The organism is Sulfuritalea sp., from assembly GCF_031426875.1.
GTDB lineage: Bacteria > Pseudomonadota > Gammaproteobacteria > Burkholderiales > Rhodocyclaceae > Sulfuritalea.
In genome coordinates this window covers 57672-114533 of record NZ_JASJPC010000009.1, presented here as the reverse complement: position 1 = coordinate 114533, position 56862 = coordinate 57672, and the positions used below count along the sequence as shown (strand labels likewise).

The window sequence follows — 56862 nt, the reverse complement described above, 5'->3', positions numbered from 1 at the left end:
CTGCGGCACCTGCCGGCTCTGTTTGCAGCACGCAGGTGCTCCGGGGACGCAGGCCGAGGGCTGCCCTCAGGCCTGCTGCCGTTTTGCCGCGACGAATCCGGCGGTGACCATGTCCATGCTATTCACATGATTGACGAACCACTCGCCGACCGCCGCGTCGATCCAGTCGCGCAGGGCCTCGAGGTTTCCTTCGCGGCGCCAGAGCTCGATGCGCGCCGCCATGTCCGCCAGTACCGCGTCGTGTTCGCCCTTGTGCACGGCATAGACCGGGAATCCCGCCTCCTGCATCGCCGCTTCTTCGTCGGCGAAGTGGCGGATGGTGTGCCGCTGCAGTTCGTCGAGCAGGCCATCGATGCCGTCCGCCGCACCGGTGGCGATCCGGTCGAGCAGTCTGTCGCGCAGGGCGGCGAATTCCTCGTGGTCGCGGTTCATGAAATCGAGAGCGACTTGCGGGAAGGCTAGGGGCTTGCGGGTCATTGCCTGGGCTTCCTGGCTTCGCTCGCGGATCGGCAGTTGCCTGCGAGCGGGGGTTGAACGGGACGGGTGGATTACTTGCGGCAAGCATACCCGATACGGCAACGGTCAAGCTTCGATGGCGGTCCGTTCCACCCGCCAGGTCAAGGCATTTGCAGTATCGGCTCGATAAGCGTCAAAATACATCACCCCTTCAGGACGCCCGCACGACATGGACCAGGACATACCCAACGGCAGCTTGCGCATCATCGACGGCCGCGAGCGCAGTTACACGGACGGCTACTGGATCAAGACCTATCCGGTGCCGGAGGAGGATAGCCTGCAGGCCAAGCGCGGGCTGATCCAGGCGCTGACGCGGCGTCTGTTCAACCACACCGAGCACGGGCTCAACATTCCCGGCTATCGCCTGGCCGAGGCGCGGCAGGCCTATCAGGACGAGACCGATCCCGGCAAGAAGCGGGTCAAGGGCGCCATGTACGCCGGCGCCCTGTTCAACCGCGCCACCGACATCTTTACCCGGCTGGTGGACCTGCAATCGGCCGGCGTCGAAATTTCCTCCAGCAACGACCTGATGCGCGAATGCGGGCGCTGCCTGCAGGAGGCTCTGTCCCTGTGTTCACTGGTACTGCACCGCAGCGGCGAGGAAGGCATCGACGAACTGTGGGGCGAGCCCTTCCGTGCCTTCTCGATTCCGCTCGCCGACTTCTACGCGACGCGCTACGTGAAAATGGCCCAGGCCATGCGCGGCATCGACACCCTCGCCGAGGCCATGATCCGCACCTTCGCCACGCCGATGTTTCCCGGCATCGAGCCGACCATTCGCGAGTTTGCCCGCGTCGCCCGCATCAAGGTGGAGACCCTGCGCACCGACCGCGAAATCTTCGACATCTGGGCCGAGATGGTCGCGGCCGGCGAGCGCCTGGCCAATTTCCGCCCGTTGCTGGGCAACCCCGACAGCGAGCACGAACAGCGCGTGGCCTCCTTCGGCACCCAGTTGATCTGCAATGGCCGCGACCTGATTTTCCACATCACGCGGGCCCGCGTCCCGATGCCGAAAAGCACCCGGGAATTCGTCGAACGCTGCGACACTTACGCCGCCACCGGCATCGTCACCATGATGCCGATACCGCTGCCCGGCTGAGAACAGGAGCACGCTCATGGCGCACACCAAGGCAAACTGGTCGGAGGCCATCGTCACCGGGCTGCCCGCCATCGACAGCCAGCACAAAGCCTTGTTCGACATGGCCGCAAGCTTTCGCGGCAACGGCGATCAGATTCGCGTCATGCACACGCTGACCATGCTCTGCGACTACGCCAATACGCACCTGAGGGACGAGGAAGCGATGCTGGAGAAAATCGCCTACCGCAAGCTCGACGAGCACCGCCTGCAGCACCAGGAGTTCCGCCGGATGCTGGGCAGGCTGCTCGACGAAGCGCGCAGCCTGACGCTGGACCACATTGCCGACCGCATCGAGGAACTGATCAACGGCTGGTTCTACCATCACATCCTGACGGTGGATGCCGAATATGTCGCCGACGTAAAACGGCATCAGGCGGCATCTGCATCCGGATCGGCCGCCGATCCCCGCTAGGCCCGCGCCGGCCGGCGGCCACGAGTTGGTCAGGAGTTGGCCAAGAGTTGGCGCTGGCGATACGGCGATTCAGGCGCGCAATTCCGCGCTGCTGAACGGCAGGCGGCCCGGATATTTTCCGGTCGCGGCGCCGATGGCGTTGGCCACCGCGGGTGCCAGAGGCGGCACGCCCGGTTCGCCGATGCCGGTCGGCTTGGCGGTGGACGGCAGGATATGCACCTCGACCTGCGGCATTTCATCGATGCGCAGCAGCGGGTAGCCGTCGAAATTGCCCTGCACCACGGCGCCGCCCTTGAGCGTGATTTCGCCGTGCAGGGCTGCCGCCAGGGCAAAGCCCACCGCGCCTTCGACCTGGGAGCGGACGTTGTCGGGATTGATCGCGATGCCGCAATCGACGGCGCAGACGACGCGGTCGACCTTGAGCGTGCCATCGGCGGCGACCGTCACCTCGGCCACCTGGGCCACGTAGGAATGGAAGGATTCATGCACGGCAACGCCGCGTCCGCGTCGCGTGCCCGGCGCGCCGGGCTTGAGCGGCGTGCCCCAGCCGGACTTCTCGGCGGCGAGCCGAAGCACGCCGCTGTGGCGGGGCTTGTCGCCGAGCAATTCGAGGCGCAGGGCCACCGGGTCCTTGCCCGTCGCCTTGGCCACGAGGTCGAGGAAGACCTCGGTCGAGTAGGCGGTATGCGAGGATCCGACCGATCGCCACCAGAGCACCGGGACAGCGATGTCGGTCGGCGTATGCAGGTCCACCCGCATGTTGGGAATCGCATAGGGCAGGTTGGCCGCGCCTTCGACGGACACCGCGTCGATGCCGTTCTTGACCATCATGGCCTCGAAGGGCGAACCCATCAGGATCGACTGGCCGACCAGGCGGTGCCGCCAGCCGGTCAGTTTGCCGTTCGCATCGAGCGCGGCTTCGAGGGCGTGATGGAACAGCGGCCGGTAATAGCCTGCGCGCATGTCGTCTTCGCGCAGCCAGACCAGTTTGACCGGCGCCTTGCCGCCGCTGGCCTTGACGATCTGCGCGGCCTCGACGACATAGTCCGACTTGGTGTTGGCGCGCCGGCCGAAGCTGCCGCCGGCGTAGAGCATGTTGATCTTCACCTGCTCCGGCTTGAGGCCGAAGATGCCGGCGAGCTGATGCTGTTCGCCGGTGTGGAGCTGTTCGCCGTTCCACACTTCGCAGCCTTCGGGGCCGAGGCGGATCACGCAGTTCATCGGCTCCATGGCCGCATGGGCGAGGTAGGGAAAGTCATAGCTGGCCTTGACGACTTTCGCCGCCGCCGCGAATGCCTGGTCGGTATTGCCCGCCTGGTGCGCCACCAGGCCGGGCTGCTGGGCCATCTCGCGATAGCGCGCCAGGATTTCATCGCTGCCGAGCTTGAAGGCCCGGCTTTCGTCCCATTCGACGGTCAACGCGTCGCGCCCCTTCTTCGCGCTCCAGGTGTCGGTCGCCAGTACCGCCACGCCCGAGGGAATCTGCACTACGTCGACCACGCCCTTGACGCGCTTCGCCGCGCCGGCATCGAAACCCTTCACCGTGGCGCCGAAACGCGGCGGGTGTGCGACGACGGCCACCAGCATGCCCGGCAAGCGGATATCCTGGGTGAATACGGCCTTGCCGTTGGTCTTTTCCGCGCTGTCCTTGCGCGGCGCATGCTTGCCGACCAGGCGGAAATCCTTCGGCTCCTTCAACACCACGTTCGCCGGCACGGCTTCCCTCGCGGCGTCCGCGGCCAACTCGCCGAAACGCAGGCTGCGCTTCGACGGCGGGTGGCTGACGATGCCGTCGCGCACGGTGATTTCCGACACCGCCACCTTCCAGCGTTTCGCCGCCGCGCTGACCAGCATTGCCTTGGCGCTGGCGCCGGCCTGCCGCAGCTGGTCCCAGGAGTTGGCCATCGCCGTGCTGCCGCCGGTGCCCTGCGCCGGGCCCCAGAACAGGTTGTTGTAGCGCGCGGCATCGGCCGGAGCGCCGGCTATGCGCACGGTCTTCCAGTCGGCATCGAGTTCTTCGGCGAGGATGGTGCCCAAGCCGGTGTAAGTGCCCTGGCCCATCTCCAGGTGCTTGGCGATCACGGTCACGCTGTTGTCGCTGCCGATGCGCAGGAATGCATTCGGCTCGAAGCTGACGGTCGCGGCTTTGCCCGCGGCGGCCGGTGCGGCAATGGCGGGCAGGCAGAAACTCAGGGTCAAACCGGCGACGCCCTGCAGGAAGTTGCGCCGGCTCACATTCTCAATGGTCATGGTGGACATGGCGGCTCCTAGGCGAGGGATTTGGCCGCGAGGTGCACGGCCGCACGGATGCGCACATAGGTGGCGCAGCGGCACAGGTTCCCTGCCAGCGCGGTGTCGATGTCGGCGTTGGTAGGCTTGCGGTTCTGGCTCAGCAGTGCGATGGCGCTCATGATCTGCCCCGACTGGCAGTAGCCGCACTGCACCACGTCGAGCTTGCGCCACGCCTCCTGCACGGCCTTGCCGACGCGCGAGCGGTCCGCGTTTTCGATCGTCGCGATCTTGCGTCCGGCCACCGCCGACACCGGCGTGGCGCAGGAGCGCAGCGGGGCGCCATCGACATGGACCGTGCAGGCGCCGCACAGCGCCTGGCCGCAGCCGTATTTCGTTCCGGTCAAGCCCAGGGTATCGCGCAGGACCCAGAGCAGCGGCGTGTCGGGGGCGACATCGACCGCGTGAAGCTTGCCATTGACATTGAGTTGGATCATGAAGGTTCTCCCGCTTTGGTTTTGATTCACCGTGTGAGGGATGCACAGATCGGGTCAGGGCCCATCCGTGGCGCCGGCCCGTCTGCGCCGCAGCGAGAAAATATCCTAGCAGAAGCGCAGCGGCCAATACACCAGATGCGGCACCAGATGCGGCATCAACTGCGGCACGAGAATGACCACTGCCTTCAGGTGGTCATTGCACACCAAGCTGCGCCGCATTCCGCGGCGCACGCACGGCGAAGCCGGTGCGGGGTTTCAGCAGATTCACCTCGTCGCCAAGTATTCGGGCCGCTTCGTTGAGCAATACGTCCTTGGCCTTGTCGTCGGCTTTCTCGTCCGCCAGGTCTTTGGCCAGATCGCGCTCACCGGCCTGCAGGCCATCATCCCGAACGACCTTGTTCTTCTTCGGCCCCGGTTCCTGTGCATCGCGCGAGGCCAGCCTGGCTTCCTGGACATCGCGATCCTTGCGGCGTTCGGCTTCGTTCAGCGACACCCGCTTCTTTTTGCGCTGCAAATTCAATTCGGCGATGTCTTCCTGCAGGAAGCGAAACTCCTTGTCCTTGCTGACGCGAACTTCATGGCGTTTCAGCAGGTCCGGCAGCCGGGTTTTCACGTCGCCCGCCGGCGAATAATCCAGCGCCTTGACCTGTATCCAGGGCAGCGCATTGTCGTAGCTCGCTTCGCCAAAGCTCTCCGCATCGGTCATTGTCGGCAGGGCGATGTCGGGTTTGACGCCGCGCAGCTGGGTGGCGTCGCCGTTGATGCGAAAGAACTGGGCCACGGTCAATTTCAGTTCGCCGTACTTTTGCTTGTCGTTCCTGGCGACGTCATCGAGGTTGATCATGGCTTGCACGGTGCCTTTGCCGAAACTCGGCTCGCCGATCACCAGTCCCCGGCCGTAGTCCTGAATCGCAGCGGCAAAAATCTCCGAGGCGGATGCCGAGGCGCGGTTGATCATGACGCCAAGCGGACCGTCCCAGGCCGCGCCGGCCTTTGCGTCGCGTTCGATCGTGATCCGGCCGCGGGCGTCGCGCTGTTGCACCACGGGCCCCTGGTCGATGAACAAGCCGGTGAGTTCGATCGCTTCCTTCAAGGAACCTCCGCCGTTATTGCGCAAGTCGATCAGCACGCTGTCTACCCTGGCTTTTTTCAATTCATCCAGCAGGCGAGCCACATCGCGCGTCGCGCTCTTGAAGTCGCGGTCGCCTTTTTGTCGGGCGTCGAAATCCTCATAGAAGCCGGGAAGGGAAATCACGCCGACCTGGCGCGTGACCTTGCCGTCCGTCACCGGGAGGATGGTCTTCTTGGCCGCCTGGTCTTCCAGGCGGATCCGCTTCCGGACCAGCGAGACCCGCTTGTGTTTGCCGTCCGGGCCGGCATCCGCCGGCAGCACGTCGAGGTGGACAATCGAGTCGGCCGCGCCGCGGATCAGGGCCACGGTGTCGTCCAGGCGCCAGCCGAGGATGTCGGTCATGGCGCCGCCGCTGCCCTGGGCGACGCCGAGGATGCGGTCCCCGCTTTTCAGTTGCCCCGAAAGGGCGGCAGGTCCACCCGGCACCAAATCCCGGATCGTGACGTAGTCGTCCTTCTCCATCAACGCCGCGCCTATCCCGACCAGGGACAGCTTCATGGAAATGTCGAAGTCCTCCGCAGCCCGCGGCCCCATGTAGTTGGTGTGGGGCTCGATGGCCATGGTGTAGGCGTTCATGAACGCCTCGAACGCATCCTTGCCCGTCGTCCGCCCGATGCGCTTGAGGGCATTGTCGTAGCGCTTCTCCAGGGTCGCGACGATGGCCTTGTCGTCCTTCCCGGCGAGTTTCAGGCGCAGCCAGTCGTTCTTGACCCGCTTGCGCCACTGCTCGCGCATTTCCGCCTCGGATTTCAGCCAGGGTTCCTTGTCGCGGGCGTATTGATAGTCTTCCTTCTGCCGGAAATCAAAGCCCTCCTTCAGCAAGCCGCGGGCGTAGGAAAATCTCTCGGATACCCGCTGCGCGTAGAGATTGAAAATGGCGAAGGGCGCGCCAAGGTCTTCGTCGATGATGGCGTCGTCGAGGACCGTGCGAAAGCGGGCCAGTTGGTCGATGTCGGTCTGGACGAAGAACAGCTTCTCGGCATCGAGCGACTTCAGATAGTGGGCAAGGATTCTCTCCGACAAGGCATCGTCGAGAGGCATCGTCTTGTAGTGATAGCGGCTGAGCACTTCAGCCGCCAGGTGCGCCGCCTGGGCCTGCTGCTGCGACGGCCTCAACTCCGGCGGCGGCGACCGTCCCGGATCGAAGGATGCGGCCTGCGCCGTCGTCATCAGCGCAAAGGCTATCCATGGCAGTACTTTTTTCATTGTTGCTCCATTGCAAGGCGTCGAAATGCGCCGTCTACGTCTCGCCGTCCACGTCTATGGGCGTCGAAACCGGTCCGGGCATCGACGCCGGACACATATTGACCCAGCCGCGTTGAATTCGTTGCCCCCGGCGGCAGAAAAATCTGTCGCCAAGCTCATCCGGGTATGCGCGTCCCTTGATGCCGGATGCCGCCGGCGCGGGCGGATCAAGCGCGCCGCGCATGGCCACGGCCCCTGCCCATCACCGCACTGACGGCGAGAAGCATCAATCACCGTAGCCGGAAAGGTTGCCGCCGACAACGCCGCCTATGACTGCGCCGGCGGCCGTCGAAAGAATGCGCCCGTCGCCGTGGCCGAATTGGCTGCCGATGACGGCACCGGCAACCGCGCCGATGGCCTGGCCCACGACCCTGTCGCCGTTGTGGCTGGGCTGCGGGTAATGGCGCGGCGCTTCCCGGTAAACGGGGGCGGCCTCGTAGTAAACCGGGTATCCGCGGTACACCACCCGCTCGTGGTAAATACGTTGCGGCGGGACTTGATAGACCACCCGGGGCTGCACATACGCCTGATGCACGACGACGCGCTCCACCTGGTGACGGTGACGACGCTCGTGGCGATTGTCGAAATCCCGGTCGTGCGCGAATGCATTGGCGCTGAACACGACGGGGGCGAACAGGACGGAAAGCCAGTACTTGTTCATTTTTTCACTCCTCAACGATGATGTTGTGCAGGACGCGTAGCCACTCTAGGGACTTGCGGCGCCGGTTGCTGTAAGGAACGGTGAGAATTTGTATCTGCGGCGCGGTTTCACAGCCATTGTGGCGGCGGCGGCACGGCTGCCGCGAACCGGACGATTTGCTATAGTTCCTCAATAACGAGCAGCAAGGCGCCTGTGCAAAAACTTCCTTCCTTAGTAGCAGACCTCCAGGAACTGGTTTCGCTGAGTCCAGACCCGATCATCGCGGTGAACCGGGCCGGCGTCATCGTTTTGTTCAACAAGGCTGCCGAACGCCTGCTTGGTTACAGCGGTGACGAGGTCATCGAGCGGCTGGCGATCACCGAGGTTTATCCGACCGCCGGCCATGCGCGCAAGGTCAACAAGCAGATGTACGCGAGCGCGGACAGATATATCCAGGGCTACGAGACCCAACTGGTTTCCAAGGCCGGCCGCGTAATCGACATCCGCCTGTCGGCCAAGCTCATCGTGCGCAGCGGCGAAGATGTCGGCAGCATCGGATTCTTTCATGACCTGACCGAAACCAAGCGGCTCGAAGCGCAGCTCAAGCAAATGTCGGTCACCGACAACCTGACGGGCCTGCACAATCAGCGGCATTTCATGTCGGTTCTGGAAACGGAAATCGAACGTGCCCGGCGTCATCGCCGGCCCTTGAACCTGATTTGTATCGATCTGGACAACTTCAAGCAGGTGAACGACATACTCGGCCACCTGGAGGGCGACAACGCGCTGCGTTTCACGTCGCAAACCATACAGGGCGAGCTGCGCAAGGTCGACATGGCGTTTCGCTACGGCGGCGACGAGTTCATGGTGCTGCTGCTCGACACGCCCGGCGAGGAGGCCCGGGTCATCGGTCGCCGGCTCAAGGCGGCGTTCGACAGATGCTGGGCCGAACAATGGCTGCCCAAGCCGGGATGCCCCGTGGTGAGCATCAGCATGGGAATCGCCGAGTTCGACCAGTGCGAATCCACGGAAGAACTGATGCACCGGGCCGATGTCCTGATGTACGACTCGAAGAAGCGTAGCCGACCCTCGGCCGGGCTGTGAAGAAGGCCTGACGGGCCGTTCCGGCATTTTCTGCTTTTCCGCGCCGCGCCGGCCGCCGCGCCGGTCGCCGTGTCGCCAGCGCCAACTCTTGCCCAGGCCTGCCCGGGTCCCCGGCCCGCTCTGCGCGCCAGCGCACAGACCGAGCCGCCGCTTGTCCCTAAGCTTGCTCATCGTGATGTCGGAGAACTGCTGCGGCGCCCGTTCGTCGCCATGAACCTCATGTGGAGCAAATCGGTGAAAACCATACTGATAGTCGACGATGACCCGGCGACGATCGAGCTGACCAGGCGCAGGCTCGAATCAACGGGTGCCTACGCGGTATTTACAGAATGCAGGGGAAGCTGTGCCGTCGAGGCGGCCAGGAAATGCAAGCCCGATCTGATCCTGCTCGACATCCTGATGCCGGACATGCTCGGCAGCGAAGTCGCCGCCGCCGTGCACGAGGATCCGGCGCTGACGCACATCAAGGTGATTTATCTGACCTCGATGCTGAAGGCCGGCGAAGAACAGAAATCCGGCGAGAACGTCATCATCGGCAAGCCGGTGCGTACCGAAGAGCTGCTTGCGATTGTTGCGCAGGAACTTCACTGAGCCCGTCGGCAACAACCTGCAGGCGCAGGCGGCGATGACGAGTGGCTAGATCAGCCGCATGCCGCGCAGCACCACGACGCCGGCGCTGGTGGTGACGAGCGACCCGGCCGTGGTCAGGGCGATGATGTTGGCCGCCAGCGGCGCGTTGCCGCCCATCGCCCGCACCATGACGTAGCTGGCGGCGGCGGTCGGCGCCGAGGACATCAGCAGCAGGATGCCCAGCTCGATGCCGCGAAAGCCCCACAGGATGCCGCCGCCGACGAACAGCAGCGGCACCAGCAGCAGCTTGCCGGCGGCCGCCAGCACGGCGTCCTTCGGATCGTGGCGCAGGCTGCGGAAATCCAGCGCGGCGCCGGTGCACAACAGGGCCAGCGGCAGCGTCATGTTGGCGAAGTACTCGCCCGATTGCAGCACGATGGCCGGCAGGCGCAGGCCGGAAATCGACACCGGCAGAGCCAGCACGATGCCGATGATCAGCGGATTGGCCGCCACCGAGCGCAGCACCGGCGCGATGCCCTGGCGCGCATGCAGGGAACGGTTCAGCGTCACCACAGCGATGACGTTGAACTGGATGGTGACCAGGCCGACATAGAGCGAGGCCGCGGCGAGGCCGGCTTCGCCGTAGGCATTGACGCAGTAGGCCAGGCCGATGATGGCCATGTTGGAACGGAACACGCCCTGCACCACGACGCCGCGATCGCGTTCGGCGCTCACCGCAAACTTCGCCATAGTTTCGGCGAGACCCCAGGCCAGCAAGGTCGCGGCGAGGCCGAAACCGATCAGCGCAAAATTGGCCGAGGTGTCGAGGCGGGTCTTGGCGACGCTGATGAACAGCAGCGCCGGCAGCGTGACGTTGAACACCAGCCGGCTGCCGCCCTCGATGAAGGCTTCGTTGATCAGGCCGATGCGGCGCAGCCAGGCGCCGAGGCCGAGGATCACGAAAATCGGCCCGGTGACGGCCAGCGAGAATTCGACAGTGGCGAGGAAATCCGAGAACATGGTGCGGCACGATCTGCCCGGCGCAGGGCGGGCAAGTATGGCACAGGCGTGCGCCGCGCCCGCCACCGCGGCGCGCCTCAGGCGGCCTCAGGCGCCGCAGTGGATCGAACCATGGCATGGCTTGCTGCCGTACCCACCCGGATGCAATCAATCCTCGGCGACCATGGATTCCTGGCGCCGGCCGACCGACAATGCCGGCTTCGCGACGAACGACATGGAACTTTTTCCTTTGCCGTTCGTTTCAACAAGGAACAGGGGTCCGGCCCGGCGCCAATCGAGCGCGCCATGGCGGGTGGGGCTCCGGCATGGAGTGCATGATCTCAAGGACCGACGATGCGGAAGCCGAACTTGTCGTACGCGCCCAGGCCGGCGATCACCGGGCGTTTGCGCTGCTGGTCGGACGCTACCAGGATCCAGTGTTCCGCTTCGTGCTGCGCATGAGCGGGATCCGCGACGAAGCCATGGACCTGACGCAGGACACTTTCCTCAAGGCCTATCGGTCGCTGCCCGCGTGGCGGCCGGAGGCGCGCTTCCGCACCTGGCTGTTCCAGATCGCCCACAACGCCACGCTCGATGTCTTGCGCCGGCGGCAGCGGGTCGAGTTCGTGCCGTTCGCCGAGGATGCGCAGGATGGGGCGGTGCTCGAAGCGCCGGATTCGGCGCCGACGCCGGAACAGGCGCTGGCGGATCGCCAGCGCATCGGCATGCTGGAACGTGCGCTGCGCGAGCTGCCCGCCGAACAGCGCGAGGTTCTGCTGCTGCGCGAGGTGGAAGACATGAGTTACGCCGAGATTGCGGCAACGCTGGGCATAGGCGAGGGCACCGTGAAATCCCGCCTGGCTCGTGCGCGCGTCGCCGCCCTTGCCCACTACCGGGGTCACGCCGGGGAGAACAGCGATGAATGAACACCGACCGGACATGATCGAACTGTCCGCCTACTTCGACGGCGAACTGGACCCCGCCCGGCAGCAGGGGGTCGCTGCCCATCTCGCCGCCTGTCCGGCCTGCGCCGCCCAGCTCGACTTGCTGCGCATGCTCGCCGCGGACTTCGAGCGGCTGCCCGCGGAGACCCTCGGCTTCGACCTGGCCGGCGTCATCGAAGGGCGACTGGCCGCCGCACCCCGGCCGCAGCCGCGCCACGACCGGGGCTGGCGCGGCCTGCTGCCGGTATCGGTGGGTGCCGCGGCCTCGGTGGCCTGCGGCATCGCCATGGGCTTCGCCCTGTTCGGCGGCGCCGCGGCGCCGCGCGTCGCGGCGATGAGCGTGTTCGACACCATGCCGCCGGGCAGCCTCTGCATCGGCCTGGAATCCTGTTATACGAATGGAGCCAAGAGATGAAAGCATCCAGCCTGCGCCTCGCGCTCGCCTTTTCGCTGCTGGTCAATCTCGGCGTGCTCGGCGTTGCCGCCTACCGCGCGCTTGCCCTGCAAGGCCCGGACGGGTTTGGCGGCCTGCCGCGCCATCTGCAACTGAGTGCGGAACAACAGCGCGGCTGGCATGAAGCGGAAGCGGCCTTCCTTGCCCAGCTCGGCACCGCTGCCGCCGACATCCGCGCCCATCGCGACCGGATGGTCAACGCGATCTTCGTCGCCACGCCCGACCTGGCGGCGATCGACGCCGAACGCGCCGCGATCGCCCGCCTGCAGGACGAGCAGCAGAAGCTGGTGATCCGGCAACTGCTGCGCGAGCGCGAACTGCTGAACCCCGAACAGCGGGCACGCCTGGCGCGACTGCTGCTCGAACAGCCGGTCGGGCCGACCACCATAGAACGCCTGCACCGCGATTAGCCGCGCCACGGAACATTTCCGTGTGCCGTTCGTTGAAACAGGGAAGGCCGGCAATCGCCGGCCCATATCGAACAACGAACGGAGACCAAGCAACATGAAACGCAAACTACTGACCGCCCTCGGCGTCATCAGCCTGACCCTCGCCGGCTCTGCCCTGGCCGGCGGCAACGCGGCACACGACCACGGCCACGCCGCCGCCGAAACGACCAGGCTGGAGCTCAACGCCGGCAAGAAATGGGAGACCGATGCCGCCTTGCGCAAGGCCATGGAGAGTATCCGCCAGACCATGGCCGCGTCGCTGCACGACATCCACGAGAACCGCCTCTCGGCCGCCGCCTACGGCAAGCTGGCGCACAAGGTGGAGGGTGAGGTGGGCCAGATCGTCGCCAACTGCAAGCTCGAACCCAGGGCCGACGCGCAACTGCACCTGATCGCGGCCGAGCTGCTCGACGGTGCCGAGCAGATGGCGGGCAAGCCGAAGCAGGCCAAGCGCATGAACGGTGCGGTCAAGGTGGTCGGCGCGCTGGAAAAATATTCCACGTATTTCGACGATCCGGGGTTCAAGCCGATCCCGCATTGAAGCCGCATTGAATCCGGCGGAGGCAGCAGCGCTTGGTCCGGCAGAGGCATGGTCCAGGCAAGAAATTAGCGTCGCCCGTACGGGCTCTACATAGCGGAGGATTGTTTGAGCCGCTAATCTCCTACCTTGCTGATCGCAGCTAGGCGTTTCAATGACCCGCGTGCCTCCTTGAACAAGCTGTCCCAATCGTCGGGCGGGTTCCCGCCGTCGAGCATTTTGCGGAATACGCGATAGGCATCGTCGTCGCTCTGGTAGGCGCGCTTGCTGTCTTCGTCATTGACCCAGGCATAGACGATGACGCGCTGCGCGGCGTGGAAGCGGAAGAACAGGCGGTACTGCTGATAGAACTTGGCGCGGAACCAGTGCTTGCGATCATCGCCCAGGGTGCCGCCTTGCCGGTATTCCGGGCGCGCCGGGTTCTCGGGGATGACGTCGAGCGCCAGTTTGGTGGTCGCCGCCAGGCGCTTGCTGCTGTTCTTCTGCCGCCAGGTCTTTGGGTCTTTGGCTTTGAGGCCTTCCACCCTGGCGATCAGTGCTTGCACTTGATCGAGGAACAGGGGATGGGCAAACAGACTCCAGCCATTGACCACCAGCGGGGCGGGAGCCTGCGTCATTCGTCGGCGGGATCGAGTGCGGCATCGAGATCGACCGCGACGCCCTTGCTCAAGGCGCGCATGCGCTTGGCCAGCCCGGAATCGAGGGCGCTGACACGCTGCGGGTGGGTCTTGATGTCCTGCGCCAGAAAATCGAGAAAAGAGCCAAGCACGGGGTCGTCGCTCGCATCGGCACGCTGCAAAAGTACCGAGCCGTCGCTTTGCACCAGATAGCGGATACGGTCCCGTTTGCCCAGCTTGAGCACACGGCGCACGCCGTCGGGGACGGTTGTTTGATAGCGATCGGTGAGTGTGGATTCGAGTTCGATGGTGGCAGGCATGGCGTTATCCTTTGCACGGCTACGGCGGAACTGGGAAATGGTAATGCAAACGCATTACCATGTCAATCTGCGTGCTAAAAACCCGGACAACTAACGAACTTGAAACTGCCGTGGGGGCTGCGCTTGCTCCGCCCGGCTGCCGGGAGTATGGTGGTCCTTCCGCTCGATGCGGCCTGCATGGCCGCATGCGGGTGGGATTCGGGCGGGATTCGGCAACCACTGCGGGGGACGGCATGAGCATCGAGCGCATCACCCTGACCCAGTTCATCATCGAGGAGCAGCGCCGCATCAAGGGCGCCAGCGGCGACTTCTCGCTGCTGCTGAGCGACATCGTCACCGCCTGCAAGGTCATCAGCCACCTGGTTTCCCGCGGCGGACTCGATGCCGCCGACGAGGATCCGCGGCACTACCTGGAGCGCGCCGCCAGCGATGCCATCGTCAAATCGACGGTGTGGACCGGGCGCCTGGCCGGCCTCGCCTCGAAATCCAACGACGCCATGACGCCGATTCCGGCTCGCTATCCGCGCGGCAATTACCTGCTGGTCTTCGATCCGCTCAACGGTTCGGGCAACCTCGACATCAATTTCATGTCCGGCACGATTTTCTCGGTGCTGCGCGCGCCCGCCGGCACGCAGAAAGTGACCGATGCCGATTTCTTCCAGCCGGGCAGCCGCATGGTCGCCGCCGGCTTCATGCTCTATGGCGCCTCGACGCGGCTGGTGCTGACCACCGGCAACGGCGTCAATGTCTTCATGCTCGATCGCGAGATCGGCGAGTTCGTCCTCACGCATCCGCGCGTGGAGATTCCGGACAATGCCGCGACCTTCGCCATCAACGCCTCCAACGAGCGCTTCTGGGAGCCGCCGGTGCGGCGCTACGTCAAGGAATGCCTGGCCGGCAAGACCGGGCCGCGCGCCCGCGATTTCGGCATGCGCTGGGTCGCCTCGCTGATCGCCGAAGCCTATCGCGTGCTGGTCAGGGGCGGCGTCTTCCTCTATCCGGTGGACGACAAGACGCGCGACCAGGGCGGCCGCCTGTGGCTGCTGCACCAGGCCAGCCCGATCGCCTTCATCATGGAACAGGCCGGCGGCGGCGCGATCACCGGGCGCGGTCGCCTGCTCGACGTCGAGCCCACCGATCTGCACCAGCGCACGCCCTTGATCTTTGGCTCCAAGAGCGAGGTCGAACTGATCCACGGCTACCACCAGGACTACATTGAGGGCCGCGACAACGACAACTACGACTTGCCGCTGTTCGGCAACCGTTCGCTGTTCCGCAACGAATAGGCCTTCCTGCCCGGGGCCGGACGGTCCGCGGCCTGCGGAGCGTGCCGAGGCACTATCATTGCGCCATGTCCGTATCGCCCGCCCCGTCCCTGCGTGTCCTCTGCGTCATCCCGCCGATGACGCAACTCAACACGCCCTATCCCTCGACCGCCTACCTGACCGGTTTCCTGCGCTCGCGCGGCGTCAACGCGGTGCAGGAGGATCTTGCCCTGGCGCTGGTGCTGCACCTGTTTTCGCGCGAGGGGCTGCTGGCCGTCCGCACCTGCATCGCGGACCTGCCCAGGCAGCAACGCACGCCGCGGGTGCAGGCCTTCGAGCGCGAATTCGAGCGCTATCTCGCCACCGTCGAGCCCGCGGTGGCCTTCCTGCAGGGGCGCGATCCCTCGATCGGGCATCGCATCGCCGGCCGCCATTTCCTGCCCGAGGGGCCGCGCTTCGCGCCGCTCGACGCCTATGTCGACGACGAAGGCGGCGATCCGCTGGCCTGGGCCTTCGGCGCGCTGGGCGTGACCGACCGCGCGCGGCACTTCGCCACTCTCTACCTCGACGACCTTGCCGACGTGCTGCGCGAGGCGGTCGATGCGCGCTTCGAGTTCGTGCGCTACGCCGAATCCCTGGCGCAGAGCCAGGCCTCGTTCAATCCGCTGGCGCAGGCGCTGGCTGCGCCGGAAAACCTGGTCGACCGCAGCCTGCGCGAACTGACGCTGGGCGCCCTGGCGCGCCACGCGCCGCAAGTGGTGCTGGTGTCGACGCCGTTTCCCGGCAACGTCTATGGCGCCTTCCGCATCGCCCAGGCGATCAAGGCGCACGACGCCACCATCGTCACCGTGCTCGGCGGCGGCTTCGTCAATACCGAATTGCGCGAACTGGCCGAACCGCGCGTGTTCGATTATTTCGATTACGTCACGCTCGACGACGGCGAGCGCCCGCTGCTGGCCCTGCTCGAACACCTGCAGGGCGCACGCCCGCGGGAGAAACTGGTGCGCAGCTTCCTGCGTGTCGACGGCGCCGTGCGCTACGTCGATGCCGGCGAGCCCGACATTCCCTTCGCCGAGGTCGGCACGCCGACCTGGGACGGCCTGCCGCTGGACCGCTACCTGTCGCTGCTGGACATGCTGAATCCAATGCACCGATTGTGGTCCGATGCGCGCTGGAACAAGCTGACCGTCGCCCACGGCTGCTACTGGAAGAAGTGCAGCTTTTGCGATGTCTCGCTCGACTACATCTCGCGCTATGACGCCGTCGCCGCCGCGACCCTGGTCGACCGCATCGAAACCATCATCGCCGAGACCGGGCAGACCGGTTTTCATTTCGTCGACGAGGCGGCGCCGCCCAAGGTTCTCGGCGCACTGGCCGCCGAATTGCAGAAACGCAACCGGGCGATCTCCTGGTGGGGCAACATCCGCTTCGAGAAATCCTTCACGCCGGAACTCTGCAACCGTCTTGCCGACAGCGGCTGCATAGCGGTTTCCGGCGGACTCGAAGTGGCCTCCGACCGCCTGTTGAAACTCATGCAGAAGGGCGTCTCGGTCGAGCAGGTGGCGCGCGTCACGCAGGCCTTTACCGATGCCGGCATCCTGGTCCATGCCTACCTGATGTACGGCTTCCCGACGCAGACCGTGCAGGACACCGTCGATGCCCTCGAATACGTGCGCCAGCTGTTCGCTGCGGGCTGCATCCAGTCCGGTTTCTTCCACCGCTTCGCCTGCACCGTGCATTCCCCGGTCGGCCAGCATCCCGAACAGTTCGGCGTCAGGCTCAAACCGCTGCCGAAGGTCAGTTTCGCCAAGAACGACGTCGGCTTCGTCGATCCCACCGGCGTCGACCACGACGCGCTGGGCGTCGCGCTGAACAAGGCGCTGTACAACTACATGCACGGACTGGGCCTCGACCAGGACGTGCGCAGCTGGTTCTCCGGCCGCGTGCCGAAGACCACGGTGCCGCGCCACTTCATTGCACGCGCTCTCGGCTGACATGGACCAGGACGAGCCGCCCTACGTGATCGCCTGCCCCCGAAGGGGAATCCCAGGCGTTGACGGCCCGCGAAGCGGAAATCCCGTCACGCAACGCGAGAGCCAAGAGTCGGAACTGCATCCCTCGCTGGTGGTGCGCGTGGTGTTGCTGACCCTCGGCAGCATCGCCCTGCTGCTCGGCATCATCGGCATCTTCCTGCCCGGCCTGCCGACTACGCCCTTTGTCCTGGTCGCCGCCGCCTGCTACGCGCGGGCCTCGGAAAGCTTCTATCGGCGCCTGATCGAAAATCCCACCGTCGGCCCGCTGATCGTCGAATGGCGACGGCATCACAGCATTCCGTTCCGCATCAAGGTGGTCGCCATCACGCTGATGAGCCTGACCATCTGCGTTTCGATCTGGAGCTTTTCCGGCAAGCCCTGGCTGCAGGGGCTGCTGGCCTTCATCGGGGTTGCCACGGCCATCGTGCTCTGGCGCATTCCCTCGCGCGACCGGCCGGCGCGATAGCGGTCCGCGCGGCGTGGCGCCGGCGCTGACTTTTATCCTCGATAATGGAAGAAAGTCTTGACTATTTTCCAGTCGTGTAGAAAATGGTCGGCATGGAACGTGCCCTTGCTCCCTACATCCGCGCCGACCTGGCCCGCAAGATGGTGTTTCTGTCCGGTCCGCGCCAGGCCGGGAAAACCACGCTGGCGCACGCGCTCGCGGCGGAACTGCCCTTCGCCCAGGTACTGAACTGGGATGTCGCCGGCGACCGCCGGGTCATCCTCGATCGTAGCTGGTCGCCGGACGCCGCGCTGGTGGTGCTCGACGAGCTGCACAAGATGGTCGACTGGAAGCCCTGGCTCAAGGGCGTCTTCGATGGTCGGCCCGCAGGCCAGGCCCTGCTGGTCACCGGCAGCGCGCGCCTCGATGCTTTCCGCCAGTCCGGCGAGTCGCTGGCCGGCCGCTATTTTTCATGGCGCCTGCATCCGATCAGCGTTGCCGAGTGGGTCGCGGTATCGGCCGCGACGCCCGAGCAGGCCTTGGCACGGCTGCTCGAACGCGGCGGCTTTCCCGAACCCTTCCTGGCCGAAAGCCCGGCCGACGCGGAACGCTGGCGGCGTCTCTACATCGAGGGCGCCGTCCGCGACGACATCCTCGAGTTTTCGCGTATCGGCGAGATTCGCGCCATGCGCGTGTTCATCGACATGCTGCGCGCCCGCGTCGGCTCGCCGCTGTCGCTGGCTTCGCTGGCGCGCGATCTGCAAGTCTCGCCGACGACGCTCGGCAAATATCTGGAAATTCTCGAAGCCTTGCACATCGTGTTTACGGTCCGCCCCTTCCACCGCAACATAGCCCGCGCGCTGCTCAAGGAACCCAAGGTGTATTTTTTCGATACCGGTCTGGTCGAGTCGGGCGCCGGGGGCGAGGGCGCGCGCTTCGAAAACGCCTGCGCCGCCATGCTGTTGCGGCATGCCCATTTCCTCCAGGATTCCGCAGGGCGCGACGTCACGCTGCATTACGTGCGCGACAAGGAAGGGCGGGAAATCGATTTTGCGTTGTGCGAAAAAGGCGAGCCCGTCGGCTTCGCCGAGTGCAAATGGGCCGAGCCGAATGTCCCCCCCTACCTGGCGGCGATCGCCGAGCGTTTTCCCGGCGCCGGCGCCGCCTTGCTGGTACGTCATCTGCGACAGCCCGAGCAGCGCGGCCGGGTGGCGGTGGAACGTGCCGCAGACTGGCTGGCGCGCCTGGCGGCCTGAGAGCTTGTGAATAAATCTACTGCGCGCGCCGGATCGAGGTTTGCGCGGCGCATTGGGCAACCCCGGCTATCCTCCATATAGCAACATAAGCAAGGGTTTGCGACGGCGGCAGCCCTTACGCCCGGCGGACCAGTTCCCCGAACGCCTCCGTCGGCAGGGGGTGGGCGAAAAGATAGCCTTGATAGGCGTGGCAGCCGGAATTGGCCAGAAGTTCGCGCTGTGCCTCGGTTTCCACTCCCTCGGCAATCACCGAAAGCCCGAGGCTCTGCGCGAGGGCGACGATGGTGCGCGCGATGGCGACATCATTCGGATCGGTCAGGATGTCGCGAACGAAGGACTGGTCGATCTTCAGTTGGTCCAGCGGCAGGCGCTTCAGATAGGACAGCGACGAATAGCCGGTGCCGAAATCATCCAGCGAGAAACTGACGCCGAGTGCTTTGAGATCGTTCATTTTGGCGATGATGTCTTCGATATCTTCCAGCAGCGTACTTTCGGTGAGCTCCAGCTTCAGTTTCCGCGGATCGGCCCCCGAATCTGCCAGTATGTCTCGGGCCTGCGTCACGAAATCCGGCTGGCGGAACTGGCGGGCGCTGACATTGACGGCCAGGGTGAGATGCGCCGTTGCCGGCTGCCGGGCCCATGCCACCAGTTGATTGCAAGCGGTCGTCAGTACCCAATCGCCAAGCGGAAGGATCAGTCCGGTCTCCTCCGCCAGCGGGATGAACTCGGCGGGAGAGACCATCCCGCGCTGGGGATGCTGCCAGCGCACCAGGGCTTCCGCCCCCGTCACGCGTCCGCTGCCGTCAACCTGTGCCTGGAAGTGGAGCAGCAGTTGACCCTGCGCAAGTCCCTGGCGCAGATCGGCTTCCAAAGCGAGGCGGGCGCCCACCACTGCCTGCATCTCCGGGTCGAAGAAGCGCAGCGTGTTGCGGCCGGCATCCTTGGCCTGGTACATGGCGACGTCGGCCCGTTTCATCAGATCGTCGATGGTGGTTTGATCGTCGGCAAACAGCGCGATGCCGATACTGGGTGTGCTGCCACAGTGATGACCGGCCAGATCGTAGGGTTGACCGAGCGTGGCGAGTATCTTTTCGGCAACGCTTTTGGTATGGGCCGCCGCTTCATACAAATCTTCGTTCAAGTCCTCCAGGACGACGACAAACTCGTCGCCGCCGAGGCGGGCGACCGTGTCGCCTTCGCGGACGCAAGCGGTCAGTCGTTTGGCGACTTTTTTCAGCAACTTGTCGCCGACATCATGGCCGAGGGTGTCGTTCAATGTCTTGAAATTGTCGAGGTCGATGAACAGCAGCGCGACCTTCCTGCCGCTGCGGGTGCTTGACACCAACGCTTGTTGCAATCGGTCATGCAGCAGTCGCCGATTGGGTAGATGGGTGAGGGAATCATAGAACGCCAATCGCCGAATTTCTTCCTCTGCCGCCTTGCGCTCAGTGATGTCCTGCGAAACGCCGACGGCGCGCAGCGGTGTGCCATCCGGCGCGAACTCGACTTCGGCCCGCAGCCGGACCCAGCGGATTGTCTTGCCGACCAGGATTCGGTGCTCATAGTCCAAGGCGGCCCCGTCGAGTGCTGCCCGCCAGGCCGCCGCCGCCGCGTCTCGATCTTCCGTGTGAGTTCGCACCAGGTAAGTGTCATAACTGCCGGTGGTACCCTCAGGTACGTCGAAGACGCGGCAGGCCTCGGTGGACAAGTGCATGGTGTCGGTGACGAGGTCATAGACCCAGCTGCCGACCTTGGCGACGGCTTGCGCCCGGTGCAGGTCTGCCCGGCTCGCGTCCATTTCCATCGTGCGTTGGGCGAGCTCGCTGCTGACCACGCGCAGCTCGTCGAGCTGGTCTGTATAAGCGCGTACGAAAGTGGCTGCCAGGGTTGCCGACAGGACGAGAACGATGGCATGTACAACTCCGCGCAGCGCGGGGAAAATGGGCGGAGGGCTTGGCAGGAAGCCGGAGGATTCGGCGAGGACGAAGCTGACGATCGCTATCACGCAAACTGCAGCCACGGCAAACGCCGCGCGAGAACTGATCACCAAACCGACCAGGATAACGATCATGGGGTAGGCGACGATTACGGGTGCACCTACGCCACCGTTGAAGGCAGCTATTCCAGTTACGGCCATCCACGAGCCAATCAGCAAAACAATGACGGCGGTCCGAATCCTTCCGCGCAAAAGGAAGGACCATCCCGCCATTGCGACCAGAACCAACACGATTGGGCCGATGGCGCGCGTCGGGTGGCCGGGTGCGACGATGTACAGTGCCAGCAACGCTGCGAACGAACCGGCCAGCATTGCGTAGATGGCGAACTTGAGACAAGCCAGCGAAGGCTCCCAAGAGATCTGGCTATTGATTGCGTCACCGGAGTTCGATGGCGACATTGACGAGTTCGTCGAACAAGTTTCGCTGTCAGGATGCGTCGGGTGAGGGAACGCCCCGACGTTTTCCCGGCACCCAACGGTTTCACTCATCTGACAATACCCCCTGATATCGACCAAGCGGTCTATCGATCGATTATCGGGGCAAAGCCGTCGAGCGGCAATCGGCCAGCCCGGTCTTTACACCACCGATTGCCAAATGGTGGCGACATTGCGTTTTCCAGTTCTGTGCCGGGCTCGTTGCAACGTACTCCAGCGACGCCGCGGAGTAGAATTTCCCGCAAAACATACGACAGGGAGTCCGCATCATGGCCAATTACAGCACCGAATCCATCCGCGCCCTTGCCCTCGTCGGTCACGGCGGCGCCGGCAAGACCACGCTGGCCGAAGCCCTGCTGTTCAAGGCCGGCGCGATCACCGCGAAGGGCAGCGTGGAGAAGGGCAGCAGCGTCTGCGACTTCGATGCGCAGGAAAAGACCGCCGGCCATTCGCTCAATTCGGCCATGGTGAATTTCGCCGCCGAGGGCGTGCACATCCACCTGATCGACACTCCGGGCTATCCGGACTTTGCCGGGCAGGCAGTCGCCGCGCTGGCCGGCGTCGAAACCGCGGTCGTGGTGATCAACGCCCAGACCGGCATCGAACTCGCCACCGAGCGCATGATGCGGGCGGCCCAGGCGCGGGGCCTGGCGCGCATGATCGTGATCAACAAGATCGACGCCGACAATGTCGACCTGCCCGCGCTGGTGAACCAGATTCGCGAGCGCTTCGGCAAGGAGTGCCTGCTGCTCGACCTGCCCGCGCAGGGCCGCCAGGACGTGGTCGAGGTGTTGGAGCACGACGGCGGACGGGGTGACGTAACAAGCGACTTCGATTCCATCGCCCACGCCCATCGCGAACTGATCGACCAACTGGTCGAAGAGGACGAGTCGCTGCTGGCGCGCTATCTGGAGGAAGGCAAGGACCCCGCTGCGCGGGAACTCCATGCGCCCTTCGAGAAGGCTTTGCGCGAAGGCCACCTGGTTCCCATTTTGTTCACCTCGGCGCGCACCGGCGCCGGCATCGGCGAACTGCTGCACGTGCTGGCCTCGCTGGCGCCGAATCCGGCCGAAGGCAATCCGCCGCCGTTCTACAAGGGCGAGCCGGGGCATGGGGCGGAAGCTTTCCATGCCGTTCCGGATGCATCGCAGCACGTGCTGGCCCACGTCTTCAAGATCATCGCCGATCCCTACATGGGCAAGGTCGGGATATTCCGAGTGCATCAAGGTACGGTGAGGAAGGACAGCCAGCTCTTCGTCGGCGACGGCAAGAAGCCGTTCAAGGTCGGCCACCTCTACCAGTTGCAGGGCAAGGACTACGTCGAGGTCGACAGCCTGCTGCCGGGCGACATCGGCGCCATCGCCAAGGTCGAGGAAATCGACTTCGACGCGGTGCTGCACGATTCGCACGACGAGGACCACATCCACCTCAAGCCGCTGGAGTTCCCCAAGCCGATGCAGGGCCTCGCCGTCGAGACCAGGCGCAAGAACGACGAGCAGCGCCTGTTCGATATCCTGCACAAGCTGGAACTCGAAGACCCCTGTTTCGAAGTCGAGCGCCACCCGACCACGCACGAGACCGTGATCCGCGGCCTCGGCGAAATGCATTTGCGCTACAAGCTGGAAAAGATGGCGACCCAGTTCAAGCTCGAACTCGACACCAAGTTGCCGCTGATTCCCTATCGCGAAACGGTCACGGCGAATGCCGATGGCCATTGCCGGCACAAGAAACAGTCGGGCGGCGCCGGGCAGTTCGGCGAGGTCTATCTGAAGATCGAGCCGCTGGAGCGCGGTGCCGGCTTCGAGTTCGTCGATCGCGTCAAGGGCGGCGTGATTCCCGGCGTGTTCATGACCTCGGTCGAGAAAGGCGTGCGCCAGGCGCTGACCGATGGCGTGATCGCCGGATTCCCGGCGCAGGATATCCGTGTCATCGTCTATGACGGCAAGACCCATGCGGTGGACGGCAAGGATGTTGCCTTCGTCACCGCCGGACGCAAGGCTACGGTGGAGGCGATTCGTGCCGCCAGTCCGATCGTGCTGGAGCCCATCGTCACCATCGAAATCGTCGCGCCCGAGGCCGCGATCGGCGACCTCACCGGCGACCTGTCGAGCCGGCGCGGCCACATCACCGGCACCAGCCCGCGTCCCGGCAATACCGCCTCGATCACCGGCGAAGTGCCGCTGGCCGAGATTACCGACTATGCCTCACGCCTGAAGTCGATGACCGGCGGCCAGGGCGCCTACAGCATCGAGTTCGCCCGCCACGCGCAAGTGCCGCCGCAAGTGCAACAGAAACTCGCGGCCAGCTTCAAGCTGAAGGACGAGGACGAGTGAACGCTGGCGCGGCGCTTGCGAATTGATCCCAGCCTGGTGGGGCAGCCGGGCGAACTGTAGGGCGGGCTTCAGCCCGCCATCCACCCCTGGCCGACTGAAGTCGGCCCTACAGCGCCATCCACCCCTGGCCGACTGAAGTCGGCCCTACGAAACCATCCACACTGGCCGACTTGAGCCGGCCCTATGAACCCGCCTCAAGAGTTGGCGCTGGCGGTACGGCGCCGCGCGTTACGGCCGGCTTCAGCGGGCCAGGCGGATTTCGAAACTGACGCCGTCGGCGGTGGAGCGCACCGATATCTCTCCGCCGTGGGCCTGGACGATCGAGCGCGTGATGGCGAGGCCGAGGCCGGCGCCTTCGTTACTGCGATGGCGTGAGGGGTCGGCACGGTAGAAGCGGTCGAAAATACGTGACATGTGTTCCGGCGCGATCGGCTCGCCGCTGTTTTCGATGGCGAGCGTGGTGCCGCTGCCGCTCGCCTCGATGCGGACGCGGATGCGGCCGCCGGCCGGCGTATGGCGTATGGCATTGGAGATCAGGTTGGCCAGCGCGCGACGCAGCATGAGCTTGTCGCCGGAGACCTGGCCGCTGCCGGTCAATGAAAGTTGCAGCGATTTTTCCTCCGCCAGCGCATCGAAGAAATCGAACAACTCGCGCACTTCGTGCGCCAGGTCCACCGGCTCGCGGCTGGGCACCACCAGGCCGTTGTCGGCCTGCGCCAGGAACAGCATGTCGCCCACCATGCGCGCCAGGCGTTCGTATTCCTCGGCATTGGAGGCCAGCACCTCGCGATACTCCTCGGGGCTGCGGGCGCGGGTCAGCGCAACCTGGGTTTCGGTCATCAGGTTGCTGATCGGCGTGCGCAGTTCATGCGCCAGGTCGGAGGAAAAATCCTTGAGCCGCGCGAACGAATCCTCCAGCCGGGCCAGCATGTCGTTCAGGGTTTGCGCCAGCTCGGCCAGTTCGTCCGGCACCGCATCGACTGCCAGGCGGTAGTCGAGCCGGCTGGCGGTGACGCCGGCCGCGCCCTGGCGGATCGCCTGCAGCGGCGCCAGGCCGCGCCTGACCGCGGCCCAGCCGAGCAGGCCGGCCAATGCCGCGGCAACCGCGACGAACAGCCACAGGGTGCGGCGGAAGGAGGCCATGAAGTGCTCGTGGTGCGTAATGTCGACCGCCACCGCGACCAGCACCGGCGGTTCGCCCGGAATGCCGGTCGGCAGCAGCGCGGAAACGCCGCGCCGGGGCTGCTCACCGGACTGGTGCGCCTCGTGCCAGACCTGCGGCTGCGGCGGGTCGCGAACCGCATTGCGCGCCAGCAGCGCGGGCGGAAAGCCGGCGCCCGGGGTGGCGAACAGGGTTTGGTCTGTGGCACTGCGTACCACGATGGCCAGATCGTGATGGCCGACCAGCGCATCGTCGAGTTGCGCCGGCAAGGCATCGAGATCGGCGCGGGTTTGCACTTTTTCCAGCAGGTGACCGGCCAGATGCAGCTTGCCGGTCATCAGGTCCATGTCCTGTTCGACGAAGTGCTGCTCGACCGTCTTGCCGATCACCAGTCCCAGCGCCAGCAGCACCGCGGTCGAGGCGCTGGCGAACAGCAGGGTCAGGCGCCAGGTGATCGATTTGCCGCGGTGCTTCATCCGGCGTCGTCTTCCAGCACGTAACCCATGCCGCGCACGGTGCGTATGAGTTTCGGCTCGAAGCCGTCGTCCATCTTGGCGCGCAAGCGGCGCACCGCCACTTCGATGACGTTGGTATCGGAATCGAAATTCATGTCCCAGATCTGCGAGGCAATCAGCGAGCGCGGCAGCACTTCACCGCGACGCCGCAGCAGCAGTTCGAGCAGGGCGAATTCCTTGGCCGTCAGGTCGATGCGCTGGCCGGCTCGCGTGACGCGGCGGCGCAGCAGGTCGAGTTCCAGGTCGGCGACGCGCAGCTGCTCCGCCTCCTTGCTGCGGCTGCCGCGGCGCAGCAGGGTGCGCACCCGGGCCAGCAGTTCGGCGAAGGCGAAGGGCTTCACCAGGTAGTCGTCGGCGCCCAGTTCGAGGCCCTTGACGCGGTCTTCGACCTGGTCGCGCGCGGTGAGGAACAGCACCGGCAGCTCGCGCCCGGCGCGGCGCATGCCGGCCAGCAGCTGCCAGCCATCGAGCCGGGGCAGCATCACGTCGAGTATCGCCAGGTCGTAGTCGCCGGTCTCGCCCAGATGCAGGCCGTCGATGCCGTCGCGCGCCAGATCGACGACGAAGCCGGCTTCGACCAGCCCCTGTTTGAGGTAGTCGCCGGTTTTCGGCTCGTCTTCGACCACCAGGATTTTCATTTCATGCTCCGCTCATGTCCATGCCAGGATTGTGCGCTTGGCGAAACGGCGCCCGCCGAAGATTACAGAAATGTAATCGCGGCGTCAGCTTGCGGTGGGGAAGGGGTTAGCAGAATGCGTCCAACCCTCTGCAAAAGGAATCCCTGCCATGAAACCGCTACGTATCGCCCTCACCCTCGCAATGCTCTCGGCCTCAGCCGCATTTGCCCAGGGCGCGCCCAAGGTCGAAGTCTTCAAGAGCCCAAGCTGCGGCTGCTGCGGTGGATGGGTCGAACACATGCGCCAGAACGGGTTCCAGGTGACGACCCATGACGTCGCCGACGTTCCCGCGGAACGCAAGAAGCTCGGCATGCCCGAGCGCCTGGGTTCCTGCCACAGCGCGAAAGTCGCCGGCTATGTGATCGAAGGCCATGTGCCGGCCGCCGACATCCGCCGCCTGCTCAAGGAAAAGCCCAAGGCGATCGGTCTGGCTGTACCCGGCATGGTGCCCGGTTCGCCCGGCATGGAAGCCCCCAAGCCCATGCCCTACGCTACGCTGCTGGTGGCCGGCGACGGCACGACCCGCGTCTTTGCCAGCCACTGAACCATGAAGCTGACCGCATTTCGCCGGCAGTTGCTGATCTGCGCCGCCGGCCTGGGCATCGCGCTGCCGGCTTACGCTGCGGATGCCGCGGACGCTGCGCCCGCGCGCTCCGGCCTGGCCCAGGCGCTGGAGCAGGCCTGGCGCCTGCATCCCCAGGCCGCCGCGCTGCAAGGCCGCGAGGCCGAAGCCCGCGCGGCGCAGGACGTCGCCGCCGGCCTGACGCCGGAGCCGGGTTCGCTCAGCATCGGCAGTCGCAGCGACCGGCTCTATCGCAACCGGGGCATGCAGGAATATGAAGTCGAACTGGCGGCGCCCTTGTGGCTGCCGGGGCAGAAGGCGGCGCGCGAAGCCGAGGCGGCCAGCCGCGTCGATGCTATCACCGCCAGGCGCGCGGCATTGCGCGCCGAGCTGGCCGGCGAGCTGCGCGACGCCTGGTGGACTCTGGCGGCAGCGCGCAATGCCAAGCTTCTGGCCGCCCGCCGGCTCGATACCGCGCGCGCACTGGAAGCCGACGTGAGCCGCCGCTACAAGGTCGGTGAGTTGTCGCGGATCGACGCCAACCTGGCGCAGAGCGAAGTCCACGCGGCCGGCGCCGAACTGATCGAAACCGAGGCGACGCTGCTGCAGGCGGATCAGGCCTTGCGCACGCTGACCGGCACGGCCGCACCGCAGGACATGGCCGAGGAAGCGCCGAAGCGATTGGCTCAAGCCGGCGCCCTGGCGACTCCCGAAGCCCATCCCCTGCTCGCGGCGGCCGCCGCGGCGGCGCGCAGCGCCCGCGCCCGGGTCACGGTGGCCGACGAATCGCGCCGCGCCGCGCCGGAGCTGGCATTGCGCATGGTGCGCGAGCGCGGTGATTTCGCCGAGCCCTACGCCAATACGGTGGGCATACAGCTGAAGATTCCGTTCTCCTCCTCGGCGCAGGTACGCCGCGAAGGCTCGGCGGCGCAGGCCGAAGCCGACCAGGCCGACGCCGAAATGCTGCGCGCCCAGACCCGCGTGCGGCTCGAAACGGAGCGCGCCCAGCGCGCCCTGGATGCCGCAGAGCGCCAGCTGGCCATGGCGCAGGAGCGTTTGGCGCTCTCTGCTGAGAATCTGCGCCTGAGCGAAAAGGCTTTTTCGCTCGGCGAGTCCGACCTGGCGACGCTGCTGCGCATCCGCGCCGCCGCCTTCGACGCCGAAGCCTTTCTCGACCGCCAGCGCGTTGCCCGCGCGGCGGCCATATCGCGATTGAATCAAGCCCTGGGAGTATTGCCGTGAGACGTGTTTTTGCCGTTGCGCTATCCACCGCCGCGCTTGCCGCCACGTTCGCCGCCGGGTCTGCAGCCTATGCCCACGGCGATGAGGATCATGGCGCGGCACCGCCGCCCGTCACCCAGAGCATGGCGCCGCGCGCGGTAGCCGCCACCGAAGAATTCGAGGTGGTCGCCGTGCTCGAGGACAAGCACCTGGTGGTGTATGTCGACCGCCGTGCCAGCAACGAGCCGGTCGCCGGCGCCAAGGTGGAAATCGAGGGCGGCGGGCTGCAGGGCGTCGCCGCCGAGTCCGCGCCCGGCACCTACCTGTTGAATCTCGCGGCGGCCTTGCCGCCGGCCAAGCATGGCCTGACCATCAGCATCGAGGCCGGCGACGCCGCCGACCTGCTGACCGCCACGCTGGACACGTCATCGGCTGCGCCCGCTGCGGCGCACGCGCATTACTGGAGCGAGTGGATCGTCTGGGGCCTTGCCGCACTGCTGCTGCTTGTCAGCGGCGCATTGCTGGCCGCGCGGCGCCGCAAGCATAAAACCAAAGGACTATAGAAAATGCGGAAAATGCGAAATACATTTGTGCGGCCCCTGGTCGCCACGACCAGACTGGCCCTGGTCGCCGCGACCAGCCTGACCCTCCTCGCCGGCGGCGCGTTGGCCCACGGCGACGAGGATCACAGCCAGGACGCCAAGAAGGCCGCGCCGGCCGCGCCGGCCGCCGCGACGCCGGGAGCGGCGAGCGCGCCGGCCGCGCTGCAGCGGCTGGCCGACGGCAGCCTGTTCGTGCCCAAATCGGTGCAGCGCCAGCTCGGGCTGCGCACCCAGCCGGCGCACATCGGCGATCTGGCGGCGACGGTCGAGCTCAACGGCAGGGTCATTCCCGATCCGAACACCAGCGGTCGCGTCCAGGCTACGTTTTCCGGCAGCGTCATGCCGGGCCCCAAGGGCATGCCGACGCAGGGACGCAAAGTTCAGAAGGGCGAAGTGCTGGCCTGGCTGCGTCCGGTCGCCGGCGCCATCGAGCGCGGCAACCAGAAGGCGCAACTGGCCGAACTGGAGGCCCAGCTGGCGATCGCCGACGGGCGCGTCAAGCGCTTCGAGCAACTCGAAGGCGCGGTGCCGCAAAAGGAAATCGAAATGGCTCGCATCGAGCACGGGGCGCTGCAAAAGCGCCGCGCCTTCGTCGCCGCCAGCATCGACTCCGCCGAGCCGCTGCTGGCCCCGGCGACCGGCGTGATCAGCGCCTCCCACCACCTGGTGGCCGGCCAGATCGTCGATGCCAGGGAGGTGCTGTTCGAGATCGTCGACCCCGAGCGCCTGGCGGTCGAGGCGCTGGCCTACGATGCCGGCATCGGCGCGACCCTGATCTCGGCCAGCGCCCTGGCCGAGCAGACCGCGCTGGAGCTCAAGTTCGTCGGCGCCGGCCGGCAACTGCGCGAGCAGGCGCTGCCCTTGCTGTTCCGCATCGTCTCGGCCAACTCCATGGTGGCCGTTGGCCAACCGGTCAAGGTGATCGTGCGCACGGCGCATGAACTCAAGGGCGCCGCGGTGCCGCGCGCGGCGCTGACGAAAGTTGGCGCTGGCGAGACGGCGCTGTGGGTGCACACGGAGGCCGAGCGCTTTGTCGTGCGTCGGGTGCGCCATCAGGCGCTGGATGCCGCCAACGTTGCGATTGCCGAAGGCCTGCACGAGGGCGACCGCGTGGTCGTCGAAGGCGCCGGCCTGCTGTCGCAGGTGAGATGACACTCATGGCTTCGATCAAGCGCCGCGCACCATGAAATATTGCACCTTCGATGGGGCCCAAGCTGGCAAATGGGCCCGCCCCTCCCATCCTCCCCTCACGGGGAGGCTACTGATCGGCTCGCTGCGCTCGAACCTTACACAGCGCGCTTGGCAACTTATTCCACGTTAAAACCATGTTCGATTTCATCATCCACACCGCGCTCAAACAGCGCCTGATCGTCCTTGGCCTCTCGCTGCTGTTGATCATCTACGGCGCGATCACGCTGCGGCAGATGCCGGTCGATGTCTTCCCCGACCTCAACAAGCCGACCGTGACGCTGATGACCGAGGCCGGCGGCATGGCGCCGGAGGAGGTCGAGCAACTGGTGAGCTTCCCGGTCGAATCCAGCATGAACGGCATGCCGGGCGTGACGCGCGTGCGTTCCGTTTCGGGCATCGGCCTGTCCATCGTCTATGTCGAGTTCGAGTGGGGCACCGACATCTACCGCAACCGGCAGCAGATCGCCGAGCGCCTGAATCTGGTGCGCGAGCAATTGCCGCCGGGCATCGTGCCGCAACTGGGGCCGATCTCCTCGATCATGGGCGAGATCCTGCTGATCGCGATTCCAGCGGATCCGGCCAAGGTCAGCCCGATGGCGGTACGCGAGTATGCCGATTGGGTCATGCGGCCGCGCCTGTTGACCATCCCCGGCGTCGCCCAGGTGATTCCGATCGGCGGCGAAGTGCGCCAGTACCGCGTCGAGATCAAGCCCGCGCAGCTGCAGGCGCTCGGCATCGAGCGCGAAAAGCTGGAAGCCGCGCTGAAGGATTTCGGCGCCAACACCAGCGGCGGCTTTCTCGAAGCCCAGGGCCGCGAATGGCTGATTCGCCAGATCGGCCGCAGCTCGCGCATCGAGGATTTGCAGAACCTGGTGGTGGAGGTCAAGAACGGCCAACCGATCCTGCTCAAGCAATTGGCCGACGTGAAACTGGCGCCGGCCATCAAGCGCGGCGACGGCAGCTACAAGGGCAAGCCGGCGGTGATCCTGTCGGTGCAGAAGCAGCCGTCGGCCGACAGCGTGACCCTGACCCGCGAGGTGGAAAAGGCCATCGCCGAACTCGGCAAGAGCCTGCCCCAGGGCATCGAGGCGCCGTCCTTCCTGTTCAAGCAGGCCGACTTCATCGAGCACTCGGTGAACAACGTCGAGGAAGCCCTGCGCGACGGCGCGATCCTGGTCGCGGTGATCCTCTTCCTGTTCCTGCTCAATGTGCGCACCACGATCATTTCGCTGATGGCGATTCCGGTATCGCTGCTGGCGACGGCGCTGGTGTTCCATTACTTCGGCCTGTCGATCAACACCATGACCCTGGGCGGCCTGGCGATCGCCATCGGCGAACTGGTGGATGACGCCGTGGTCGGCGTCGAGAACGTCTTGCGCCGGCTCAAGCTGAATCGTGCGATGGCCACGCCGCGCCCGGTGGCCGAGGTGATCGCCGCCGCGACCCTGGAAGTGCGCTCGGCCATCGTCTATGCCACGGTGATCATCGTGCTGGTGTTCGTGCCGCTGTTCGTCCTGCCCGGCATCGAGGGGCGCTTGTTCACTCCGCTGGGCATCGCCTACATCGTGTCGATTCTGGCCAGCATGATCGTCTCGGTGACGCTGACGCCGGTGATGGCCTATTACCTGCTGCCGCACATGAAACAGCTGCATGCCGGCGACAGCCCGCTGGTGATCCGCCTCAAGCGCTGGGATGCGCATCTGCTGCACTGGTCCTTCAATCGCGCGCGCGCGCTGCTGGCCGGCGCGCTGGTGCTGGTGCTGATCGTCGCGGCCAGCGTGCCCTTCTTCCCGCGCTCCTTCCTGCCGCCCTTCAACGAAGGCACGCTGACGGTCAATGTGCTGCTCAATCCCGGCACCTCGCTGGCGGAATCCAACCGCATCGGCACCCTGGCCGAGCAGCAAGTCGCCCAGGTGCCCGAGGTGACCAAGGTCGGCCGCCGCACCGGTCGCGCCGAGCTCGACGAACATGCCGAAGGCGTGCATTACACCGAGATGGACGTCGACCTGAAGGCATCCGCGCGCAGCCGCGAGCAGATCATCGCCGACATCCGGCAACGCCTGGCCAGCCTGCCGGCAGCCTCCAACGTCGGCCAGCCGATTTCGCATCGCCTCGACCACCTGCTGTCCGGCGTGCGCGCCCAGATCGCGCTGAAAATCTACGGCGACGATCTCGACACGCTGCGCGGCCTGGCCGCCGAGATGCGCGAGCGCCTGGCGAAAATTCCCGGCGTCACCGATCTGCAGATCGAGAAACAGGTGCTGATCCCGCAGGTCAAGATCCGCCTCGACTACGAGCAGGCCGCGCGCTACGGCGTCGCCCCCGGCAACCTGCTGCGCAGCCTGGAGCAGATGATCGAGGGCGAGCAGATCACCCAGGTCATCGAAGGCAACCGGCGCTTCGACCTGCTGGTGCGCCTGCCGGAAAGCGCGCGCAGCCCGCAGGCGCTGGCCGATCTGCTGATCGAAACGCCGGGCGGCCATGTGCCCTTGTCGCGCATCGCCAGCGTCGAGGAAAGCGACGGCCCGAATCAGGTCAGCCGCGAAAACTCGCGCCGCCGTATCGTGCTTTCGGCCAACACCGACGGCCGCGACATGTCGCAGGTGATCGCCGACGTGCGTGCCGAACTCGCCGCCAAGCCCTTGCCGGAAGGCTACTTCACCGCGCTGGAAGGCCAGTTCCAGGCGCAGGAGCAGGCGGCGCGGCTGATCACGCTGCTCGCCGCCGTATCGCTGACCATGATCTTCATGGTGCTCTACAGTCGCTACCGTTCGATGGCGCTGACCCTGATCATCATGGGGAATATTCCGCTGGCGCTGGTCGGCAGCGTGATCGCGCTGTGGATTTCCGGACAGCCGCTGTCGGTCGCCGCGCTGGTCGGCTTCATCACCCTGACCGGCATCGCGACGCGCAACGGCATCCTCAAGATCAGCCACTACATCAACCTCTGCGCCTTCGAGAATGAAAGCTTCGGCCAGCACATGATCGTGCGCGGCTCGCTGGAACGCCTGACGCCGGTGCTGATGACCGCGCTGGTGGCTGCCTTCGCCTTGATGCCGCTGCTGCTCTCGGCCGACGCACCGGGCAAGGAAGTGCTGCATCCGGTGGCGGTGGTGATCTTCGGCGGCTTGATCAGCTCGACCCTGCTCGATACCCTGCTGACGCCGCTGATGTTCTGGCTCTGGGGCAGGCCCGCCCTGGAGCGGCTGCTCGCCGCCAAAGAGAATGAAAGTTTCTAAACCTGTTCCCATGACCAAGGAGTTTCCCATGAAGCAATCCCTGATTTCCTTCGCCGCCGGCGCCCTGATGCTGGCGGCCTCGACCGCGTTCGCCCACAGCGACGAGGTTCTTGATACCCAGAAGGCGCCCAACGGCGGCCAGCAGCGTATGGCCGGCGCCTATCACTTCGAACTGTTGGTGGCGAAGGACAGCAAGGAAGCCCGAGACAACCCGGTGGTGGTGTATGTCACCGACCATGCCAACGCCAAGATTCCAACAGTTGGCGCTGGCGGCACGGCGACCATCCTCGCCGGCAAGCAGAAAGCCAGCGTCAAGCTGGTTCCCGACGGCGACAATCGCCTCAAGGGCGTCGGCAAGTATGCGTCGGCGCCGGACATGAAGGTGGTGGTCGCCGTCACCCTGGCCGGCAAGCCCGCCGAGCAGGCGCGCTTCACGCCATTGGCGGCACCGCTGGCCGTGGCGACCGACGGGCATACCGGCCACAAGCACTGAGCGGCCGAGGCGGGGCTGTGGTTCGGATTCATGCCTTTCCGAAGCTCACCGGCCGGCAGCCGAATTACCGAAATGTAATCGACTCGTCATGGTCCTGACGGCAGTCGCGGCGCAGACTGGGAACCGTGGACGCCGGTTGGATAGGCAGCATTTCCCCTCTGATCACTTAAGGAGAATCATCATGAAAAAACTCGTCACCACAGCCATTGCGGCCGCACTCGCATTTTCCGCGCCGGTCTTCGCCGACGACGCGCACCATCCGGAAAAGGCCGCGGACGCCAAGAGCGCGCCGGCCCCGCTGGCGCCGCAGATCAAGAAAATGCAGGACAACGTGAAGAAGCTGCAGCCGCAGCTCGACCGTATCGCCAAGGCCAAGACCGACGCCGAGCGGCAGAAGGCCATGGCCGAGCACATGCAGACCATGCAGGAAAACATGGCCATGGCGCGCGGCATGCAGGCCGGGATGATGATGGACTGTCCCATGATGCAAGGCGGCATGATGGGCAAGGGCGGCATGGGCATGATGGGCAAGGGCGGCATGATGGGCGGCGGCCAGGGCATGGCGGGCGCCGATGACATGATGGCCAAGCGCATGGAAATGATGGAAAAGCGCATGGACATGATGCAAATGATGATGCAAGGCCGCATGGGCATGCCCGAGGGCGTCCCCGCCAAACCGGCCAATTGAATCCGTTGCGGAGGAGTGCAAATGAAGCGCCCCATCGACGAACGAAGCCACAAGGCCCCTGTCGGCCTGCCTGGTAGGGGAGCGTGATGCGGGCCTGGCTGGAAAAGCAGTGCTTGGCATTTCGCGCCTGGATGCGGACGAACCGGAAGGCGCATGCCAGGGCGCATGACCAGGCATGCTGCTCGTCCCCGCCGCCGGGTGCAGGCCACCATGACGGGAGAGGAAGTTGAACGTGCCGGTCAGGCTCGGAATCAGTAGCGCAAGGGAGCTCCGACAAAAATATGAACAACAATCATCATGAACATTCGCCGATGGCGGGAAGATCGAAGATCGCCTGGATCGTCTTCGCGGCGATTGCCGCCTTCTATCTCCTGAGCGAACATCGCGCCCATCTGCTGGGGGCGCTGCCCTTCCTGCTGCTGCTGGCCTGCCCGCTGATGCATTTGTTCATGCACGGCGGTCACGGTGGTCACGGCCACGGAGGCGGCGACGGGCCGGCGGACAAGGGGGCGGACAAGGGGGCGGACAAATGAACGGCAACGCTTCGGCCTACGGCCTGTGGACCCTGGTGCTGCTCAATTCGGCGGTGTTCATCATTTTCGCTTTCAGCTTCTACAAGCCGAAGAGTTCGCGCGACTGGCGCAGTTTCGGCATGTATTCCGCCTTCATCGTCGCGCTGTTCACCGAGATGTACGGTTTCCCGCTGACGCTTTACCTGTTGTCGGGCTGGCTGTCGCAGCGTTTTCCGGAGGTCGATTTCCTCTCCCACGATGCCGGCCACCTGCTCGAAGTCATGTTCGGCTGGCGCGCCAATCCGCACTTCGGCCCCTTCCACCTGCTAAGCACGGCCTTCATCTTCGGCGGCTTCTGGCTGCTGGCATCCGCCTGGAACGTGCTCTACCAGGCGCAGCGCGCGCATCGCCTGGCAGCTAGCGGCCCCTATGCACGCATCCGCCATCCGCAGTACCTGGCCTTCGTCCTCATCATGTTCGGTTTCCTGCTGCAGTGGCCGACCTTGCTCACCGTCGTCATGTTTCCCATTCTGGTGATCGTTTATGCGCGCCTCGCGCGCCGCGAGGAAGCGGAGGTGGAGGCCGAATTCGGCACGGACTACGCCGCGTATCGCGCGCGGACGCCGGCGTTCTGGCCATGGTGACGGACACTGAACAGCGTCACGCATCCGCTGCGCCGCGACGCCGCGGCGTGATGGACTGGCCCGAGACCAACGTGGTCTTGTTCGCCTTCTTGCTCAATCTGCCCTGGGAAATGTGGCAGATCCCCTTGTTCACGGGCACCTCGTCGCTTGCCCACTGGGACGGAGTCGTCATGTGCACACGCGCTACGGTGGGCGATGCGGTGATCGCCTTGTGCGCCTTCTGGCTGGTCGCAACGGTATGCACCCGCGACTGGATCCGGCGGCCCTCCGGTATCAGCCTGGGGGCCTTTGTCGCCGCCGGCCTCGTCGCCACGATCGCGCTGGAGTATTGGGCCACCCGGATCGGTGGACGCTGGGAGTATGCCGAAGCAATGCCCCGGCTGCCGCTGCTGGGTACCGGGCTGGCGCCGTTGCTGCAATGGCTGCTGCTGCCGCCCCTCGTCGTATGGCTGGTAAGGAGGCAAATCCGATGAAAGCGGACGGAACCATGATCGACCCGGTGTGCGGCATGACGGTCAAGCCCGATTCGGCGCACCGCTTCGACTACGAAGGACGGCACTACCGTTTTTGCAGCGCGAAGTGTCTTGCCAAATTCCAGGCCGATCCGCCGCGCTATCTGGTCCCGCCGGCACCGGCCGCCGCTGCCGAGCCGGCCGAGTCAGTCGAGTCGGCAGCGGCCCGCGAATACACCTGCCCGATGCACCCCGAGGTGCGCCAGCCCGGCCCCGGTACCTGCCCCAAGTGCGGCATGGCGCTGGAGCCGGTGCTGCCCGAGCTGGAGCAGGACGAGGACAACACCGAGTACCGCGACTTCCATCGCCGCTTCTGGGCCAGCCTGCCGCTGACCGTCAGCGTCGTGCTCCTGGCGATGGCCGGGCATCGGCTGGACTGGCTCGATCCCGCGCTGCGCGGTTGGGGCGAACTGCTGCTCAGCATGCCGATCGTGCTCTGGGCCGGTTGGCCCTTCTTCGTCCGCGGCTGGCAGTCATTGCTCAATCGCAGCCCGAACATGTGGACCCTGATCAGCCTCGGCACCGGTGCGGCATTCGTCTACAGCGTGGCCGCGATCCTGGCGCCCGGCTGGTTTCCGATCTCGTTCATGGCCCATGGCCGCATCGGGGTGTATTTCGAGGCGGCGGCGGTCATCATCTCGCTGACCCTGCTGGGGCAGATGCTGGAACTTCGCGCCCGCTCGCAGACCACTGCGGCGATCAAGTCCCTGCTCGGCCTCGCGCCGAAAACCGCGCGCCGCATCAATCCCGACGGCAGCGAGGAAGACGTGCCGCTGGCCCATGTGCACGTCGGCGACGCGCTGCGCGTGCGCCCCGGCGAGAAGGTGCCGGTGGATGGCGCGGTGACGGAAGGCGGCAGTGCGGTCGACGAATCCATGCTCACCGGCGAACCGCTGCCGGTGACCAAGCGTCCCGGCGACAAGGTGATCGGCGCCACGATGAACACCTCGGGCAGCCTGGTGATCCGCGCCGAAAAGGTCGGCGCCCAGACCGTATTGGCGCAGATCGTGCAGATGGTGGCCCAGGCGCAGCGCTCGAAGGCGCCGCTGCAGCGCATGGCTGACGTCGTCGCCGGCTATTTTGTGGTGGTCGTGGTCGGCATCGCCTTGCTGAGTTTCTTCGCCTGGGGCCTTCTCGGCGGCCAACAGGGCTGGGTCTTCGGGCTGATCAACGGCGTCTCCGTGCTGATCATCGCCTGCCCCTGCGCGCTGGGCCTGGCCACGCCGATGTCGGTCATGGTCGCGACCGGCAAGGGCGCCACCAGCGGCATCCTGTTTCGCGATGCCGCCGCGATCGAACGCCTGCGCGAGGTCGATACGCTGATCGTGGACAAGACCGGCACCCTGACCGAAGGCCGCCCGGCCTTCGAACGCGCCGTGGCGGTGGCAGGCGGTAGCGAGGACGAGGTGCTGCGCCTCGCCGCGAGCCTCGACCAGGGCAGCGAGCACCCGCTGGCCGAAGCCATCGTGCGCGCCGCGCGCGAGCGCGGACTGGTCCTCGACAAGGCGGAACAGTTCGAGTCGGCGAGCGGCATCGGCGTGCACGGCACGGTCGGCGGCCGCCACCTGGCGCTGGGCAATGCGGCGCTGATGGCCGATGCCGGCGTCGATGTGAGCGACATGGTGGTCGCGGCCGAGGCGCTGCGCCTGGAAGGCGCCAGCGTCATGCATCTGGCTGTTGACGGGCGGCTGCTGGGCCTGCTGGCCGTCGCCGACCCGATCAAGGCGAGCACCGCCGAGGCGCTGGCGAGCCTGCGCCAGGCCGGCCTGCGCGTCATCATGGCCACCGGTGACGGCCTGACCACCGCGCAGGCGGTCGGCAAGCGGCTGGGCATCGAGGAAGTGCATGGCGAAGTCAAGCCGGCCGACAAGCTGGCCCTGGTCGAGCAACTGCAGCGCGAAGGACGCATCGTGGCCATGGTCGGCGACGGCATCAACGATGCGCCGGCCTTGGCCCGGGCCGAGGTCGGCATCGCCATGGGCACCGGCACCGACGTCGCCATGAACAGCGCCCAGGTGACGCTGGTCAAGGGCGATCTGCGCGGCATCGCCCGCGCCCGCCAATTGTCGGCCGCGACGGTGGCCAACATGCGGCAGAACCTGGCGTTCGCCTTTCTCTACAACGCCCTCGGCGTGCCGATCGCCGCCGGCATCCTGTATCCGGCTTTCGGTCTACTGCTCTCGCCGATCATCGCGGCCGCGGCGATGAGCCTCTCGTCGCTCAGCGTGGTCGGCAACGCCTTGCGCCTGCGCGGCGCCTGACGGAAACGGATTTCGTCGGCGATGGGCTTTATCATCTGGCAGCGCGCCGCGGCTTCGCGGCAACACCGATTTACGTCAATGAACAATGAAGGAGTTATCGCACATGAATCGCCACGCATTGCTTGCCCTCTGCGCCAGCCTGATCTTTTCCGCCGCGCCGGCGCTGGCCGCGCCCGAGGCGGCCGCCTGGTCAGACGGCGTGATCAGGAAGCTGAATCGGACTTCGGGCTCCATCACCATCACGCACGGCGAGCTGCCCAATCTCCACATGGGTCCCATGACCATGAGCTTCAAGGCCAAGGACCCCGCCATGCTGAAGAAGTGGAAGGAGGGCGACAAGATCCGCTTCCGCGCCGCCGAGGTCAAGGGTGAATTGACCGTCACCCGCATCGAAGCCGCGAAGTAGGGCCATGGCCTCCCGTCTCTTGCGGCTGGCAGCGCTTGTCGCCCTGGCCTCCGGCAGTGCGTGGGCGCAGCCGGCCGAGCAGTTGATCGGCGGCGAGGTCGAGAGCCTGCTCGAATTTGCCCGCAGCCGCCATCCCGAGTTCGCCGCGCTGCGCGCCGAGGCCGAGGCGGCGACGGCGAAGATCGAGCCGGCGGGCGCCTTGCCCGATCCGATGCTGCGCACCGAGTTGCGCGACGTCACCAACGAGGGCCTGGATGCCAGCGCCAACCTGCTGCCGCCGCGCATCGGCGGCGCGCGCTATACCTTTTCGCAAAGTCTGCCCTGGTTCGGCAAACGCGATCTGCGCCGTGGCGTGGCCGGCGCCGCCGCCGACGAGGCGCAGGCGCGCGCCCGCGCCGGCTGGCTCGAGCTGGCGACCCGCATCAAACTGACCTACGCCCAGCATCACGTGCATCTGACCAGCATCCGCTACGCGCAGGAGAACCTCGACCTGATGCGGCGTGTCGCCGAGATCGCGCGCACCCGCTATGCCAGCGGCTTCGGCAGCCAGCAGGATGCCTTGCGCGCGCAATCCGAGATCATCGCCATGGAAACCGACCTGGTGATGCTCGAAGGCGAAAGCGCCCAGGCCAGTGCGCGTATGCGTGCGCTGCTGGGGCGTCCGGAAAACGTCAAGCTGCGCCCGCCCGAGAAGCTGCGCCTGCTGCCGCCGGTAGCCAGGCTGGACATGGTGGCGCTGGAGGCGCGGCTGCGCGCCAACAATCCGCAACTCGCTGCCGACGACGCACGCATCAACGGCGCCGAGCAGGGCCGCAGTCTGGTCGAGCGCAACCGCTATCCCGACGTGACCCTCGGCATTTCGCCGACACAGACGCGCAACCGCGTCAGCGAATGGGAATTGATGTTCGAGATCAACATTCCGTTGCAGCAGGGCAGCCGCCGCGCCCAGGAACGCGAGGCCGAACTGAACCTCGAAGCGGCGCGCCTGCGCCGCCAGGGCAACCTCAACCAGAGCCTGGCCGAACTCAGCGAAAGCCTGGCCGGCCTCGAAGTCGCGCGGCGGCTGGAGTCACTGGTGACGGGCGGCCTGCTGCCGCAGGCCGAACTGAACCTGAACGCAGCCTTGGCTGCCTACGAAACCGGCCGCGCCGATTTCGCTGCGGTGCTCGATGCGCACCGGCAACTGCGCCGCGCCCGCAATGAACTGGTGAAGGCGCGCGGCGACCAGCAGATACGCCTGGCCGAGATCGAAAAGATGGTGGGAGAAGACCTATGAAGTATTACGTTCCGGGCGTGGTGACGGCCCTTTTGTTTGCCGTGGGCTCCGGCTACTGGGTGGGGACCAAGAGAGTTGGTGCTGGCGACACGGCGACCATGGCCGCTGCGCCCGCCCCGGCGTCGGTTGCGGGTGACGCCGCGGCGCAGAAGCCGCGCAAGCTGCTCTACTACCGCAACCCGATGGGCCTGGCGGACACCTCGCCGACGCCGAAGAAGGACTCGATGGGCATGGACTACATCGCGGTCTATGAAGGCGAGGACGAGGGCGTAGCGGCCGGCGAGCTCAAGATCAGCACCGAGAAAGTGCAGAAGCTCGGCGTGAAAACCGAGCCGGCTGCGCTGCGCGAGTTGGCGCGTCAGGTGCGGGCCGCGGGTCGGGTCGAGATCGACGAGCGCCGCCTGCACAACGTGGCGCCGAAATTCGAGGGCTGGGTCGAGCGTCTGCACGTCAATGCCACGGGCCAGCCGGTGGCCAAAGGCCAGCCGCTGTTCGAGGTGTATAGCCCGGAACTGGTTTCGGCTCAGCGCGAGTACGTGGTGGCGGCCAAGGGCGTCGCGGCGCTGAAGGATGCCAGCAGCGAATTGCAGTCGGGCATGCGCCAGCTGGCCGAGGCCAGCCTGGTCCGACTGCGCAACTGGGACATATCCGAAGAGCAGATCAAGGCGCTGGCCGGCGGCGGCGAGGCCAGGCGCACGCTGAGCTTCCGTTCGCCGGTGAGCGGCGTGGTGCTGGAAAAGAAGGCGGTGGCCGGCATGCGTTTCATGCCCGGCGAGATGCTCTACCAGATTGCCGACCTTTCCGCCATCTGGGTGCTGGCCGATGTCTTCGAGCAGGACATCGGACTGGTGAAAGTCGGCGCTGGCACTACGGTGAGAATCAACTCCTACCCCGACAAGAATTTCAAGGGCGTCGTCACCTATGTCTATCCGACACTGAAAGCCGAGACCCGGACCGTCCCCGTCCGCCTGGAGCTGGCCAACCCCGGGTTTTTGCTCAAGCCTGGAATGTTCGCGCAGGTGGAACTGTCCATCGGCAGCAAGGCCAAGGTGGTGACGGTGCCGCTGTCGGCCGTGATCGACAGCGGCACGCGGCAGGTCGTGCTGATCGACAAAGGCGCGGGGCGCTTCGAGCCGCGCGAGGTCAGGCTTGGTGCGCGCAGCGACAGCCATGTCGAGATCATGGAGGGCGTCAAGGACGGCGAGCCGGTGGTGGTCGCGGCGAACTTCCTGATCGATGCCGAAAGCAATCTCAAGGCAGCGGTGGGCGGTTTCGGCCATTCGGCCCACGGCGCGGCGCCGGCGCCAGGGGCCGCGAGCGGGCAAGCCGCGCCGGTGGCCGCGGCCAGCGGCCACCGGGCCAGTGGCACGCTCGACGCCATCGATGCCAAGGCGGGCACGGTCACCGTGAGCCACGGCCCGGTGGCCAGCCTCAAGTGGCCGGCGATGACCATGGACTTCGTGCTGGCGAATCCGGCGCTGGCGGAGAAGATCAAGCCGGGCAGCGCCATCGGCATCGAGTTCGTCGAGCGCAAACCCGGCGAGTGGGTGATCACGAAGCTGGAAGCCGCGGCAAAACCGGCGACGCCGGCTGCCGCCGCATCGGCCAAATCGGCGCACCAGGGCCACTGACATGCTGAACGGATTGATCGACTGGTCGGCGCGCAACCGCTTCCTGGTCCTGCTGGCCACCTTGTTCGTCACGCTGTGGGGCATCTTTGCCGTACTGCGCACGCCGATCGACGCGCTGCCCGATCTGTCGGACGTGCAGGTCATCGTCTATACGGAGTATCCCGGCCAGGCGCCGCAGGTGGTCGAGGACCAGGTCACCTATCCGCTCACCACGGCCATGCTCTCGGTGCCGAAGTCGAAGGTGGTGCGCGGCTTTTCCTTCTTCGGCGCCTCCTTCGTCTACATCATTTTCGAGGACGGCACCGACATCTACTGGGCGCGCTCGCGCGTGCTCGAGTACCTGAACTTCGCTTCCGGGCGCATGCCCAGGGGTGTCACGCCGCAGCTCGGGCCGGACGCCACCGGCGTCGGCTGGGTGTATCAGTACGCGCTGCTGGCCAAGGACAAGACCCTGGCCGAACTGCGCACGATCCAGGACTGGTACGTGCGCTATCAATTGACCAAGGCCCACGGTGTGGCCGAGGTCGCCTCGATCGGCGGTTTCGTGCAGACCTACCAGGTCACCGTCGATCCGGTCCGCTTGCGCGCCTACGGCATCCCCCTGATGAAGGTGGCGCAGGCGATCCGCGACTCCAACCGCGACGTCGGCGGTCGCGTGGTCGAGATGGCCGAGACCGAGTACATGGTGCGCGGCAAGGGCTATCTGCGCGGCAAGAGCGACATCGAAATGCTGGTGGTCAAGAGCGAGAAGGGCACGCCGGTGCTGATCCGCGACATCGCCCGCGTCGAGCTGGCGCCCGACGAGCGGCGCGGCCTGACCGAGCTCAACGGCGAAGGCGAAGTGGTATCGGGCATCGCCATGGCCCGCTACGGCCAGAACGCGCTCGAAGTCATCCATAACCTGAAGGACAAGATCGCCGAAATCGGTCCCGGCCTGCCCGCGGGCGTCACGGTGCAGACCGTGTATGACCGCTCCGAACTGATCCACCGCGCCATCGAAACCCTCAAGCGCACGCTGCTGGAGGAATCGCTGATCGTCGCGCTGGTTTGCATCGTTTTTCTGCTCCATGTGCGCAGCGCACTGGTCGCCATCCTGATGCTGCCGGTCGGCATCCTGATCGCCTTCATCGCCATGCGTCTGTTGGGCATGAATTCCAATCTGATGAGCCTGGGCGGCATCGCGATCGCCATCGGCGCCATGATCGACGCGGCGATCGTCATGATCGAGAACGCCCACAAGCATCTGGAGCGCCTGCACTCCTCCCCCTTCAAGGGGGAGGCTGGGAGGGGGATGGGGGAAGAGGGCGGAGCACAACCCCATCCCCACCCTAACCCTCCCCTTGTCCCAGGGGATACCGTCCCTTCGGGACATAAAGGGGAGGGAACAAGGCAGCGCGCCGAGGCCATCATCGCCGCTTGCAAGGAAGTCGGCCCGGCGCTGTTCTTCTCGCTCTTGATCATCACCGTCTCCTTCCTGCCGGTGTTCAGCCTGGAAGGCCAGGAAGGACGGCTGTTCTCGCCCTTGGCCTACACCAAGACCTTCGCCATGGCCGGCGCGGCGCTGCTGTCGATCACCCTGGTGCCGGTGCTGATGATGCTGTTCATCCGCGGCAAGATCATGCCGGAAGCGAAGAACCCGGTGAATCGCTTCCTGATCTGGGTCTATCGGCCGATCATCGCCGGCGTGATGCGCTGGAAGAAGCTGACCATCGCGCTGGCGCTGCTGGCTCTGGGCGTCTCGATCTATCCGGCCTCGAAGCTCGGCTCCGAGTTCATGCCGACGCTCAACGAGGGCACGCTGTTCTACATGCCAGCTTCATTGCCCGGGATGTCGATCACCAAGGCCGCCGAACTGCTGCAAACGCAGAACAAGATCATCAAGAGCTTTCCCGAAGTCGCCTCGGTGTATGGCAAGGCCGGTCGCGCCAACACCGCAACCGATCCGGCACCGACCGAGATGTTCGAGACCGTGATCAACCTCAAGCCGGAATCCGAATGGCGGCCCGGTATGACTACCGACAAGCTGATTGCCGAGCTGGACAAGGCCCTGCAGTTCCCCGGTGTCGCCAACTCGTGGACCATGCCGATCAAGGCGCGCATCGACATGTTGTCGACCGGCATCCGCACGCCGATCGGCATCAAGGTCTTCGGCAAGGATCTGAACGAGATGGAGAAGCTGGCCAAGGAGATCGAGGCCGTGGTCAAGACCGTGCCGGGCACCAGCAGCGCCTTCGCCGAGCGCATCACCGGCGGCTTCTACCTCAACATCACGCCGGACCGCGAGCAGCTCGCGCGCTACGGACTGGCCGTGGGCGATCTGCAGGACGTGATCGGCACCGCGCTGGGCGGCGAAATGGTCACCACCACGGTCGAGGGCCGCGAACGTTTCGGCGTGCAGGTGCGCTATCCGCGCGAGCTGCGCGCCGATCCGCAACAGATCGCGCGCGAGGTACTGGTGCCGACCATGGACGGCGCCATGATTCCGCTCGGCCAACTGGCGAAGGTCGAGGTCGCCAAGGGGACTCCCGGCATCCGCACCGAGAACGCCCTGCTCTCCGCCTACATCTTTGTCGACATCCGCGAGCGCGACATCGGCGGCTACGTCGCCGACGCGAAGCAGGCAGTGGCGGCGCAGATCAAGTTCCCGCCGGGCTATTACGTCACCTGGAGCGGCCAGTTCGAGTACATGGAACGCGCCATCGCGAAAATGAAAGTCGTCATCCCGGTGACGCTGCTGTCGATTTTCCTGCTGCTCTACCTGAACTTCAGGCGTCTCACCGAAACCCTGATCGTGATGCTTTCGGTGCCCTTCGCCCTGGTCGGCGGGGTCTGGCTGATGTGGCTGCTGAATTACAACCTCTCGGTCGCGGTGGCGGTCGGCTTCATCGCCCTGGCCGGGGTGGCGGCCGAGACCGGCGTGGTGATGCTGATCTATCTCGATCACGCGTGGGAAGCCGCCAAGCAAAAGTCGGCGCTGGCGGGGCGGCAGTCGAACGCGGAGGATCTCTATGCCGCCGTGATGGAGGGCGCCGTCGAGCGGGTGCGGCCGAAGATGATGACCGTGGTGGCGATCATGGCGGGCCTCTTGCCCATCATGTGGGGCACCGGCACCGGCTCGGAAGTCATGAGCCGCATTGCTGCGCCCATGGTCGGCGGCATGATTTCCTCGACGGTGCTCACGCTCGCGGTGATTCCAGCCATCTACGCGCTGGTCAAGCAATGGCGCCTGAAGCGCGGCATTGAGCACTAAACCATTTTTCAATGCAAGGAGAAGATGATGTCGAAGAAGAAGTGGGCAGTCGCCGTCGTAGTAGTCGCGGTATTGCTGGGTGGCTGCGTCACCAGCGGTGGATATTCCGGGGGCGGTTCCAGTGGCGGATCGAGTTCTGGTGGGCACTCTCATTGACCTGTTCCTGACAAGGCCGTGACGGAGTTGTAATCCGGCAGTCATGTTCCTGACAGCCGCCCGGCCGCAAAATTCTCCGGATTACCCGGCACCCGGGACGCGTGGCTTGGCCACCCGATTTTCGATCAATCAGGAGGCGCAAATGAAAAAGCGTGAGTCAGCGGCGAAGCTCAATGACGACGGATCGAGGCAGCACGCCCGCGGATCAGGCGCGGCGGATTCGGCATCGGGCAATGGCGGCATCCCGCGCGAACAATGGATTGCGGAAGCCGCCTATTTCCGCGCCGAGCAGCGTGGCTTCTCGCCGGGCAACGATATGTCCGACTGGCTGGATGCCGAAGCCGACGTGGACCGCATGCTGGGATGTCGTCCGGCGGCATAGGGCATCACATGACCCGATCGCTCGCCCGGCAATGCATGTCTTTGGGCTGATCCTCGGCGCGGATGTGGGTGGCCGCACGCGCTGATCGACGGGTTCGCCACTCCTCCTTGTGCGTCCCATGAATGTTCCGCAGCCGCCAGGTTCCGCCGCGGCGAATGCGCAAGGACAGACCTGACAGAAATGTAATCGACGAGTCATGTTGTCGACGACCGTAGACGCTCAGACTGTGTTTCGTCCACAGCATTTGGATAAGCAAGATTCCCATCCTCGAACCATTAGGAGAAATTCCATGAAAGTGAAAACCATTGTCGCGGTGAGTTTGTTTACCGCCATAGCTGCCCTGTCCGGGGCCGGCTTCGCCGCTTCGGATACGGACAAGGCTGCAGAAGTCAAGGCTCCAGCCGCCAACGAACAAACCGGCAAGAAGGTGAAGCCCCATTCCCACATGGAGGAAAAGACTGGAATGCCGCAGAAAGTCGCGGACTCCAAGGCCGCCAAGCCGGATCCTGCCAAGGACAAGAGCAAGCATTTTCATCCCCGGGACGGCAAGTAAGTCCTGCCATCGCGAGGCCCCGTTTCGGGGCCTCGGCGTTTTAGCGATGAATGACGACAATCATGATGAACACGGCAACCGATGCTCCTGTCGCCTGTAAGCGGATATGATTGGTTGTCACCCGAAAGCAATCCGCTTCACATATTGTCAAGCCGTGCTGATGAAACACTGGATCAGCGAATGCAACCATGGTTGCCATGAAGAAGTCATGGAATCGGGGTCAGGCGGAAAATGGCTGAACGTAGGGCCGATCAACCTGGTTTCGGCAATCCTGATCAGGAGCGGGTGAGCAAAACGCCGCTGATTACCGGAATGGGCAATGCGCGTGAATCTGAAGGAGTGGGATGTCTATCGTCTTGCCGGAGAGTCCTCGACAACTGCGCTGGATGCTTGTTCGCCAATTGGGCGCCGCCGCGATCGCTATTGGACTGGTTGCCGGTGGCGTTTCCTATCAGGTTGAAACCACCCGCGCCGAGCAGTCTGCGTTGGAAAATGCCGCGGATGGGGCGCGGCACTTCGAGTCTTCGGCGACGCAGATGGCCATGGACACCAAGGCGTCCGGAGAACACGCCGCACTCAAGCGTCTGCTGGACCGAAGCCGATTTGTCGCTGTTCGTGTATTCAGCCTTGAGAGAAAGCTGATCTATGAGACCTGGGAGGACACCCCGCCCGCGCTGATGAATGCTATTCGCATCGCCGGACATCAGCATGACTGGCCCGATTTCGGGCAAAGCCACCAGAATTGGATCGATGTTGGCGACGAGCGCTTGATTCAAGTCGTTCTGCCGTTGATTGGAGCGGATGCAAGACGTGTTGGCTATCTGGAAGGTATCAGCCGCCTCGACAGGCAGACCTTGGAAGCCCAGCGGGATCAGGTTCGCAACGGAGCGCTGACGGCATCCCTGTCTGTCCTGGTCACGGCATTTCTCCTCTACCCTTTGTTGTTGGCCATGCTGCGCCAGTCCGCTGAACGATCCCGTCGTCTGCTGGATGCCAATCTCTCCCTGTTGCGCTCCCTCGGCAACGCCATTGCGAAACGGGATTCAGATACCGACGCCCATAACTACCGGGTGACGCTCTATGCCGTCGCCCTGGCTGAAGCGCTGAACGTGCCGAAGCGGGACATAGCGGATCTGGTGGTCGGTGCTTTCCTCCACGATATTGGAAAGATAGGCATACCGGACCGCATCCTGCTCAAACCCGGGAAGCTCACGACGGACGAGTTCGAGATCATGAAAACCCACGCACTCCTCGGCATCGAGATTGTGGCGGACAACCCGTGGCTGACGGGTGCCGCGCTGACCATTCGTCATCATCATGAGCGTTTCGATGGATCGGGCTATCCCGATGGACTGGTCGGCGACGCGATCCCCCACATCGCCAGGATATTCTCCGTCGTCGATGTTTTCGACGCCCTGACTACGGAACGGCCCTACAAGAGGCCGATGCCGCTGGGCGAGGCACTGGACATCATTGGAAGGGATTCAGGTCGGCAATTCGACCCCGAGGTTGTTGCGATTTTCATAGGAATTGCTGCGGAAATCCATGCTACGACTTTACTTGCCGGCGGCGTGGAACTGAGGCAGGAAATGCGTATTCTGCTTGCGCGGTATTTCAGGACGACAACTGCCAACTGACGACGCATTCCTGCGTGTGACGAGGCGCGTGGCGTTAGTTGCATTCCGGGCCTTCGAGTACATAGCCCATGCGCCGGACCGTCCGAATGAATTTGACATCGAATGGATCGTCAATCTTCGATCGCAATCTACAAATCGCCACGTCGATGACGTTGGTGTCACTGTCGAAGTTCATGTCCCATACCTGGGATGCAATCAGCGATCGGGGCAATACTTCGCCTTGCCGCCGCAAAAGCAGTTCGAGCAGAGAGAATTCCTTGGCCGTAAGGTCGATACGGGTGCCTGACCTGGTTACCCGTCTTCGCAGTAGATCGAGTTCCAAATCAGCCAATCTCATTGTTCCGAATTCGCCAGGATTTCCGCGTCGCAACAGAGTGCGCGTACGAACCAGGAACTCGTCGAAAACAACAGGCTTGAGGAGATAGTCGTCGGCACCAAGGTCCAGGCCTTTCACCCGGTCGTCCACCTCGTCTCGCGTGCCAAGCAGCATGATTGGCACATCCCTGCCGGCGCGTCGTATGGCTCCTAGCGCATCCCAGCCGTCAAGGCCCGGCAGCATGACGTCCAGGACCACCAAATCATAGGCTTCGGTCAGCGCCGAATGCAGTCCTTGATTTCCGTCGCGACGCAGATCCACACAGAACCCCGCCTCCGAGAGCCCCTGATTCAGATAGGCGGCGATTCTCGAATCCTCTTCAACGAGCAGGATTTTCATCTTACGCATGCGCCCGCAGTAACGAGCGGCGGCGCGATCCTAAGGAGATGCAAGCGTTGCATGAATTGACCTCGCCTGGCTTTTTATAGCAATGCCGGCGTACAGGGCGCCGGCGAAATCATCTGCGAACAGATGAGTGATCAGAAGGTAAAGTGCTTCACCGGGTGATTGACATAGACCCACACATTGCCGGCGTCGAATCCGGCCGGTGCGATGGTCTTGAGGGAGAAACTCACCGGCGCAGTCAGGGTATCGAAGAACCACGTGAAGCTCTGGCCTTTGTCATTCTCGATCTTGAGCGTTCCTGTGTGTTCGGCATTGACATAGCGTGTTTGCGGAGTGATCCGCACCGTGGTGTCGGCCTTCCCTTGAGCCAGGAAGCCGAGATCGCCACGGGTGAGAGCTTCCTTATGGTTGTCGGCGGCGCCGGCCGTACCAGCGCCGACCAGAGCGGACAGCAAGAGAATGGACAGAAGACTTTGTTTGATGTTCATGGTTTGAACTCTCTATGCAATTGACAATTAACAGCCGGGTTCGGCCGGGGTAATCGAATTCTCGTTCGACACGGCTGAAATATAGATCGAGCATCCTGACAAGAAAGTTGCGCAATCATTACGATGGAGTAAGGTGGTTGCAATCTTCACGCGTGGCAACGGATGCCGACACGCCTCCCATGACGGCGATCACATCTGACATCGCCGCGAGCCTCTTGACCGCAAGATGGCCCGCCTGGGGCCAATGCCCCCGTCGAGAAATTGTTCGGCATTGAAGGTGCTTCCGTCCGGCGCCAAGAGTGTTGCAAGCCATAGGGGAATCGTTGCCGGCCTGCGGGCGAGGACCATGCCCACCGGCAATCCGGCGCCCATGAAGGAAATGGGCGAGATTGGGTCCCATTGCTTCAAGACGAAAACGGCCCCCAAAGGAGCCGCTTCACGTTCTAGGAGTCGGTTGCTTAGCCGCCGAAGTGCCCTTCGTTGATCAGCGTTTGGAGGCGCGCGACCTCGTCACTCTCCATCTTGATTTTCTGACCATCCTTGGTCTCGATTGCCGCGCCTACCTCCATGCGCGTGGCACGACCGTATCGATCTTCCATTGCCATCTTGCCGTCCTTGAAGATGTAGAGCGTCGAACCGTCTTTCAGCTCGATCATTTGTTTCGCCTCAGCGCGGGCGGCGTCATGGGCAAACGCAGCCGTTGCACCCGCGGTGCTCAGAACAGCAATCAGGGCCAGTTTTGCTAACTTGGTTTTCATGGTTTTTTCCTTTTGAGGTTGGAGGCCGCCGGGCGACTCTCGTCCGACGGAGATGCCATATTAGGAGCCGCATACGGACAGGAAGATGACCGGAGAATTACGGTTAAGTCAGCTTCCTGGTGGGCGGCGTCCGGCAACACCCCGGCCGCATTGCGTGCCACCGCTGCGGGTCATATCCATGCGAATGGCGTGGCTATCGCTAATCGCACGCAGCGGAGGCATGAAATTACTTGGTGGCGATTGAATTATCTCGACCACGCTTGGGAAGCGGCTCGGACGTGCTGCGCTGCCGAAAATCACCGTGCCGCCAGCGCCAACTATCTCGCGACAGTCGTAAAAGGCGCCGTCGAGAGGGTGCGGCCGAAAATGAAGACGGTGACGGCGGCGATGGGCGGCGCCATGATGCACCATGACGGCGGCCACGGCGAAGGCATCGGGACGCGGCAAGGAAACCGGACAATACCTCAGGATGCGGCGGGCGCCGTGCTCGCGGTGTCCATAGCCGGCGCCACCGATGGGACAACGCGGTTGCGTCCTTCGGCCTTGGCGCAATACAGCCGTTCGTCGGCCTGGCGGATGAGTTCGGTCCCCGTCGTTCCGTCGCCGGGAAACGCCGCGAGTCCGATGCTGATGGTGACCGGAAAGGTCCGGCCGTCGCCGACGGGGAAACGGTCTGCCGTTACCTGGCGGAGTTTCTCGGCGGCGAGCACCCCGTCGCCAAGAGGCGTTTCGGGAAGGATGACGACGAACTCTTCGCCACCGTAGCGCGCGATGCGGTCTTCGGCGCGGACGTTCTGCCTCATGAGCTTGGTCAGATCCCGCAGGAGCCGGTCGCCGGCCTGATGGCCGTGGGCATCGTTGAAACGCTTGAAGTGGTCGATGTCGATCATGGCGATGGTCAGCGGGCGCCCGTGCCGTCCGGCGCGGCTCAGTTCTTCGTCAAGGGTGGTGTCGAGATAGCGGCGGTTGAACACCCCCGTGAGCCCGTCGGTGACCGCCAGGCGCTCCGCGACCGCCAGGAAACTGCGCGCGATGCGTTCGAGGTAAAACAGGCCAAACACGCTGATGAGCACGGCGAGACCGAGTTGTGCATAGAAGAGCGTACTGGTCCAGAACTGGATGCGGTGGGCCGACGCCTGCGCCAGGTTCAGGTCGGCTTCGTGCCGCTGGTGCAATCCGGCATAGTAATGGACGAAGACGGTATCGAAGAGTTCCCGCGAGCGGGCCAGCGCGCGCCCGTCGCCCCGGTTACCGGTTGCCACCACGCCATCCAGCGCCTGGCTGTAGGCGGTGAAGTTCGCCTCCAGGTCGTCGGTGTCCGGTGTGTGCGTGGACTTGCCATGAGGCTGGGCCGCCAGGGTGGCGAGGAAGGCGCGGGCGACCTCCTGCTGTCGGACGAACTCGGTACGGAAGGTATCGTTACCGGTCCCGGCATAGGCGGCAGCGGCAATCAGCATCAGGTGCATCGCCGAGTGGAACTTCTCAGAGGCGTGCATCTGCTCGGTGATGCGCGCGGCGGCCACCAGGTGGTCGTGCAGCCGGGTGATGCTGCTGCGGTATATCGACTGCGACGCGATGAACGTCGCCACCAGAACCAGGATACCCAACGCCCACTTCGTTTTGAAGGATTTCGTGTTCATGACGTTATGCTGTCCCATGTCTTCGGTGCGATCATACCCGTGTCGTGGCCCAGGTCGCGACCAACGACCAGCGCCTGCGCTCTCCCGGAGCCAAAGCCAAAGCGAGTTGTCCTGTTGCCGTTGCCAGATATACAGCCGGGCGCGTCGGTGACAAGGCCGGCAGCGTGACCGTGATGCCTTGGTCAAGGAATGGCGGCTGCGGACGCGGCCAGAGGGCTGAAGCGCCGCGACGCGAGGTTGACCTTGGACAACGTTTCCCCACGCCGCGGGCGCTAGAGTGTCAGGGCTCCGAAAACCAGCGACAAGCGCGGAAATGCCCATTCACGAAATTCGCCCACCCATGGTCAAGTTGCCGTCCATCTGCTTCGCCGCGCTGGCTACCGTCATGCTGGCGTTCGCCCTGCCCGCCGCCGCCGAACCGCTGCGCATCAATACCGGGGTCGGCGCACCTTACATCCAGCCCGATCACAAGGGTTTCCTCGATCGTCTGGTCCCCGAGATTTTTCGACGCATCGGGATTCAGGCCGAGGCGGTCGGCTATGCGGCTTCGGAGCGGGCGATGATCAACGCCAACAACGGCATCGACGACGGCATGGCGATGCGCATCAAGGGCCTGGAGGCGATCTACCCGAACCTGCTGCGGGTCGAGGAAAAGATCATCGACAACGATTTCGTCGCCTACTCGATCCGCCACGATTTCAAGACCACCGGCTTCGACAGCCTGAAGCCTTATCAGGTCGGCTACATCATCGGCTGGAAGGTGTTCGAGGCGCCGCTGCGTTCCGCGCCGTCGATCACTCTGGTGCAGGATGCCAACCAGTTATTCACCCTGCTCGACAAAGACCGTGCCGACGTCGTGCTGTTCGAGCGCTGGCAGGGCAACTGGCAGGTCCGCGAACGCGGGATTCCGGCCCGGCTGCTGTTGCCGCCGCTGGTGACGACCGAAATGTATATGTACCTGCACAAGAAGCATGCGCATTTGCTCGGGCGCGTTGCCGAGGCGCTGCGCGCGGCCAAGGCCGACGGCAGCTACCGGCGGATTCACGAACAGAGCCTGCCGCGACTCTGAGGCGCCGATGATTCCGGACCGTTTCCCGAGTGGGCAACTGCTGGCGCGCCGGCTGGCTTTCCTGATCGTCTTCGCCAGTTCGCTGATTGCCCTGCTGATCACCGCGGCCCAGCTCTACCTGGAATTCAAGCGCGACGTCGGCTACATCCATGATCGTTTCACCCAGGTCGAGGAAGCCTATCTGCCCAGCATCGTGCAGAACGTCTGGGTGGTCGATCCCGCGCGCCTGGATACTTTGCTCGAAGGCATCGACCGCTTGCCGGATTTCGAGTTCGCCGAAGTCCGCGTCGACGGCAAGCCTTTCGCCAGCAGCGGCAAGCGCCCCGCTTCCGCCGAACTGATTCGGCAGTTTCCGCTGACTTACGAGTACCGCGGCCAGGTGCTCGACATCGGTCAATTGGAGGTCGGCGCCTCGCTCGACGGACCGATCCGGCGCACCTGGGAGCGGCTGTGGTTCGTGCTGCTGCTCAATGCGCTGAAGACGGCGCTGGTTGCCGCCCTGATCTTCTTGCTGGTGCGGCGCATGATCACCCAGCCGCTGGCGAGCATCGCCGGCCAGGCCTGCCGGCTCGCCGCGGGGGAGCTGGCGCAGCCGCTGACGCTGCCGGTGACCCGGCTGTCGGCGGGCGACGACGAGATTCACGGTCTGGCCGGAAATCTCGACGAGATGCGGCAAAAGCTCATGCAGCGCCAGGCCAGTCTGGAAGCCATGAACCGCGAACTGGAGGCCGCGGTGCAGGAGCGGGAGGCCGCGCTGGAGCAGATTCGCCAGGCCCACGCCGAGATACGCAGCCTCAACGAGGAACTCGAGGCGCGGGTGCGGCAGCGCACGGCGCAACTCGAGGTCGCCAATGCGGACCTCGAAAGTTTCAGCTACTCGGTCTCGCACGACCTGCGCGCGCCGCTGCGCGCCATCGACGGCTTCGCCGGGATTCTCGCCGAGGACTACGCTCCGCGCCTGGACGACGAGGGGCGGCGCCTGCTGCGGGTGGTCGGCGACAACGCCAACAAGATGGGGCGGCTGATCGGCGACATCCTGAATTTCTCCCGCGCCGGGCGCCAGGAGATGACGATCCTGCCGATCGACATGAATGCGCTGGTGCGCGAAGTCTGGCAGGGACTGGAACCGCAGCGCGAGGACCGTCAGGTGGAATTGCGCCTGGACGAACTGCCGCCCGCCAGCGGCGACATTGCGGCCATCCGCCAGGTCTGGCAGAACCTGCTCGCCAATGCCCTGAAGTTCACGCGCGGCCGCGCGCCCGCGGTGATCGAGGTCGGCGGCGAGACTGCCGCGGCTGAGCTTCTCTATCATGTGCGCGACAATGGCGCCGGCTTCGATCAGGCCCAGGTTGCGAAGATTTTCGTCCCCTTCCAGCGCCTGCATGAGGCCGGCAAATTCGAGGGCAGCGGGATCGGCCTGGCCATCGTCAAGCGCTTCGTCGCCATGCATGGCGGCCGCGTCTGGGCCGAGGGCAAGCCGGACGCCGGGGCCTGTTTCGGCTTCGCCCTGCCGGCCCACCAGGCCTGCGACGACGCTGCCGCCTGAGCGCGGCGTGCGGCGTCGGGCGGCGGCCGCTTCCTGCCGCCGCAGGCGATCCGGTAAAATCGATCATCATGGGATATCAGAAAATCTTCGATCGCCGCGGCCTGCTGCTGCTGCTGAGCCTGCTGCTGACGATAGGCTTCTTTGCCACCACGCTGCTGGGCTACCAGGTATCGAAGCGGGCGATTCGCGACGCCATCATCGGACAGGATCTGCCGCTGACATCGAGCAATATCTACTCCGAAATCCAGAAGGACCTGGTGCGGCCGGTGCTGATTTCCTCGACCATGGCCAGCGACACCTTCCTGCGCGACTGGGTGCTCAGGGGCGAGGTCGGGGTCGGCGAGATGGCGCGCTACCTGAGCGAAGTAAAGCAGCGCTACGGCGCCTTCAGCAGTTTTTTCGTGTCGGAAAAGAGCGCGATCTACTACACCGGCGAGGGCATGCTCAAGCGCGTGGCGCCCGGCGAGCCGCGCGATGCGTGGTACTACCGCGTGCGCGATATGAAGGAAGCCTACGAGATCAACGTCGATCCCGATCTCGCCAACCGCGATGCGCTGACCATATTCATCAACTACCGCGTCTTCGACTTCAACGGCAACTACATCGGCGCCACCGGCATCGGCCTCACCGTGGACGCCGTGCGGCGCCTGATCGCCGAGTACCAGCAGCGCTTCCAGCGCACCATCTACTTCGTCGATGCCGCGGGCCGGGTGGTGGTCTTCGGCAACCAGCTCGATCGCGCCGCCGACCTGCGCGCCGCCGAGGGCCTGGGGCCGCTGGTGGAGCGCATCCTCACGGAGAAGAGCGGCAGCTACCAGTACCAGGCCGGGGGCGACAACCACATCCTCAACGTCAATTACCTGCCGGAGCTGAAGTGGTACCTGTTCGTCGAGCAGAACGAGGAAGTTGCGCTGGCCGGCATCCGTCGCACGCTCTACGTCAATCTCGCCATCAGCCTGGCGGTGACGCTGGTGGTGGTGCTGCTGACCCACCTGGCCCTGTCGCGCTACCAGCACCGCATCGAGGAAATGGCCTCGACCGACAAGCTCACGGGTCTGCTCAATCGCCATGCCTTCATCATTCTGGTGGACAAGCTGATGGCGGCCTACCGGCGCGCGCCGCAGCCGATCAGCATGCTGCTGGTCGACGTCGACCACTTCAAGCAGGTCAACGACCGGCACGGACACCTCGCCGGCGACCAGGTGCTGGCAGGCATCGCCGGCATCCTGCGGCAGGGCCTGCGCGAATCCGACATCGCGGTGCGCTGGGGCGGCGAGGAATTCCTGCTGGTGCTGCAGGGCTGCAATCTCGCGGAGGCCACGCGCATTGCCGAAAATCTGCGCCAGGCCGTGGCGCAGGCGCGGCTTGCCGGGCAGGAGGAAGGCATCAGCGTCAGCATCGGCGTCAGCGAGTTCGACGGCGTCGAGACCACCGAGCAGGTGGTCAGTCGTGCCGACGGCGCGCTCTACCAGGCGAAGCACGGAGGCCGCAACCGCGTCTGCGTCGCGGCCTCCGCATAGACGTGGGCGACCCGCGGCGGCGACAGATGGTTTAGGCTGGCAGTCGTGAAGCTTTCCATCGACCGGCCACGGCTTGCCCTGCTGCTGCTTGCCGCCCTCCTCGGCGTGGGCATCTGGGCCTATCGCGGGGTCGGCGATTCGCTGCGCGAACTGCGCGCCACCTCCATGGTGACGCTGCTCAACACGCAAATCGAGGCGCTGGAGCAATGGATCGCCGAAGGGCGGCATGAAGCGGAGCAACTGGCGGCCGACGCGGAATTGAGCGCAACGGTAAGCCGCCTGATCCGCCACGGCGCCGGCGGCGAGGAGGGTGTCCGCATCGTCGAACGCGTGCTGCAGGCCGCCGGAGGCATCGGCATCACTGCCGCGCATGTGATCGACGGCAAGGGAAATGTTCTCGCTTCGAGCGACGCGGCGCGCATCGGCCAGGCCGTGACCCCGGATTTCTTCGCTAACCTCGCCCCGGCCCTGGCCGGGCGGTCCATATTCATTCGTCCCTATCGTGGCGGCGCCATGGGCACCCATCCCATGCAGCTGGGCAGCGTCTGGATCGCCGCGCCGGTGCGCGACGCCAAAGGCAAGGTGCTGGCCTTGCTGGCCCTGGGTTCGCCGGCAGAAGCCGGCTTCGCCGACTTGTTCAAGGCGGCCCGCCCCGGCAGCAGCGGCGAGTCTTTTGCCTTCGACGCCGAAGGCTGGCTGGTTTCGGAAAGCCGCCACATCGAGGAGCTGCGCAGCCGCGGTTTCGTCGCCGGGTCAGGCAAGGGCGCCGCGCCGCTGCGCCTCTTGGTCGCCCAGGCCGACGCGGCGCCCCTGACGCGGCTGGCGGCCACCGCCATCGCGGCGCGCCTCGGCGAGGAATCGCAGCGCGCCGGGGTGCTGCTGGACCCCTACGCCGGCTATCTCGACCGCGAGGTGATCGGCGCCTGGCGCTGGCTGGGCGAGCTCGATCTCGGCGTGGCCGTGGAAATGCATGCCGCCGAAGCGTACGCGCCGCTGCGCTATCTGCAGATCGCCTTCATGGTGCTGCTGGCCATGATCCTGCTGGTGTGGCTGTCCGTGTTCCTCCCGGCCGAGACCCTCGATCGCCTGCTGCGCCGCAAACCGGGGCAGCAGATCGGTCCCTACCGGGTGATACGCCAGATCGGCGCCGGCGCCATCAGCAATGTCTACCTTGCCGAGCATCGCTTGCTGAAGCGCCCGGTGGCGCTCAAGGTGCTCAAGCCGCAGGCGTCCTCCGACGAATGGATCGCGCGTTTCGAGCGCGAGGTGCAATCCACCAGCCTGCTGCGCCATCCCAACACCATCACCATCTACGAGTACGGCAGGGGGCCGAACGGCCTGTTCTATTACGCCATGGAATACCTGGAGGGCTTGTCGCTGGCCGACCTGGTCGAACGCTACGGCCCCGTGCCGCCTGCGCGCACCGCCTACATTCTGCGCCAGGCCTGCGCCTCGCTGTGGGAGGCGCATTCCTGCGGTCTGGTGCATCGCGACATCAAGCCGCAGAACATCATGCTGTGCGAAATATCCGGCGAGCGCGACGTGGTCAAGGTGCTCGACTTCGGTCTGGTCAAGCAGGTTTCGGGCGTTGCCACGCGCGACCTGACCGGCGCCATGCGTATCCTCGGCACGCCGCTCTACATGTCACCGGAACGCATCCGCAACCCGGCCGACGCCGATGCGCGCGCCGACATTTACGCGCTCGGCGCGGTCGGCTTTCACCTGCTGACGGGCCGGCGCCTGTTCGAAACCGAGACCGAGCACGACCTGACTTATCACGTGCTGCACGAAGAGCCGCGGCTCGCCTCGGACTGTTCGCCCTTCGCGGTGCCGGCGGAGCTCGATGCCCTGATCGGACGCTGCCTGGAAAAGGATCCGGCGGCGCGCCCGCAGAGCATCGCCGCGGTGGCCGGCGCGCTCGATGCGCTGCTGGTGCACGCGCCATGGACGCGGCGCCAGATCGACGCCTGGTGGGAAAAGAAC

General features: G+C 65.1%; 50 protein-coding genes (1 of these 50 cut by a window edge). 35 read left to right on the top strand and 15 right to left on the bottom strand.

Going from position 1 to position 56862, the window contains the following annotated elements:
• Positions 1-66: 66 nt before the first annotated feature.
• A complete protein-coding gene (locus RMO95_RS05310) occupies positions 67-477 on the bottom strand; it encodes a hemerythrin family protein (RefSeq protein ID WP_310449555.1) in 411 nt (136 codons plus the stop codon).
• Positions 478-685: 208 nt separating this feature from the next.
• Here RMO95_RS05310 and RMO95_RS05305 point away from each other — a divergent pair, with 208 nt between their 5' ends.
• Positions 686-1615, top strand: coding sequence for a hypothetical protein (locus RMO95_RS05305; protein ID WP_310449554.1), 930 nt, complete (start codon positions 686-688; stop codon positions 1613-1615).
• Between the two features lie 16 nt (positions 1616-1631).
• Entirely contained in the window at positions 1632-2066 is a 435-nt protein-coding gene (locus RMO95_RS05300; protein ID WP_310449553.1) for a hemerythrin domain-containing protein, read from the top strand.
• Between the two features lie 69 nt (positions 2067-2135).
• Here RMO95_RS05300 and RMO95_RS05295 read toward each other — a convergent pair whose 3' ends face one another.
• The 4 genes from RMO95_RS05295 to RMO95_RS05280 all read right to left on the bottom strand — a co-directional run bounded on the left by RMO95_RS05295 (position 2136) and on the right by RMO95_RS05280 (position 7830).
• On the bottom strand, positions 2136-4325 hold the full coding sequence (locus tag RMO95_RS05295; protein WP_310449552.1) for a xanthine dehydrogenase family protein molybdopterin-binding subunit: 2190 nt from the start codon (positions 4323-4325) through the stop codon (positions 2136-2138).
• Positions 4326-4333: 8 nt separating this feature from the next.
• Positions 4334-4792 carry a (2Fe-2S)-binding protein gene (locus RMO95_RS05290; RefSeq protein WP_310449551.1) on the bottom strand — a complete coding sequence of 153 codons (459 nt, stop codon included), beginning with the start codon at positions 4790-4792 and terminating at the stop codon, positions 4334-4336.
• 193 nt (positions 4793-4985) lie between these two features.
• Positions 4986-7130 carry a carboxy terminal-processing peptidase gene (locus RMO95_RS05285; RefSeq protein ID WP_310449550.1) on the bottom strand — a complete coding sequence of 715 codons (2145 nt, stop codon included), beginning with the start codon at positions 7128-7130 and terminating at the stop codon, positions 4986-4988.
• Positions 7131-7395: 265 nt separating this feature from the next.
• Complete coding sequence (locus RMO95_RS05280; protein WP_310449549.1) at positions 7396-7830, bottom strand: glycine zipper 2TM domain-containing protein; 435 nt, start codon at positions 7828-7830, stop codon at positions 7396-7398.
• Positions 7831-8022: 192 nt separating this feature from the next.
• Between RMO95_RS05280 and RMO95_RS05275 the strand changes: the two genes are divergently transcribed.
• Both RMO95_RS05275 and RMO95_RS05270 read left to right on the top strand, forming a co-directional pair.
• The gene (locus RMO95_RS05275; protein ID WP_310449548.1) at positions 8023-8913 is read left to right on the top strand and encodes a sensor domain-containing diguanylate cyclase; all 891 of its coding nucleotides are present in this window, start codon (positions 8023-8025) and stop codon (positions 8911-8913) included.
• Between the two features lie 234 nt (positions 8914-9147).
• Entirely contained in the window at positions 9148-9504 is a 357-nt protein-coding gene (locus RMO95_RS05270; RefSeq protein WP_310449547.1) for a response regulator, read from the top strand.
• A 45-nt stretch (positions 9505-9549) separates the two neighbouring features.
• Here the strand turns inward: RMO95_RS05270 and RMO95_RS05265 are convergent, their stop codons facing one another.
• Positions 9550-10503 (bottom strand): AEC family transporter, encoded by a 954-nt coding sequence (locus RMO95_RS05265; protein WP_310449546.1) that lies wholly within the window; start codon positions 10501-10503, stop codon positions 9550-9552.
• A gap of 314 nt (positions 10504-10817) precedes the next feature.
• On the opposite strand from RMO95_RS05265, the gene RMO95_RS05260 reads away from it, so the two are divergent.
• The 4 genes from RMO95_RS05260 to RMO95_RS05245 all read left to right on the top strand — a co-directional run bounded on the left by RMO95_RS05260 (position 10818) and on the right by RMO95_RS05245 (position 12870).
• On the top strand, positions 10818-11408 hold the full coding sequence (locus tag RMO95_RS05260) for an RNA polymerase sigma factor (protein ID WP_310449545.1): 591 nt from the start codon (positions 10818-10820) through the stop codon (positions 11406-11408).
• A complete protein-coding gene (locus RMO95_RS05255) occupies positions 11401-11841 on the top strand; it encodes an anti-sigma factor family protein (protein ID WP_310449544.1) in 441 nt (146 codons plus the stop codon). The genes RMO95_RS05260 and RMO95_RS05255 overlap by 8 nt, the downstream gene beginning before the upstream one ends.
• Positions 11838-12290 carry a periplasmic heavy metal sensor gene (locus tag RMO95_RS05250; RefSeq protein WP_310449543.1) on the top strand — a complete coding sequence of 151 codons (453 nt, stop codon included), beginning with the start codon at positions 11838-11840 and terminating at the stop codon, positions 12288-12290. The genes RMO95_RS05255 and RMO95_RS05250 overlap by 4 nt, the downstream gene beginning before the upstream one ends.
• Positions 12291-12384: 94 nt before the next feature.
• The gene (locus RMO95_RS05245) at positions 12385-12870 is read left to right on the top strand and encodes a hypothetical protein (protein ID WP_310449542.1); all 486 of its coding nucleotides are present in this window, start codon (positions 12385-12387) and stop codon (positions 12868-12870) included.
• 113 nt (positions 12871-12983) lie between these two features.
• Here RMO95_RS05245 and RMO95_RS05240 read toward each other — a convergent pair whose 3' ends face one another.
• Complete coding sequence (locus RMO95_RS05240) at positions 12984-13484, bottom strand: type II toxin-antitoxin system YhaV family toxin (protein ID WP_310449541.1); 501 nt, start codon at positions 13482-13484, stop codon at positions 12984-12986.
• Positions 13481-13804: a type II toxin-antitoxin system PrlF family antitoxin gene (locus tag RMO95_RS05235; protein ID WP_310449540.1), complete on the bottom strand. Its 324-nt coding sequence runs from the start codon at positions 13802-13804 to the stop codon at positions 13481-13483. The genes RMO95_RS05240 and RMO95_RS05235 overlap by 4 nt, the downstream gene beginning before the upstream one ends.
• A gap of 233 nt (positions 13805-14037) precedes the next feature.
• On the opposite strand from RMO95_RS05235, the gene RMO95_RS05230 reads away from it, so the two are divergent.
• From RMO95_RS05230 to RMO95_RS05215, 4 genes are all read left to right on the top strand, one after another.
• Positions 14038-15090, top strand: coding sequence for a class 1 fructose-bisphosphatase (locus RMO95_RS05230; RefSeq protein WP_310449539.1), 1053 nt, complete (start codon positions 14038-14040; stop codon positions 15088-15090).
• A gap of 65 nt (positions 15091-15155) precedes the next feature.
• Positions 15156-17063, top strand: coding sequence for a B12-binding domain-containing radical SAM protein (locus RMO95_RS05225; protein WP_310449538.1), 1908 nt, complete (start codon positions 15156-15158; stop codon positions 17061-17063).
• Position 17064: 1 nt separating this feature from the next.
• On the top strand, positions 17065-17568 hold the full coding sequence (locus RMO95_RS05220) for a YbaN family protein (protein ID WP_310449537.1): 504 nt from the start codon (positions 17065-17067) through the stop codon (positions 17566-17568).
• 92 nt (positions 17569-17660) lie between these two features.
• Positions 17661-18803, top strand: coding sequence for an ATP-binding protein (locus RMO95_RS05215; protein ID WP_310449536.1), 1143 nt, complete (start codon positions 17661-17663; stop codon positions 18801-18803).
• A gap of 115 nt (positions 18804-18918) precedes the next feature.
• On the opposite strand, the gene RMO95_RS05210 is transcribed toward RMO95_RS05215, so the two are convergent.
• Complete coding sequence (locus RMO95_RS05210; RefSeq protein WP_310449535.1) at positions 18919-21198, bottom strand: EAL domain-containing protein; 2280 nt, start codon at positions 21196-21198, stop codon at positions 18919-18921.
• A gap of 305 nt (positions 21199-21503) precedes the next feature.
• Between RMO95_RS05210 and fusA the strand changes: the two genes are divergently transcribed.
• The gene (gene fusA, locus RMO95_RS05205; RefSeq protein ID WP_310449534.1) at positions 21504-23567 is read left to right on the top strand and encodes an elongation factor G; all 2064 of its coding nucleotides are present in this window, start codon (positions 21504-21506) and stop codon (positions 23565-23567) included.
• A gap of 240 nt (positions 23568-23807) precedes the next feature.
• On the opposite strand, the gene RMO95_RS05200 is transcribed toward fusA, so the two are convergent.
• Together RMO95_RS05200 and RMO95_RS05195 are read right to left on the bottom strand one after the other, a co-directional pair.
• On the bottom strand, positions 23808-25205 hold the full coding sequence (locus tag RMO95_RS05200) for a heavy metal sensor histidine kinase (protein ID WP_310449533.1): 1398 nt from the start codon (positions 25203-25205) through the stop codon (positions 23808-23810).
• Positions 25202-25882 carry a heavy metal response regulator transcription factor gene (locus RMO95_RS05195; RefSeq protein WP_310449532.1) on the bottom strand — a complete coding sequence of 227 codons (681 nt, stop codon included), beginning with the start codon at positions 25880-25882 and terminating at the stop codon, positions 25202-25204. The genes RMO95_RS05200 and RMO95_RS05195 overlap by 4 nt, the downstream gene beginning before the upstream one ends.
• Positions 25883-26030: 148 nt before the next feature.
• Here RMO95_RS05195 and RMO95_RS05190 point away from each other — a divergent pair, with 148 nt between their 5' ends.
• From RMO95_RS05190 to RMO95_RS05105, 18 genes are all read left to right on the top strand, one after another.
• The gene (locus RMO95_RS05190; RefSeq protein ID WP_310449531.1) at positions 26031-26465 is read left to right on the top strand and encodes a DUF411 domain-containing protein; all 435 of its coding nucleotides are present in this window, start codon (positions 26031-26033) and stop codon (positions 26463-26465) included.
• A gap of 3 nt (positions 26466-26468) precedes the next feature.
• Positions 26469-27725 (top strand): TolC family protein, encoded by a 1257-nt coding sequence (locus RMO95_RS05185; RefSeq protein WP_310449530.1) that lies wholly within the window; start codon positions 26469-26471, stop codon positions 27723-27725.
• Entirely contained in the window at positions 27722-28267 is a 546-nt protein-coding gene (locus tag RMO95_RS05180; protein ID WP_310449529.1) for a hypothetical protein, read from the top strand. The genes RMO95_RS05185 and RMO95_RS05180 overlap by 4 nt, the downstream gene beginning before the upstream one ends.
• 12 nt (positions 28268-28279) lie before the next feature.
• On the top strand, positions 28280-29458 hold the full coding sequence (locus RMO95_RS05175; RefSeq protein ID WP_310449528.1) for an efflux RND transporter periplasmic adaptor subunit: 1179 nt from the start codon (positions 28280-28282) through the stop codon (positions 29456-29458).
• Positions 29459-29631: 173 nt separating this feature from the next.
• Entirely contained in the window at positions 29632-32736 is a 3105-nt protein-coding gene (locus tag RMO95_RS05170) for an efflux RND transporter permease subunit (RefSeq protein ID WP_310449527.1), read from the top strand.
• Between the two features lie 28 nt (positions 32737-32764).
• The gene (locus RMO95_RS05165) at positions 32765-33229 is read left to right on the top strand and encodes a hypothetical protein (RefSeq protein ID WP_310449526.1); all 465 of its coding nucleotides are present in this window, start codon (positions 32765-32767) and stop codon (positions 33227-33229) included.
• A 181-nt stretch (positions 33230-33410) separates the two neighbouring features.
• On the top strand, positions 33411-33917 hold the full coding sequence (locus RMO95_RS05160) for a hypothetical protein (protein ID WP_310449525.1): 507 nt from the start codon (positions 33411-33413) through the stop codon (positions 33915-33917).
• Between the two features lie 281 nt (positions 33918-34198).
• On the top strand, positions 34199-34450 hold the full coding sequence (locus RMO95_RS05155) for a DUF2933 domain-containing protein (RefSeq protein ID WP_409574927.1): 252 nt from the start codon (positions 34199-34201) through the stop codon (positions 34448-34450).
• Entirely contained in the window at positions 34447-35073 is a 627-nt protein-coding gene (locus RMO95_RS05150; RefSeq protein ID WP_310449523.1) for an isoprenylcysteine carboxylmethyltransferase family protein, read from the top strand. The genes RMO95_RS05155 and RMO95_RS05150 overlap by 4 nt, the downstream gene beginning before the upstream one ends.
• Positions 35067-35546: a hypothetical protein gene (locus RMO95_RS05145; RefSeq protein ID WP_310449522.1), complete on the top strand. Its 480-nt coding sequence runs from the start codon at positions 35067-35069 to the stop codon at positions 35544-35546. The genes RMO95_RS05150 and RMO95_RS05145 overlap by 7 nt, the downstream gene beginning before the upstream one ends.
• Complete coding sequence (locus tag RMO95_RS05140; protein ID WP_310449521.1) at positions 35543-37846, top strand: heavy metal translocating P-type ATPase; 2304 nt, start codon at positions 35543-35545, stop codon at positions 37844-37846. Before RMO95_RS05145 ends, RMO95_RS05140 begins: the two co-directional genes overlap by 4 nt.
• A gap of 103 nt (positions 37847-37949) precedes the next feature.
• Complete coding sequence (locus RMO95_RS05135; RefSeq protein ID WP_310449520.1) at positions 37950-38252, top strand: copper-binding protein; 303 nt, start codon at positions 37950-37952, stop codon at positions 38250-38252.
• 4 nt (positions 38253-38256) lie between these two features.
• Complete coding sequence (locus RMO95_RS05130) at positions 38257-39528, top strand: TolC family protein (protein ID WP_310449519.1); 1272 nt, start codon at positions 38257-38259, stop codon at positions 39526-39528.
• Entirely contained in the window at positions 39525-41159 is a 1635-nt protein-coding gene (locus RMO95_RS05125) for an efflux RND transporter periplasmic adaptor subunit (protein ID WP_310449518.1), read from the top strand. Before RMO95_RS05130 ends, RMO95_RS05125 begins: the two co-directional genes overlap by 4 nt.
• Position 41160: 1 nt before the next feature.
• Entirely contained in the window at positions 41161-44409 is a 3249-nt protein-coding gene (locus RMO95_RS05120) for an efflux RND transporter permease subunit (RefSeq protein ID WP_310449517.1), read from the top strand.
• Between the two features lie 298 nt (positions 44410-44707).
• Positions 44708-44947: a DUF2934 domain-containing protein gene (locus RMO95_RS05115; RefSeq protein ID WP_310449516.1), complete on the top strand. Its 240-nt coding sequence runs from the start codon at positions 44708-44710 to the stop codon at positions 44945-44947.
• Between the two features lie 289 nt (positions 44948-45236).
• Positions 45237-45500: a hypothetical protein gene (locus RMO95_RS05110; protein WP_310449515.1), complete on the top strand. Its 264-nt coding sequence runs from the start codon at positions 45237-45239 to the stop codon at positions 45498-45500.
• A 344-nt stretch (positions 45501-45844) separates the two neighbouring features.
• Entirely contained in the window at positions 45845-47137 is a 1293-nt protein-coding gene (locus RMO95_RS05105; protein WP_310449514.1) for an HD-GYP domain-containing protein, read from the top strand.
• 34 nt (positions 47138-47171) lie between these two features.
• Here RMO95_RS05105 and RMO95_RS05100 read toward each other — a convergent pair whose 3' ends face one another.
• From RMO95_RS05100 to RMO95_RS05085, 4 genes are all read right to left on the bottom strand, one after another.
• Complete coding sequence (locus tag RMO95_RS05100) at positions 47172-47852, bottom strand: heavy metal response regulator transcription factor (RefSeq protein ID WP_310449513.1); 681 nt, start codon at positions 47850-47852, stop codon at positions 47172-47174.
• A gap of 140 nt (positions 47853-47992) precedes the next feature.
• Complete coding sequence (locus tag RMO95_RS05095; protein ID WP_310449512.1) at positions 47993-48346, bottom strand: CzcE family metal-binding protein; 354 nt, start codon at positions 48344-48346, stop codon at positions 47993-47995.
• Positions 48347-48804: 458 nt separating this feature from the next.
• Complete coding sequence (locus tag RMO95_RS05090) at positions 48805-49104, bottom strand: CopK family periplasmic copper-binding protein (protein WP_310449511.1); 300 nt, start codon at positions 49102-49104, stop codon at positions 48805-48807.
• A 464-nt stretch (positions 49105-49568) separates the two neighbouring features.
• Complete coding sequence (locus tag RMO95_RS05085) at positions 49569-50744, bottom strand: GGDEF domain-containing protein (RefSeq protein ID WP_310449510.1); 1176 nt, start codon at positions 50742-50744, stop codon at positions 49569-49571.
• A gap of 313 nt (positions 50745-51057) precedes the next feature.
• Between RMO95_RS05085 and RMO95_RS05080 the strand changes: the two genes are divergently transcribed.
• The 4 genes from RMO95_RS05080 to RMO95_RS05065 form a co-directional block, all read left to right on the top strand.
• Entirely contained in the window at positions 51058-51813 is a 756-nt protein-coding gene (locus tag RMO95_RS05080; protein WP_310449509.1) for a transporter substrate-binding domain-containing protein, read from the top strand.
• A 7-nt stretch (positions 51814-51820) separates the two neighbouring features.
• Entirely contained in the window at positions 51821-53359 is a 1539-nt protein-coding gene (locus RMO95_RS05075) for an ATP-binding protein (RefSeq protein ID WP_310449508.1), read from the top strand.
• 68 nt (positions 53360-53427) lie between these two features.
• Positions 53428-54879, top strand: a complete 1452-nt coding sequence (locus RMO95_RS05070) for a sensor domain-containing diguanylate cyclase (protein WP_310449507.1) — start codon at positions 53428-53430, stop codon at positions 54877-54879.
• A 45-nt stretch (positions 54880-54924) separates the two neighbouring features.
• On the top strand, positions 54925-56862 hold the 5' portion of the coding sequence (locus tag RMO95_RS05065) for a serine/threonine protein kinase (protein WP_310449506.1). It continues 51 nt past the right edge of the window; only the first 1938 of its 1989 coding nucleotides appear in the window; the start codon lies at positions 54925-54927; its stop codon lies beyond the right edge, outside the window.

Bases quoted from the DNA above. Each gene is read 5' to 3' on its own strand.
- RMO95_RS05100 (WP_310449513.1), bottom strand. From the start codon at position 47,852: ATGAAAATCCTGCTCGTTGAAGAGGATTCGAGAATCGCCGCCTATCTG.
- RMO95_RS05255 (WP_310449544.1), top strand. From the start codon at position 11,401: ATGAATGAACACCGACCGGACATGATCGAACTGTCCGCCTACTTCGAC.
- RMO95_RS05080 (WP_310449509.1), top strand. From the start codon at position 51,058: ATGCCCATTCACGAAATTCGCCCACCCATGGTCAAGTTGCCGTCCATC.
- RMO95_RS05165 (WP_310449526.1), top strand. From the start codon at position 32,765: ATGAAGCAATCCCTGATTTCCTTCGCCGCCGGCGCCCTGATGCTGGCG.
- RMO95_RS05190 (WP_310449531.1), top strand. From the start codon at position 26,031: ATGAAACCGCTACGTATCGCCCTCACCCTCGCAATGCTCTCGGCCTCA.
- RMO95_RS05220 (WP_310449537.1), top strand. From the start codon at position 17,065: ATGGACCAGGACGAGCCGCCCTACGTGATCGCCTGCCCCCGAAGGGGA.
- RMO95_RS05260 (WP_310449545.1), top strand. From the start codon at position 10,818: ATGATCTCAAGGACCGACGATGCGGAAGCCGAACTTGTCGTACGCGCC.
- RMO95_RS05300 (WP_310449553.1), top strand. From the start codon at position 1,632: ATGGCGCACACCAAGGCAAACTGGTCGGAGGCCATCGTCACCGGGCTG.
- fusA (WP_310449534.1), top strand. From the start codon at position 21,504: ATGGCCAATTACAGCACCGAATCCATCCGCGCCCTTGCCCTCGTCGGT.
- RMO95_RS05295 (WP_310449552.1), bottom strand. From the start codon at position 4,325: ATGTCCACCATGACCATTGAGAATGTGAGCCGGCGCAACTTCCTGCAG.
- RMO95_RS05115 (WP_310449516.1), top strand. From the start codon at position 44,708: ATGAAAAAGCGTGAGTCAGCGGCGAAGCTCAATGACGACGGATCGAGG.
- RMO95_RS05085 (WP_310449510.1), bottom strand. From the start codon at position 50,744: ATGAACACGAAATCCTTCAAAACGAAGTGGGCGTTGGGTATCCTGGTT.
- RMO95_RS05145 (WP_310449522.1), top strand. From the start codon at position 35,067: ATGGTGACGGACACTGAACAGCGTCACGCATCCGCTGCGCCGCGACGC.
- RMO95_RS05235 (WP_310449540.1), bottom strand. From the start codon at position 13,804: ATGCCTGCCACCATCGAACTCGAATCCACACTCACCGATCGCTATCAA.
- RMO95_RS05195 (WP_310449532.1), bottom strand. From the start codon at position 25,882: ATGAAAATCCTGGTGGTCGAAGACGAGCCGAAAACCGGCGACTACCTC.
- RMO95_RS05245 (WP_310449542.1), top strand. From the start codon at position 12,385: ATGAAACGCAAACTACTGACCGCCCTCGGCGTCATCAGCCTGACCCTC.
- RMO95_RS05150 (WP_310449523.1), top strand. From the start codon at position 34,447: ATGAACGGCAACGCTTCGGCCTACGGCCTGTGGACCCTGGTGCTGCTC.
- RMO95_RS05185 (WP_310449530.1), top strand. From the start codon at position 26,469: ATGAAGCTGACCGCATTTCGCCGGCAGTTGCTGATCTGCGCCGCCGGC.
- RMO95_RS05290 (WP_310449551.1), bottom strand. From the start codon at position 4,792: ATGATCCAACTCAATGTCAATGGCAAGCTTCACGCGGTCGATGTCGCC.
- RMO95_RS05265 (WP_310449546.1), bottom strand. From the start codon at position 10,503: ATGTTCTCGGATTTCCTCGCCACTGTCGAATTCTCGCTGGCCGTCACC.
- RMO95_RS05155 (WP_409574927.1), top strand. From the start codon at position 34,199: ATGAACAACAATCATCATGAACATTCGCCGATGGCGGGAAGATCGAAG.
- RMO95_RS05310 (WP_310449555.1), bottom strand. From the start codon at position 477: ATGACCCGCAAGCCCCTAGCCTTCCCGCAAGTCGCTCTCGATTTCATG.
- RMO95_RS05135 (WP_310449520.1), top strand. From the start codon at position 37,950: ATGAATCGCCACGCATTGCTTGCCCTCTGCGCCAGCCTGATCTTTTCC.
- RMO95_RS05140 (WP_310449521.1), top strand. From the start codon at position 35,543: ATGAAAGCGGACGGAACCATGATCGACCCGGTGTGCGGCATGACGGTC.
- RMO95_RS05200 (WP_310449533.1), bottom strand. From the start codon at position 25,205: ATGAAGCACCGCGGCAAATCGATCACCTGGCGCCTGACCCTGCTGTTC.
- RMO95_RS05160 (WP_310449525.1), top strand. From the start codon at position 33,411: ATGAAAAAACTCGTCACCACAGCCATTGCGGCCGCACTCGCATTTTCC.
- RMO95_RS05215 (WP_310449536.1), top strand. From the start codon at position 17,661: ATGGAACGTGCCCTTGCTCCCTACATCCGCGCCGACCTGGCCCGCAAG.
- RMO95_RS05280 (WP_310449549.1), bottom strand. From the start codon at position 7,830: ATGAACAAGTACTGGCTTTCCGTCCTGTTCGCCCCCGTCGTGTTCAGC.
- RMO95_RS05110 (WP_310449515.1), top strand. From the start codon at position 45,237: ATGAAAGTGAAAACCATTGTCGCGGTGAGTTTGTTTACCGCCATAGCT.
- RMO95_RS05305 (WP_310449554.1), top strand. From the start codon at position 686: ATGGACCAGGACATACCCAACGGCAGCTTGCGCATCATCGACGGCCGC.
- RMO95_RS05130 (WP_310449519.1), top strand. From the start codon at position 38,257: ATGGCCTCCCGTCTCTTGCGGCTGGCAGCGCTTGTCGCCCTGGCCTCC.
- RMO95_RS05250 (WP_310449543.1), top strand. From the start codon at position 11,838: ATGAAAGCATCCAGCCTGCGCCTCGCGCTCGCCTTTTCGCTGCTGGTC.
- RMO95_RS05125 (WP_310449518.1), top strand. From the start codon at position 39,525: ATGAAGTATTACGTTCCGGGCGTGGTGACGGCCCTTTTGTTTGCCGTG.
- RMO95_RS05210 (WP_310449535.1), bottom strand. From the start codon at position 21,198: ATGTCGCCATCGAACTCCGGTGACGCAATCAATAGCCAGATCTCTTGG.
- RMO95_RS05225 (WP_310449538.1), top strand. From the start codon at position 15,156: ATGTCCGTATCGCCCGCCCCGTCCCTGCGTGTCCTCTGCGTCATCCCG.
- RMO95_RS05075 (WP_310449508.1), top strand. From the start codon at position 51,821: ATGATTCCGGACCGTTTCCCGAGTGGGCAACTGCTGGCGCGCCGGCTG.
- RMO95_RS05285 (WP_310449550.1), bottom strand. From the start codon at position 7,130: ATGAAAAAAGTACTGCCATGGATAGCCTTTGCGCTGATGACGACGGCG.
- RMO95_RS05230 (WP_310449539.1), top strand. From the start codon at position 14,038: ATGAGCATCGAGCGCATCACCCTGACCCAGTTCATCATCGAGGAGCAG.
- RMO95_RS05105 (WP_310449514.1), top strand. From the start codon at position 45,845: ATGTCTATCGTCTTGCCGGAGAGTCCTCGACAACTGCGCTGGATGCTT.
- RMO95_RS05240 (WP_310449541.1), bottom strand. From the start codon at position 13,484: ATGACGCAGGCTCCCGCCCCGCTGGTGGTCAATGGCTGGAGTCTGTTT.
- RMO95_RS05070 (WP_310449507.1), top strand. From the start codon at position 53,428: ATGGGATATCAGAAAATCTTCGATCGCCGCGGCCTGCTGCTGCTGCTG.
- RMO95_RS05095 (WP_310449512.1), bottom strand. From the start codon at position 48,346: ATGAACATCAAACAAAGTCTTCTGTCCATTCTCTTGCTGTCCGCTCTG.
- RMO95_RS05120 (WP_310449517.1), top strand. From the start codon at position 41,161: ATGCTGAACGGATTGATCGACTGGTCGGCGCGCAACCGCTTCCTGGTC.
- RMO95_RS05175 (WP_310449528.1), top strand. From the start codon at position 28,280: ATGCGAAATACATTTGTGCGGCCCCTGGTCGCCACGACCAGACTGGCC.
- RMO95_RS05170 (WP_310449527.1), top strand. From the start codon at position 29,632: ATGTTCGATTTCATCATCCACACCGCGCTCAAACAGCGCCTGATCGTC.
- RMO95_RS05090 (WP_310449511.1), bottom strand. From the start codon at position 49,104: ATGAAAACCAAGTTAGCAAAACTGGCCCTGATTGCTGTTCTGAGCACC.